49 protein-coding genes (1 of these 49 cut by a window edge) are annotated in these 55,861 nt (G+C 70.2%); 17 read left to right on the top strand and 32 right to left on the bottom strand.

Going from position 1 to position 55,861, the window contains the following annotated elements:
• Window positions 1–63 precede the first annotated feature (63 nt).
• Together O9Y01_RS02295 and O9Y01_RS02300 are read left to right on the top strand one after the other, a co-directional pair.
• Window positions 64–2,901, top strand: a complete 2,838-nt coding sequence (locus O9Y01_RS02295; protein ID WP_269629862.1) for a bifunctional diguanylate cyclase/phosphodiesterase — start codon at window positions 64–66, stop codon at window positions 2,899–2,901.
• Window positions 2,902–2,958: 57 nt separating this feature from the next.
• Complete coding sequence (locus O9Y01_RS02300) at window positions 2,959–3,693, top strand: hypothetical protein (protein ID WP_269629863.1); 735 nt, start codon at window positions 2,959–2,961, stop codon at window positions 3,691–3,693.
• A gap of 46 nt (window positions 3,694–3,739) precedes the next feature.
• Here the strand turns inward: O9Y01_RS02300 and O9Y01_RS02305 are convergent, their stop codons facing one another.
• The 7 genes from O9Y01_RS02305 to O9Y01_RS02335 form a co-directional block, all read right to left on the bottom strand.
• The gene (locus O9Y01_RS02305; RefSeq protein ID WP_269629864.1) at window positions 3,740–4,357 is read right to left on the bottom strand and encodes a hypothetical protein; all 618 of its coding nucleotides are present in this window, start codon (window positions 4,355–4,357) and stop codon (window positions 3,740–3,742) included.
• A gap of 126 nt (window positions 4,358–4,483) precedes the next feature.
• Complete coding sequence (locus O9Y01_RS02310; protein ID WP_269629865.1) at window positions 4,484–5,131, bottom strand: nucleotidyltransferase family protein; 648 nt, start codon at window positions 5,129–5,131, stop codon at window positions 4,484–4,486.
• On the bottom strand, window positions 5,119–6,183 hold the full coding sequence (locus O9Y01_RS02315; protein ID WP_269629866.1) for an XdhC family protein: 1,065 nt from the start codon (window positions 6,181–6,183) through the stop codon (window positions 5,119–5,121). Before O9Y01_RS02315 ends, O9Y01_RS02310 begins: the two co-directional genes overlap by 13 nt.
• Window positions 6,184–6,196: 13 nt before the next feature.
• Window positions 6,197–8,464, bottom strand: coding sequence for a xanthine dehydrogenase family protein molybdopterin-binding subunit (locus O9Y01_RS02320; protein ID WP_269629867.1), 2,268 nt, complete (start codon window positions 8,462–8,464; stop codon window positions 6,197–6,199).
• 11 nt (window positions 8,465–8,475) lie between these two features.
• Entirely contained in the window at window positions 8,476–8,949 is a 474-nt protein-coding gene (locus O9Y01_RS02325) for a (2Fe-2S)-binding protein (protein WP_269629868.1), read from the bottom strand.
• A gap of 142 nt (window positions 8,950–9,091) precedes the next feature.
• Complete coding sequence (locus O9Y01_RS02330) at window positions 9,092–10,087, bottom strand: LysR family transcriptional regulator (protein ID WP_269629869.1); 996 nt, start codon at window positions 10,085–10,087, stop codon at window positions 9,092–9,094.
• 93 nt (window positions 10,088–10,180) lie between these two features.
• Window positions 10,181–11,338 carry a questin oxidase family protein gene (locus O9Y01_RS02335; protein ID WP_269629870.1) on the bottom strand — a complete coding sequence of 386 codons (1,158 nt, stop codon included), beginning with the start codon at window positions 11,336–11,338 and terminating at the stop codon, window positions 10,181–10,183.
• 107 nt (window positions 11,339–11,445) lie between these two features.
• Here O9Y01_RS02335 and soxR point away from each other — a divergent pair, with 107 nt between their 5' ends.
• From soxR to O9Y01_RS02355, 4 genes are all read left to right on the top strand, one after another.
• The gene (soxR, locus tag O9Y01_RS02340) at window positions 11,446–11,958 is read left to right on the top strand and encodes a redox-sensitive transcriptional activator SoxR (protein WP_269629871.1); all 513 of its coding nucleotides are present in this window, start codon (window positions 11,446–11,448) and stop codon (window positions 11,956–11,958) included.
• 125 nt (window positions 11,959–12,083) lie between these two features.
• A complete protein-coding gene (locus O9Y01_RS02345) occupies window positions 12,084–12,974 on the top strand; it encodes an alpha/beta fold hydrolase (RefSeq protein ID WP_269629872.1) in 891 nt (296 codons plus the stop codon).
• Between the two features lie 111 nt (window positions 12,975–13,085).
• Window positions 13,086–13,289, top strand: a complete 204-nt coding sequence (locus tag O9Y01_RS02350; protein WP_269629873.1) for a hypothetical protein — start codon at window positions 13,086–13,088, stop codon at window positions 13,287–13,289.
• Window positions 13,290–13,425: 136 nt separating this feature from the next.
• Window positions 13,426–14,412, top strand: a complete 987-nt coding sequence (locus O9Y01_RS02355; protein WP_269629874.1) for a dienelactone hydrolase family protein — start codon at window positions 13,426–13,428, stop codon at window positions 14,410–14,412.
• 17 nt (window positions 14,413–14,429) lie between these two features.
• Here the strand turns inward: O9Y01_RS02355 and O9Y01_RS02360 are convergent, their stop codons facing one another.
• Complete coding sequence (locus O9Y01_RS02360) at window positions 14,430–15,257, bottom strand: inositol monophosphatase family protein (protein ID WP_269629875.1); 828 nt, start codon at window positions 15,255–15,257, stop codon at window positions 14,430–14,432.
• A 98-nt stretch (window positions 15,258–15,355) separates the two neighbouring features.
• On the opposite strand from O9Y01_RS02360, the gene O9Y01_RS02365 reads away from it, so the two are divergent.
• Window positions 15,356–16,093 carry an AraC family transcriptional regulator gene (locus tag O9Y01_RS02365; protein WP_269629876.1) on the top strand — a complete coding sequence of 246 codons (738 nt, stop codon included), beginning with the start codon at window positions 15,356–15,358 and terminating at the stop codon, window positions 16,091–16,093.
• On the opposite strand, the gene speD is transcribed toward O9Y01_RS02365, so the two are convergent.
• Both speD and O9Y01_RS02375 read right to left on the bottom strand, forming a co-directional pair.
• Window positions 16,082–16,471: an adenosylmethionine decarboxylase gene (speD, locus tag O9Y01_RS02370; RefSeq protein WP_269629877.1), complete on the bottom strand. Its 390-nt coding sequence runs from the start codon at window positions 16,469–16,471 to the stop codon at window positions 16,082–16,084. The genes O9Y01_RS02365 and speD overlap by 12 nt on opposite strands.
• The gene (locus tag O9Y01_RS02375; protein ID WP_269629878.1) at window positions 16,471–17,337 is read right to left on the bottom strand and encodes an AraC family transcriptional regulator; all 867 of its coding nucleotides are present in this window, start codon (window positions 17,335–17,337) and stop codon (window positions 16,471–16,473) included. The genes speD and O9Y01_RS02375 overlap by 1 nt, the downstream gene beginning before the upstream one ends.
• A gap of 47 nt (window positions 17,338–17,384) precedes the next feature.
• On the opposite strand from O9Y01_RS02375, the gene O9Y01_RS02380 reads away from it, so the two are divergent.
• Window positions 17,385–17,798 (top strand): MAPEG family protein, encoded by a 414-nt coding sequence (locus tag O9Y01_RS02380; RefSeq protein ID WP_269629879.1) that lies wholly within the window; start codon window positions 17,385–17,387, stop codon window positions 17,796–17,798.
• 108 nt (window positions 17,799–17,906) lie between these two features.
• On the opposite strand, the gene moaD is transcribed toward O9Y01_RS02380, so the two are convergent.
• From moaD to O9Y01_RS02415, 7 genes are all read right to left on the bottom strand, one after another.
• Complete coding sequence (moaD, locus tag O9Y01_RS02385; protein WP_269629880.1) at window positions 17,907–18,161, bottom strand: molybdopterin converting factor subunit 1; 255 nt, start codon at window positions 18,159–18,161, stop codon at window positions 17,907–17,909.
• On the bottom strand, window positions 18,158–19,435 hold the full coding sequence (locus tag O9Y01_RS02390) for a molybdopterin molybdotransferase MoeA (protein WP_269629881.1): 1,278 nt from the start codon (window positions 19,433–19,435) through the stop codon (window positions 18,158–18,160). Before O9Y01_RS02390 ends, moaD begins: the two co-directional genes overlap by 4 nt.
• Window positions 19,425–20,834, bottom strand: coding sequence for a threonine synthase (gene thrC, locus O9Y01_RS02395; protein WP_269629882.1), 1,410 nt, complete (start codon window positions 20,832–20,834; stop codon window positions 19,425–19,427). The genes O9Y01_RS02390 and thrC overlap by 11 nt, the downstream gene beginning before the upstream one ends.
• Complete coding sequence (locus tag O9Y01_RS02400) at window positions 20,831–22,570, bottom strand: tetratricopeptide repeat protein (protein ID WP_269629883.1); 1,740 nt, start codon at window positions 22,568–22,570, stop codon at window positions 20,831–20,833. Before O9Y01_RS02400 ends, thrC begins: the two co-directional genes overlap by 4 nt.
• Window positions 22,554–23,897, bottom strand: coding sequence for a hypothetical protein (locus O9Y01_RS02405; protein WP_269629884.1), 1,344 nt, complete (start codon window positions 23,895–23,897; stop codon window positions 22,554–22,556). Before O9Y01_RS02405 ends, O9Y01_RS02400 begins: the two co-directional genes overlap by 17 nt.
• Window positions 23,898–23,958: 61 nt before the next feature.
• A complete protein-coding gene (locus O9Y01_RS02410) occupies window positions 23,959–25,281 on the bottom strand; it encodes a homoserine dehydrogenase (RefSeq protein ID WP_269629885.1) in 1,323 nt (440 codons plus the stop codon).
• A gap of 35 nt (window positions 25,282–25,316) precedes the next feature.
• Window positions 25,317–26,543: a pyridoxal phosphate-dependent aminotransferase gene (locus O9Y01_RS02415; RefSeq protein ID WP_269629886.1), complete on the bottom strand. Its 1,227-nt coding sequence runs from the start codon at window positions 26,541–26,543 to the stop codon at window positions 25,317–25,319.
• Between the two features lie 204 nt (window positions 26,544–26,747).
• Here O9Y01_RS02415 and O9Y01_RS02420 point away from each other — a divergent pair, with 204 nt between their 5' ends.
• From O9Y01_RS02420 to O9Y01_RS02445, 6 genes are all read left to right on the top strand, one after another.
• Window positions 26,748–27,128: an Mth938-like domain-containing protein gene (locus O9Y01_RS02420; protein ID WP_269629887.1), complete on the top strand. Its 381-nt coding sequence runs from the start codon at window positions 26,748–26,750 to the stop codon at window positions 27,126–27,128.
• Window positions 27,129–27,278: 150 nt separating this feature from the next.
• Window positions 27,279–27,758, top strand: a complete 480-nt coding sequence (locus O9Y01_RS02425) for a peroxiredoxin (RefSeq protein ID WP_183103338.1) — start codon at window positions 27,279–27,281, stop codon at window positions 27,756–27,758.
• Window positions 27,759–28,067: 309 nt separating this feature from the next.
• Entirely contained in the window at window positions 28,068–29,837 is a 1,770-nt protein-coding gene (locus tag O9Y01_RS02430; protein WP_269629888.1) for a PhoH family protein, read from the top strand.
• A gap of 61 nt (window positions 29,838–29,898) precedes the next feature.
• Window positions 29,899–30,744: an HAD family hydrolase gene (locus O9Y01_RS02435; protein WP_269629890.1), complete on the top strand. Its 846-nt coding sequence runs from the start codon at window positions 29,899–29,901 to the stop codon at window positions 30,742–30,744.
• A gap of 68 nt (window positions 30,745–30,812) precedes the next feature.
• A complete protein-coding gene (locus tag O9Y01_RS02440; RefSeq protein WP_269629891.1) occupies window positions 30,813–31,202 on the top strand; it encodes a BPSL0067 family protein in 390 nt (129 codons plus the stop codon).
• A gap of 7 nt (window positions 31,203–31,209) precedes the next feature.
• Window positions 31,210–31,683, top strand: a complete 474-nt coding sequence (locus O9Y01_RS02445; RefSeq protein WP_269629892.1) for an STY0301 family protein — start codon at window positions 31,210–31,212, stop codon at window positions 31,681–31,683.
• A 16-nt stretch (window positions 31,684–31,699) separates the two neighbouring features.
• On the opposite strand, the gene O9Y01_RS02450 is transcribed toward O9Y01_RS02445, so the two are convergent.
• The 8 genes from O9Y01_RS02450 to O9Y01_RS02485 form a co-directional block, all read right to left on the bottom strand.
• The gene (locus tag O9Y01_RS02450; protein ID WP_269629893.1) at window positions 31,700–32,719 is read right to left on the bottom strand and encodes a 2-dehydropantoate 2-reductase; all 1,020 of its coding nucleotides are present in this window, start codon (window positions 32,717–32,719) and stop codon (window positions 31,700–31,702) included.
• Window positions 32,716–34,227 carry a tripartite tricarboxylate transporter permease gene (locus O9Y01_RS02455; RefSeq protein WP_269629894.1) on the bottom strand — a complete coding sequence of 504 codons (1,512 nt, stop codon included), beginning with the start codon at window positions 34,225–34,227 and terminating at the stop codon, window positions 32,716–32,718. Before O9Y01_RS02455 ends, O9Y01_RS02450 begins: the two co-directional genes overlap by 4 nt.
• 10 nt (window positions 34,228–34,237) lie before the next feature.
• Window positions 34,238–34,756, bottom strand: a complete 519-nt coding sequence (locus O9Y01_RS02460; RefSeq protein ID WP_269629895.1) for a tripartite tricarboxylate transporter TctB family protein — start codon at window positions 34,754–34,756, stop codon at window positions 34,238–34,240.
• Window positions 34,757–34,798: 42 nt separating this feature from the next.
• On the bottom strand, window positions 34,799–35,794 hold the full coding sequence (locus tag O9Y01_RS02465; protein ID WP_269629896.1) for a Bug family tripartite tricarboxylate transporter substrate binding protein: 996 nt from the start codon (window positions 35,792–35,794) through the stop codon (window positions 34,799–34,801).
• A gap of 45 nt (window positions 35,795–35,839) precedes the next feature.
• Window positions 35,840–37,357 carry an acyl--CoA ligase gene (locus O9Y01_RS02470; RefSeq protein ID WP_269629897.1) on the bottom strand — a complete coding sequence of 506 codons (1,518 nt, stop codon included), beginning with the start codon at window positions 37,355–37,357 and terminating at the stop codon, window positions 35,840–35,842.
• Window positions 37,358–37,482: 125 nt separating this feature from the next.
• Window positions 37,483–38,325, bottom strand: a complete 843-nt coding sequence (locus O9Y01_RS02475; protein ID WP_269629898.1) for a phosphate/phosphite/phosphonate ABC transporter substrate-binding protein — start codon at window positions 38,323–38,325, stop codon at window positions 37,483–37,485.
• Between the two features lie 292 nt (window positions 38,326–38,617).
• On the bottom strand, window positions 38,618–40,621 hold the full coding sequence (locus O9Y01_RS02480; protein ID WP_269629899.1) for a M3 family metallopeptidase: 2,004 nt from the start codon (window positions 40,619–40,621) through the stop codon (window positions 38,618–38,620).
• 146 nt (window positions 40,622–40,767) lie between these two features.
• Window positions 40,768–42,699 (bottom strand): propionate--CoA ligase, encoded by a 1,932-nt coding sequence (locus O9Y01_RS02485; protein WP_269629900.1) that lies wholly within the window; start codon window positions 42,697–42,699, stop codon window positions 40,768–40,770.
• Window positions 42,700–43,042: 343 nt separating this feature from the next.
• Here O9Y01_RS02485 and O9Y01_RS02490 point away from each other — a divergent pair, with 343 nt between their 5' ends.
• Entirely contained in the window at window positions 43,043–43,816 is a 774-nt protein-coding gene (locus O9Y01_RS02490) for a C40 family peptidase (RefSeq protein ID WP_332108740.1), read from the top strand.
• Between the two features lie 139 nt (window positions 43,817–43,955).
• Here O9Y01_RS02490 and O9Y01_RS02495 read toward each other — a convergent pair whose 3' ends face one another.
• From O9Y01_RS02495 to O9Y01_RS02525, 7 genes are all read right to left on the bottom strand, one after another.
• Window positions 43,956–45,941, bottom strand: coding sequence for a S9 family peptidase (locus O9Y01_RS02495; RefSeq protein ID WP_269629901.1), 1,986 nt, complete (start codon window positions 45,939–45,941; stop codon window positions 43,956–43,958).
• A gap of 197 nt (window positions 45,942–46,138) precedes the next feature.
• Window positions 46,139–47,305 carry a BMP family ABC transporter substrate-binding protein gene (locus O9Y01_RS02500; protein WP_269629902.1) on the bottom strand — a complete coding sequence of 389 codons (1,167 nt, stop codon included), beginning with the start codon at window positions 47,303–47,305 and terminating at the stop codon, window positions 46,139–46,141.
• A gap of 69 nt (window positions 47,306–47,374) precedes the next feature.
• Entirely contained in the window at window positions 47,375–48,301 is a 927-nt protein-coding gene (locus O9Y01_RS02505; RefSeq protein WP_442952699.1) for an ABC transporter permease, read from the bottom strand.
• A gap of 9 nt (window positions 48,302–48,310) precedes the next feature.
• Window positions 48,311–49,375 carry an ABC transporter permease gene (locus O9Y01_RS02510; RefSeq protein WP_269629903.1) on the bottom strand — a complete coding sequence of 355 codons (1,065 nt, stop codon included), beginning with the start codon at window positions 49,373–49,375 and terminating at the stop codon, window positions 48,311–48,313.
• Window positions 49,362–50,900, bottom strand: coding sequence for an ABC transporter ATP-binding protein (locus O9Y01_RS02515; RefSeq protein ID WP_269629904.1), 1,539 nt, complete (start codon window positions 50,898–50,900; stop codon window positions 49,362–49,364). The genes O9Y01_RS02510 and O9Y01_RS02515 overlap by 14 nt, the downstream gene beginning before the upstream one ends.
• 24 nt (window positions 50,901–50,924) lie before the next feature.
• Window positions 50,925–52,256 carry a guanine deaminase gene (guaD, locus tag O9Y01_RS02520; RefSeq protein ID WP_442952700.1) on the bottom strand — a complete coding sequence of 444 codons (1,332 nt, stop codon included), beginning with the start codon at window positions 52,254–52,256 and terminating at the stop codon, window positions 50,925–50,927.
• Between the two features lie 5 nt (window positions 52,257–52,261).
• Window positions 52,262–53,212, bottom strand: coding sequence for a LysR family transcriptional regulator (locus O9Y01_RS02525; protein ID WP_269629906.1), 951 nt, complete (start codon window positions 53,210–53,212; stop codon window positions 52,262–52,264).
• 87 nt (window positions 53,213–53,299) lie between these two features.
• Between O9Y01_RS02525 and xdhA the strand changes: the two genes are divergently transcribed.
• Window positions 53,300–54,847: a xanthine dehydrogenase small subunit gene (xdhA, locus tag O9Y01_RS02530; protein ID WP_269629907.1), complete on the top strand. Its 1,548-nt coding sequence runs from the start codon at window positions 53,300–53,302 to the stop codon at window positions 54,845–54,847.
• Window positions 54,844–55,861 carry the start of a xanthine dehydrogenase molybdopterin binding subunit gene (xdhB, locus tag O9Y01_RS02535; RefSeq protein WP_269629908.1) on the top strand. It continues 1,319 nt past the right edge of the window, so only the first 1,018 of its 2,337 coding nucleotides appear in the window; the start codon lies at window positions 54,844–54,846; its stop codon lies off the right edge, out of view. Before xdhA ends, xdhB begins: the two co-directional genes overlap by 4 nt.

A 55,861-nucleotide genomic window follows, 5' to 3' on the forward strand; every position in this document is an offset into this window, starting at 1 on the left:
AGCGCGCCCAGCCTCGGTGGCCCTCATTGGAGGTAGGCTTGCCCTCCTGATGGAGAAGGCACCTTGATCACCTTGGAGAGCCCGCCGCAACCCGCCGGGCAGGGCGAGGCCAGCGCCCCGGCGCCGCGGCCCAGGGGCCTGGCCATGCGCTGGGCCCTGCTGGGCCTGGTGGCGCTGCCGGTGCTGGTCCTGGTCCTCACCCTGGGCTACGACACCTGGCAGCAGTACCAGGCCAGCCTGGCCGCCGCCTACCGCCAGGCCGCCGCCACGCGCCTGCTCTACGGCACCCAGACCGAGCTCTTCCTGACCCAGGCCGAGCGCGTGCTGGCCCGCCTGGCCGAGCGTCCGGGTGTGCGCGCCCTGGACCGGTCCCGCTGCGACCCCATGCTGGGCGAGCTGATGCAGTTCCAGACGGCCTATGCCAATGTGCTCACCCTGGACGCCGGCGGCCGGCTGATCTGCAGCGCCACCGACGTCGTCGCCGGCAGCAAGGCCGGCCCGGACCCGCGCTACTACTTCAACGAGGTGCTCACCAGCGGTCGCTTCACCGTGGGCAAGCCCGCGCAAGGCTTCATCACGGGGCGCTGGGTCTCCACCCTGGCCTACCCCATCCGGCGCGAGGACGGCTCCATCAGCGGCGTGGTGGGCATCGCGGTGGATCTGACCAACTACCGCCCCCTGCTGCCCTCCGGCACGCTGCCGCCCCGGGCCTTTGTCGGCGTGATCAATGGCGACGGCATCGTGATCGCGCGCTCCGAGCGCGCCGAGGAGCGGGTCGGCAAGCCCGCGCACCCGGAGACCTCCGCCCGCATGCGGCGCGAGCGCGAAGGCGTGCTGGCCGCGCCGGACTTCGAGGGCATCCCGCGCCTCTTCTCCTTCGGCCCCGTGCCGCACAGCGACTGGATCGTCTTCGTGGCCCTGGACCAGGCCGTCGTGATGGCGCCGGTGCTGCAGCTGGCCTGGCAGCGCCTGGGCTTTACCGCCTGCCTGCTGCTGGCGGTAGGCCTGATCACGGCGCGGCTGACACGGCGCATTGCGCGGCCGGTGGAGGCGATCTCGCGCACCATGGCGGCCGTGGGCGCCGGCGCCATCTACGAGCGCGCCCTGCCCGAGGGCCCCGCCGAGCTCCAGGCCATCGCCCACGAACTCAACGCCATGCTGGACGCCCGCATGCGCGCCGACGCCCGGCTGCGCCAGAGCGAGGAGCGCTTCCGCATCGCCTTTCGCACCAGCCCCGATGCCCTGTGCATCACCCAGCTGAGCACGGGCCGCTTCATCGAGGTCAACGACAGCTTCCAGCCCCTCACCGGCTGGCCCCGCGAGAGCCTGGCAGGCAAGACGGTGCATGACATCCACCTCTGGCGCCATCCGGCGGACCGCCAGCGCCTGATCCAGCCGCTGATGAAGACCGGCACCTGCAGCAATATGGAAGCCGAGTTCCAGGCCCGGGACGGGCGTATCTGGACCGGCCTCATCTCCGCCCAGCTGATCAGCCTGGACGGCATGCCCTGCATCCTCTCCATCACCCGCGACATCAGCGAGCGCAAGGCCGCGGAGGAGCGCATCCACAGCCTGTCCTTCTCCGACCCTCTCACCGGCCTGCCCAACCGCCGCCTGTTCCTGGACCGGCTTCAGCAGGCCATGATCGGCTGCCAGCGCCACCACCGACTCGGGGCCCTGCTCTACGTCGACCTGGACGACTTCAAGACCGTCAATGAGACCCTGGGCCACGACCAGGGCGACCTGCTGCTCCAGGAGGTGGCTCAGCGCCTGAGCCAATGCGTGCAGGAGGGTGACACCGCGGCCCGCCTGGGCGGCGACGAGTTCGCCATCGTGCTGGACGAATTCAGCGGCCAGAGCGAGGAAACCGCCTCGTACGCCGAGGCCATGGCAGAGAAGCTGCTCCTGGCACTCAAACAGCCCTATTTGCTGGGCGAGTCCACGCAGCATCGCACGGCCAGCGTGGGCATCGCGCTGTTCGGCCATCCCGCCGAGGGGGCGGCCGAGCCGCCCACCGAGCCGCTGCGCCGCGCCGAGCTGGCCATGTACCAGGCCAAGGCCGCGGGCCGAAACACCCTGCAGTTCTACGATCCCCGGATGCAGTCCGTCGTCAGCGCCCGCGCGGCGCTGGAGACCGGCCTGCGCGAGGCCATCGAGCAGCAGCAGTTCCAGCTGTACTACCAGCCCCAGGTCAATGCCGAGGGTCGCGTGGTGGGTGCCGAGGCCCTGGTGCGCTGGCTGGACCCGCGCCGAGGCATGGTGTCGCCCGCGGAATTCATCCCCCTGGCCGAGTCCTCCGGCCTCATCCTGCCCCTGGGCCGCTGGGTGCTGGAGACCGCCTGCGCCCAGCTGGCGCGCTGGCGCTCCATGCCGGGGCTGTCGCAGCTGAGCCTGTCGGTCAACGTCAGCGCCCGGCAGTTCGGCGAGGTGGATTTCGTCGAGCAGGTCATGACCACCCTCATGCGCAGCGGCTGCCGCGCCCAGGCGCTCAAGCTCGAAATGACCGAGAGCATGCTGGCCACCAACATCGAGGACGTGACCGCCAAGATGAACGCGCTGAAGGGCCTGGGCCTGGGCTTTTCGCTGGACGACTTCGGCACCGGCTACTCCTCGCTGTCCTACCTCAAGCGCCTGCCGCTGGAGCAGCTCAAGATCGACCAGGGCTTCGTGCGTGACATCCTGGTCGACCCCAACGATGCGGCCATCGCCAAGATGGTGGTGGCCCTGGCCGACAGCATGGGCCTCACCGTGATCGCCGAGGGCGTGGAGACCCAGGCCCAGCGCGCCGCCCTTTCGGAGCTGGGCTGTGCGCACTACCAGGGCTATCTGTTCAGCCGACCCCTGCCTGCGCCAGAATTCGAGGCCTGGGTGGCCCAGCAGGTGGTGGACAGCAAGACCTGACCCCGCCAGGACGGCGCCCTTCCCCGCCGCACGGCTCCGAGCTCCTTCCGCATCCCCATGAACCGACTCCACGCCCAGTGGCAACGCCTCTTCCTCGCCCCCGGCCTGCAGCCTGAGGACGGGCAGACCCCGCCGCTCACCGACGCCCAGGGCCGCACCCGCGCCCTGCTGCTGGAGCTGGCCCGGCCGGCCGATTGGCGCGCCCTGGCCGGCGTGTGGCAGGCCGTGCAGCAGGAGCTGGGCCTGCCGGCACCGGCCATCGCGGTGTCGGGCAGCGAGGGCTTCCAGCTCTGGTTCGCCCTGGCCGAGCCGGTGGCGCCCGCCGACGGCCTGGCCTTTCTGCAGGCCCTGAGCCAGCGCTATCTGCCGGACGTCGCGCCCCAACGCCTGCGCCTGCAGGCCGGCGTTCTCAGCGACAGTCCCGTGGCCGCCCTGCCGCCCCAGCTGCAGGCGCAGGCCGGGCAGTGGTCGGCCTTCGTCAGCCCGGACCTCGCGCCGGTGTTCGCGGACACGCCCTGGCTGGACGTGGCCCCCGGCGCCGACGGGCAGGCCGATCTGCTGGCCGGCCTGCACTGCCTCAGCACGGAGGACCTGCGCGTGGCCGCCGCACGGCTGGCCCCGCTGCACCTGGACAGCGAGTCGACCGAGCCCCGCGCCGCAGCCCCGGCAGACCCAGGCGCTGCGGCCCGCCAGACGCCGCAGGCCTTCCTCAGCGAGGTGATGAACGACGCGAGCGTGCCCCTGGCCTTGCGCATCGAGGCAGCCAAGGCGCTGCTGGCGCATTCACGCTAGCGGGACCGCCTGCAGGCGTGAGCGCCGCGGCGTCTGCGGCGCGGATTCAGGCCATCACGATGTTCTGGAGCTCGAAGGCGAAGGGCTTGGCCTCGGGGCCGGCGCCGCCGCCGGTCATCACGATGTCTGCACTGGCGATGCCCAGCAGCGAGATCTCCGTGTTGAGCTCGGACAGGATGGCCGCGTTCATCACCTCCCCTGCCTGCACCTGAGACACCACGCCGATCCAGATCGTGGGCTTGAACTGGAAGGACGCCACCTGCTGGGGAGCGACCTGGTGCTTGACGGCCAGCAGGCGGCCGTCCCGGAAGCACAGCGCGTCGATCGCGCCCCTGTCCAGGGCATTGAGCACCTGCACTTCCTGCGGGCTGGCACCGGCGCCCGCCGGGACCAGCTGGTTGCCTGACGGGGTCAGCGTCATCTTGAACAGCTCGCCGTCCTGCGCCTGCAGCTGCGGCGTGTAGTTGCCATCGCTGTCCCTGGCCCCGACCGACAGGCTCAAGGGAAAGACGAAGGGGTGGTGGCTGCCCTGGCCGCAGTTCCTGATGACCGTCCAGGCCACGGCGAGCTCGCCGGAACCGCCCGCCGTGTGCTGCTGGAAGACCACGACCTCCGAATTGCTGGCGTCATTGGACCGGTTGATGAAGTTGAGCTGGATGTCCATGGCAAGGGCAGGTGAGGATGTCGACCGCCCGCATTCTGGTGCAGTCCGGTGGGCCGGCAGGTCGGCGACGGCGGGATGACGCCCGACTGATGACGCAACTGATCTCCCACTGCGCCAGTCTGCGCTTCAGGGCCAGCCGACGAAGCGCGGATGGCAGTCCCGGCGCAGGGCCTGCAGCGCCGCCTCGGTGTCGAGGTCCTGCACCGGCCCGGGCCCGGGGACGTCCAGGAAGCAGACCTGCCCCGGGTGCGCTGCCAGCCAGTGCCGCACACCCTGCCCGGGCGGCTGCTCGTCCACGGCCGTCAGCGCCGCCGCCGACAGCAGCACCGGATGGCCGCGCTGCCCCGCCACCGTCGGCACCAGGGCCTCGATGCCCGGCGGGCGCTGCGCCCAGGCCTCGCGCAGGCGCTGCAGGTCCTCGGCCCCCAGGGCGGTCAGGTCGCCCAGCAGCAGCCACAGCGGCTGAGCGGGCAGCAGGCGGCGGTGGGCCTGCACCGCCAGGCGCTGGGAGTCGATCAGCGAGGGCTCGTCTCGCTCGTGCAGCAGAGGGTCCAGGCCGGCGCGCAGTGCCAGCGGCAGCAGGGTCTCGCGGTAGGGCCCCAGCACCACGCGGGGCTGGGCCACGCCGGCCTCGCGCAGCGCCTGGGCGAGGCGCTCCAGCAGGCTCTCCCCGCCGATGTGCAGGGCGGCCTTGGGCCGGCCACCCAGGCGGCGCCCCAGGCCGGCGGCGAGGATCACGGCCCCGGGGGCGCGGGCCTCACTCAGCGGCCGCACACCAGGGCGTCCTGCGGCAGTGGCGCGTCCGCGTCCGCGTCTGCCACCGCCTCCTCCAGGCCCTTGGCCTCGGCCACCTGGACCTGCGGCGGCAGGGCGATGCCGTTCTTGCGCGCAACGATCTCGGCCATGATGGACAGCGCGATCTCGGCCGGCGTCTTGCTGCCGATGTAGAGCCCCGCCGGGCTGCGCAGCGCCTCCATCTGGGCCGGGCTGAGGTCGAAATGCTCCAGCAGGCGCTGGCGGCGCTGCTGGGCATTGCGGCGCGAGCCGATGGCGCCCACGTAGAAGGCCGGGGACTGCAGGGCGTCGATCAGGGCGAGGTCGTCCAGCTTGGGGTCGTGCGTGAGGGCCACGACGGCGGTGCGGGCATCGGGCCGCAGGCGCTGGATCAGGTCGTCCGGCATCTCGTGGCTGACGTGCACGCCAGGCAGGGTCCAGCTGGCGCGCTGCTCCGGGCGCGGGTCGCAGACCATGACCTCGAAGCCCAGGCTCAGGGCCATCTCCGACATGAAGCGCGAGAGGTCGCCCGCGCCGATCAGCACGAGCCGGGCGCGCGGGCCGAAGTGGTTGACCAGGGTCTCGCCGTCCCAGCGCGGCACGCCATCGGCACGGCCCGGCCTCAGGGTCACGGCGCCGCTGCGCACATCGAGGCAGCGCTCGGTGCTGTGCCGCGCGGCGCAGGCGGCCAGCAGCTCGGGCACCTGGCTCTGCGCCTGCAGCGGCTCCAGCACCAGCTCCACCGTGCCGCCGCAGGGCAGGCCGAAGCGGTGGGCCTGGTCGGCCGAGATGCCATAGCGCAGCACCGCCGGCCGGCCCTGCTCGCAGACCGAAGCGATGCCTTGCTCGCGGATGCGCAGGATGAGGTCGTCCTCGATGCAGCCGCCCGAGACCGAGCCCACCGTCTCGCCCCGCCCGCTGATGGCCATCAGCGAGCCCGGCGGCCGCGGCGAGGAGCCCCAGGTGCGGGCCACCGTCACCAGCAGCGCTGGCTGGCCCGCGGCCTGCCAGCCGGCGGCGGTGCGCAGCACCAGGGTGTCCAGGTCTTCCATCAGGCGCTCAAGTTCAAGCGAGCTTGAAGGGCAGCTGGCGCTGCGGCTTGCCGGTGAGCTTGGCGATGGCATTGGCGAAGGCCGGCGCCAGTGGCGGCAGGCCCGGTTCGCCCATGCCGGTGGGCGGCTCCGCGCTGGGCACGATGTGCACGGCGATCGCCGGCATGTCGGTGATGCGCGGCACCACGTAGTCGCCGAAATTGCCCTGCTCCACCACGCCGTCCTTCAGCGTGATGGCCGCGCCGGGCAGGCACATGCCCAGGCCCATCAGCGCCGCGCCCTGCACCTGGGCCTCCACCGTGCGCGGGTTCACCGCCAGATTGCAGTGCACGCCGGCCGTGACCTGGTGCAGCACGGCCTGGCCCTTCTTCACCGAGGCCTCCACCACATAGGCCACCACGGTGTCGAAGGACTCATGCACCGCCACGCCAAAGGCCCGGCCTGCCGGCAGCTTGCGCCGGCCATAGCCGCTCTGCGCCACGGCCAGCTCCAGGGCGGCGCGGTGGCGCGGGTGCTTGTCGCCGAACATCTTCAGCCGGTAGGCGACGGGGTCCTGCTTCGTCGCCCGGGCGATCTCGTCCACCAGCGTCTCCATCACGAAGGCCGTGTGGGTGGAGCCCACGCTGCGCCACCACAGCACCGGCACATTGAGCTTGGGATGGTGCACGCGCAGGCGCATGGGGAAGGGATAGGGCTCCTTCATGCCTTCCACGGCGGTCTGGTCGATGCCGTTCTTGACCATGAAGCCTTCGAACATGGTGCCGGAGACGATGGACTGGCCCACGATGACGTGGTCCCAGGCCAGCACATTGCCCTGCTTGTCGAAGCCCAGCTGCGCCTGGTGCAGGTGCATGGGGCGGTAGTAGCCGCCGTGGATGTCGTCCTCGCGGCTCCACTGGGTCTTGATGGGCGCCTCGATGCCGGCGCTGCGGGCCGCCTTGGCCACGGCGCAGGCCTCGGTGACGAAATCGCTGGTGGCCACCGCACGCCGGCCGAAGCCGCCCCCGGCCATCTGCACCTTGACGGCCACCTGCTCGGGCTTGAGGCCCAGCACCTTGGCGGCGGCCATGCCGTCCACGCCCGGGAACTGGGTGCCCACCCACAGCGTGGCGCCCTCGGGCTGCCACTGCACGGTGCAGTTCAGCGGCTCCATGGGCGCATGGGCCAGGTAGGGGAAGTGGAACTCGGCCTGGATCTTGTGCGGGGCCTTGGCCAGCGGGGCCATGTCGGCCTTGAAGTGCTCGGGGGCGTCCTGGCGGGCGAGCTGGCGGTACTGGGCCAGCTGCTTCGCGCTGTCGACCTTCTCGACGGCCGAGCTGTCCCAGTCGATCTTGAGCGCCTCCCGGCCCATCTTGGCGGGCCAGTAGCCCTCGGCGATCACGGCGATGCCTTCCGCACCGCGATCCAGCGGCACGCGCAGCACGGCCTTCACGCCACGCACGGCGCGCGCGGCGGCATCGTCCACCGAGCGGGGCTTGGCGCCGAAGACCGGCGGGCGGGCGATCACGGCGGTGAGCTGGCCAGGCAGGCGCACGTCGATGCCGAAGTCCTGCTTGCCACTGCTCTTGGCCTTGCTGTCCAGGCGGTCCATGGGCTTGCCGATCAGACGGAAGTCCTTGGGGTTCTTCAGCGTGACCTGCTCGGGCACCGGCTGAGCCATGGCGGCCTCGGCCAGCTCGCCATAGCTCGCCCGGCGGCCGTCGGCGCCGATCACCTGGCCCTGCTCCGTGCGCAGCGTGGCCACGCCCACGTTCCAGCGCGCCGCGGCCGCGCCCATGAGCATGGCCCGGGCGCGGGCGCCCAGCTCGCGGTACTGCATGAAGCTGTTCTTGATGCTGTTGGAGCCGCCGGTCATGTGCAGGCCGAACGCGGGGTCCACGAAGGCCGGGTCATTGCTGCCAAGCTCGGCGCGCACACGGGACCAGTCGGCATCCAGCTCCTCGGCCAGGATCATGGGCAGGGCCGTGTGCACGCCCTGGCCGAACTCCAGGCGGTTGACCAGCACCGTGACCGTGCCGTCCGGCGCAATGCGCAGGAAGGACACCGGCTGCTGGAAGGGCTTGAGGCCCTTGGCAGACGCCTCGGGGGCGTCGGCAGCCGTGGCGGCCAGCGGCGCGAAGCCCAGCGCGAAGCCGGCGCCGCCGGTGATCTTGAGGAAGCCGCGGCGACTCAGCGCCGACGGCGCCTCGGCCGAATCGCGCGAGAGGATGTGCTGCAGCGCACGGGGCATCTCGGCGGCCAGGGCCGCGCCGAGTTCGGGAGACAGGTGGCGGTTCAGCATGGGGGTCTCCTTCAGGCCAGGGCGCGGGCGGCTTCGGCCACGGCGGCGCGGATGCGGGCATAGGTGCCACAGCGGCAGATGTTGCCGGCCATGGCGGCGTCGATCTCGGCGGCCGTGGGCTGCTTGCCCTTGGGCAGGCTCTTCAGGAAGGCGGTGGCCGACATGATCTGGCCGCTCTGGCAGTAGCCGCACTGGGCCACGTCATGCTTGACCCAGGCGGCATGCACGGCGGCGCCCACGCGGTCGCCACCGGCCGTCACGGCCTCGATGGTGGTCACCGGCTTGCCTTCGACGGCGGAAACGGGCGTCACGCAGGCCCGCACGGCCTGGCCGTCCACGTGGACGGTGCAGGCACCGCACAGCGCGGCGCCGCAGCCGAACTTGCTGCCGCACAGGCCGAGGTTGTCACGCAGGGCCCAGAGGACGGGGGTGCCGGGATCGATGTCGAGCTGGTGCTCGCGGCCGTTGACGAGGAGCTGGGTCATGGCGTCGGGTCTCCGCACGATGAAGAGGGGGGCGCAGCCGCCGTCCGGACAGCAGTCCGGAGAACGGAGCGGCGAAGCAATCAGCCGCTGAATGTAGGCCCTTCCCCGCAGCGCGGATAGCCCAGCGGCGCTTGCTGCACTGTCAAGCGTTGCTTGCCAATCGGGCGCTCGGCCGGAGGTGCTGGCGCCGGCCCTGCGCTTCCAGGCGGGCCAGCTCCTGCTCGCCCAGCACATAGTCCGTGTTGCCGGCCAGGCGCTCGATGGCCAGGTCGATGAAGGCCCGCACCCGCGCCGGCTGCGCGACCCGGCTGCCCCAGTAGATGTGCAGGCCGTACTGGTCGGCCACATGGGCGCTCAGCAGGGGCACCAGGCGGCCGGCGCGCAGATGGGCCGCGCCCATGATGCCGCTGACCTGGCCGATGACCCGCCCGCTGAGCAGGGCGTCCAGCTCCAGGCCCTCCTCGTTGGTGGAAAAGCTGGACAGCACGTCCTGCTCCAGCGTGGCGCCATCGACCTTCACCGGCCAGGGCATGAGCCGGCCCGTGCCCGGCTTGCGAAAGCCGCTGCAGCGGTGGGCCGCCAGCTCGGCCAGGCTGTCGGGCGCGCCGTAGCGGGCCAGGTAGGCGGGGGCGGCGCAGATGATCATCTGCAGGGGGAAGAGGCGCCGGGCGATGACGCCGTCCGCCGGTGCCGAGCCCACGCGGAAGCCCACGTCCACCCGGTCCTCGACCCAGTTGCCGATGCGGTCGTCCAGCTGCACATCGGGCTGGGCGTCGGGGTGGCGGCGGCAGAACTCGTCCACCAGGGCACCGATCACCGGCTGGAAACTGGAGCGCGGCCCCACGATGCGCAGGGGCCCCGCCACCTCGTCCCGCGCCTGGCGCACCACCTGGAAGGCGCGCTCCAGGCCCTGCAGGGCCGGCAGGGCGGCGTCCATGAAGAGCCGACCCTCGTCCGTCAGCGACATGTTCCGCGTGGTGCGGTGGAACAGCCGCGCGCCCAGCTTCTGCTCCAGCTGGGCCAGGGCCTGGCTGGCCGCCTGGGGGCTGATGCCCTCGGCCGCCGCCGCGCGGCGCAGGCTGCCCAGCTCGGCGGTCTTGACGAAGATGGTGAGGGTACGCAGCTCGCTCTGGGACATGGGGCAGGCGCCTCCGGCTGGAAATGGATCAAGACGGCTTGGAGCAGATTATCAAGCCGGACTTGCCAATTCCAGTGCCTGCGCGCCCACCCCTCAGGCCTGGCCTTCCAGCATGCGCTGCGCCACCTGGCGCCAGCGCGCGTCCGGCGCCCGGACGTCCTCCTGCCAGCAGGCATGGACGCCCTTGATCACGTGCTCATCGTCCTGGGCCAGGGCGGCGCGGTGCAGCGCCGGCCAGGGCAGCAGCGCGCCTGCCGGCACGCCCTCCTGCCAGTGCAGGCGCCCGGCCATCCAGCCGGCCACTGCGGCGCGGTCCAGCGCGGCGACGAGGGGCTGCTGATCGGCCGACGCCGGCAACAGGGGCAGCAGCACCCGCAGCGCCCGCAGGCCGGTGATCAGGTGCAGGACCGTGAAATTGCGGCTGTGCAGATAGGCCTCGCGGGCCACGGCCAGCAACTGCTCGCGGCGCTCGGCCAGGCCGGAGGCCGGCGCCAGGCACTCGGCCAGGCCGGCATAGAGCGGCGTCTCCCCTGCGCTGCGCATGCGATAGATGATCATGGGCAGCTCGCTGCGCCAGCCCTGCGTGCGGCTGCGCAGCGCCTGGGCCCAGGCCTGCGGTGGCATCGCCTCACCGTCCTGGCGCCCCGCGGGCAGCAGTTCCCACCAGGCGGCCCAGGTGGCCAGCGCCGCGGCCAGCTCGGCACGGTGGCCGCTTTCCCAGGCATGCGCCGTGCGGATCAGGCCATGGAAGGCGAAGGCATGGGGCGAGCGCAGCAGCGCTTCGAGGTGGGCTCCCAGGACCTGGGCGGCCGGCTGCTGGCCCAGCTGGGCCGCGAAGTAGGCCTGCAGCCAGGGGAAGGACTCGGGCTGGCCGCGATGCAGCAGCCATTCGTCCGCCCCCGCTGCGCCCGTCATGCGCCGCTGGGCGGCGCGCCGGGCCGAGGCGGCCTCGGCGTCCGAGGCCGGCCGTACCGGCTCCAGCTTGGGCCGCTCATGGTCGACCAGGGCCTGCAGGCGCGGGGCCTCCGCGCCCATCTCCCAGGCCGCGTGCAGGGCCATGGGCAGGTGGTTGCTCATGGCGCCGTCGAAGGCGGGGCCGAAGGCCTGCGCCGCGTCCAGGCCCCCATGGAGCAGGGCCTGCGAGCCGGCCTTGGGCGGCAGCGCCCTGCCCGCGGGCGCTGCCGGCCCGGCCGGCTCCTCAGCCAGGCGATGCGCCCCATCCTGGAAGGCATGGTTCAGTACCTCATCCATCATCGTTCTCCTCATTGCGTCACGACACGATGGGTGCATACTGCAAGTTCAAGTGAACTTGAAGTCAAGCCTTCATTTCATTCCCCCTCTCGTCCTGCCGAACCGTCATGAGCGATGCCTCCCCCGCCCTGCTTCCCATCGGCGATTTCGCCCGCCGCGCCGGCGTGGCCGCCAGCGCCCTTCGCTTCTACGAGGAGCAGGGGCTGCTGCTGAGCCACCGCAGCGCCTCGGGCCGCCGCCAGTTCGCCCGCAGCGACCTGCGCCGCGTGGCCTTCATCCGCGCCGCGCAGCAGGTGGGCCTGAGCCTGGACCAGATCCGCGCCGCGCTGGCCAGCCTGCCGGACGCGCGCACACCCAATGCGCGCGACTGGGAGCGCCTCTCGCGCGACTGGCAGCCCCTGCTGGCGGCACGGATCGCTGAGCTGCAGCAGCTGCAGGACACCCTCGCCTCCTGCATCGGCTGCGGCTGCCTGTCCCTCAGCAAGTGCAAGCTCTACAACCCGCAGGACGCGGCCGGGCGCCGCGGCGCGGGCGCGCGCTACTGGATGGGGGACCGGTCCAGCGAGGTGCTGGCGGAGCAGGCCGTGCCGCAGAAGACGCGGCGCCAGGGCCCGGGCTGAGAGCCACAGGTGACAGGGCAGGAGCGGCCCTCTATCCTCCCCGCCAGGGCCTGCAGCGATGCCTGGACAAGGGGTCAGGTCTTGCCAGCCAGGCGGCCGTGGTGTGGAACGATCGGGAGAGTCCCATGGATTTCATCGGTTTCAGCAGCTCCCGGGCGAGGCTCGGCGAGCTGGACATCGCCTACTGCATCGGCGGCTCCGGCCCACCCCTGCTCCTGCTGCACGGCTTTCCCCAGAACCGGGCGATGTGGGCCCGCATCGCGCCGCAGCTGGCGCGGCACTACACCGTGGTGGCGGCCGACCTGCGCGGCTACGGGGATTCCGGCAAGCCCCGCGACCTGCCGGACCATTCGAACTATTCGTTCCGCGCCCTGGCCGACGACCAGCTCGGTCTGATGCGCCAGCTCGGCTTCGATCGCTTCCACCTCGTCGGCCATGACCGCGGCGGGCGTACGGCCCACCGGCTGGCGCTGGACCATCCCGAGGCCGTGCGTTCGCTGACCGTCATGGACATCGTGCCGACCCTGGCCATGTTCATGGACACCAACCGGCAGGTCGCGGCCACCTACTGGCACTGGTATTTCCTGCAGCAGCCCGAGCCCTTCCCCGAGCGCCTCATCGGCCAGGACCCGGACTACTTCTACGAGACCTGCCTGCTGGGCTGGGGCAAGGCGCGGCTGGGCGACTTCGACGCAGCGCAGCTGGCCGACTACCGCCGCTGCTGGCGCGATCCCGGCATGATCCATGGCTCCTGCTCGGACTACCGCGCCGCGGCCAGCGTGGACCTGGCCCTGGACCAGGCAGACGCCCAGCAGCGGGTCGAGTGCCCCACCCTGGTCTTCTACGGCGAGGCCGGCGTGATGAACGCGCTCTTCGACATCCCGGCGCAATGGCGCACGCGCTGCCGCACCGTGCAGACGGCGACGCTGCCAGGCGGCCACTTCTTCGCGGACCAGTTCCCCGACGAGACGGCCGCCGAGCTCCTGCGCTTTCTGGAGGGGGTGGAGGCGGCCTGAAACCTCACCCTGAGACCTCCCCCTGAAACCGCCGCCGTCAACCGGCGCGGCGCATCGGCGTTCAGGAAAGACGGCCGGCCCCACAGCGCCGGCTTCGGAAGGATGCCCACCATGACCACGCTGACCCTCACCTTCACCGGCACCCCCGGCCAGGCCCGCAAGGCCCTGGGTGAGCTCCTGCTGCGCTACCGCTCCGCCTATTTCGTCGAACGCAACAGCCATGAATACCTGGTGACCGCCGACGAGCGCACGGCGGCAGAGCTGGCCGCTCAGGCCCAGTGGTCTATCCGCCGCGCGCCGGATCCGGTGCGCTGAGCCCGCGCGGCGGGCGTCCCGCCGCTCTCCTGCCCCTCCAGGCAAGTCCCGAGGCCGGGGCTGCGCCTCGGTGATAGCGTCTGAGCTGCGCAGCCGGGCGGTCCGCCTGCGCGCAACAGGCGCATCGGAGGCAAGCATGGCTTGGAATTGGTTGAAGGCGACGGGGCGGGTGGCGATCGGCATGGCAGCGGCGGCACTGATCGCGCTGCCTGCGCAGGCAGGGGCGGAGGAAGGCCTGGCCCATCTGGCACGGGGCTGGCAGCCGGACGTCTCCTTCATCAGCTTCCCCTCCCCCAACCTGGCGTCGCCCGGCGCGATGTTGACGATCCAGGGCAAGCTGAGCCTGCCCGCGCACGCGATCCGGGGCGCCGGCCATGGCCACCGCAAGCTGCCGGCCGTGCTGATCCTGCATGGCTCGGCCGGCGTCGATGCCCGCGGAGACTTCTACGAGGCCGCACTCAACGCCGCCGGCATCGCCACCCTGCAGATCGACATGTGGCAGGCCCGCGGCATCAGCAACCCCAGCCAGCGCCCCAGCGCGCCGGTGCTGACCTACCCCGATGCCTTCTCGGCCCTGGCCTACCTGGCCCAGCGGCCGGAGATCGATGGTGCCCGCGTCGGCGTGATGGGCTTCTCATGGGGCGGTCTGGTGAGCCTGGGAGCGGCCGAGCGCCTCTATGCCGGCAGGTTCGGCGGCGGCCGCAGTTTCAAGGCGCACGTCGCGCATTACCCGGTCTGCTATCCCTGGAACAACGCGTCCCTGTTGGCGGCCCTGCACACCACGCCGGCCCAGTTCGGCGTCCAGTGGATCAACCTCACCGGCGCGCCGGTGATGATCCAGGTCGGCAGCCAGGACGACTACGACAACAGCGGCGCCCCCTGCCAGGCCCTGGCCCAGTCGGTCAATGCCAGCAATGGCGGCATCGTCAGCGTGAACGTCTACCCCGGCGCCGCCCATGGCTGGGACCGCCTGATGGTGCCCATCACGGTGACGGACCCCTACGCCAACCAGGGCAGCTACTTCAGCACGGGCGTCGTGCCCAGCGTGCGGATGAGCCCGGATGCCGAGCAGGCCTATCTGTCACGCGCCCGCGTGGTGCGCTTCTTCGCGAAGCACCTGTGAAGCGGCCTGCGGGCTCTTCACCGCGGCGCGCCGGGCTGCCACAGGCCCAGCAGCTGCCGGTGGAGGGCCGCCGGTGCCGCGAGAAGGCCCGAGCCGGGCTCGCCCAGCGGCACGGTCCCGAGGCCTGACACCGTCGCCCCTGCCTCGCGGGCGATCAGCAGGCCGGGAAGCCAGTCGACCAGGTGCCGGCCGCATTCCCAGTAGGCATCGAGCCTGCCGCAGGCCACCAGGGCCAGTGACAGCGTGGCCGAACCGATCCAGCGCTGGGCCAGCACGGCCGGCACCGTGCGGGCCAGGTGACCCAGGAAGTCGTCGACCTCCGCCTGCGGCCGGGGCGGCACATTGGGAAAGCTGGTCCCCAGCGTGGACAGGGCCAGCGGCGGCGCCTCGCTGCAGCGGATGGCCTCGCCATCGCAGCCCGCGCCCTGGCCCCGCAGCGCGTGGTAGCTGCGATCCAGGCAGGCATCGTGCACGAGGGCCAGCAGCGGCTCCGCGCCCTGCATCAGGGTCAGGTTGCAGGTCCACATCGGCAGGCCGGCCAGGTACTGGATCGCGCCGTCCAGTGGATCGCAGAGCCAGTAGAGGCCCGTCACGGCAGGCAGGCGGTCCGGCGTAAGGCCGGCCGGGAACACGGGAACGTCCGGCCACTGCGCCCGCAGGGCCTGGCCCAACTGGCGCAGGGTGCTGGTACCGGCGTCGTCCACGCATTGACGCATCAGGCTGGCGTCGTGCCGGGCCCGCGAGGGTTGCCGGGACAGCAGGCGCTGGCCCGCCTCCCGCAGCAGGGGGAGCAGGCGCTCGAGCAAAGGATCGCCAGCCTGGGGGGTGCAAAGGTCGTGCGGCATCCGGATCTCCGGTGAACAAGGCCCTTCAGTGTTCCTGCGCGCGCTGCCGCATACTTGCGCGCTGTCGCCATCCGCCTTCCCGATCGGGCCAAGCGGCCATGCCCCGCCTCCACAGCCAAGCGCTGGACCACCAGCCCTCCGACGCGCCTGCACCGCATCGCCACCCGCAAGGGCAGCTGCTGTGGGTGAGCTCGGGCCTGCTGACGGTGCTCACCGAGGATTCGCGCTGGACCCTGCCGCCGGGCTTTCTGGCCTGGATGCCGCCCCAGGCCCTGCATGGCGCGCAATACCTGACCCCCACCCGCGGCCTCAATTTCTATGTGGACGAGGCCTGGGCCACGGCCGGCTTCCCTGCGCAGTGGAAAGTGCTGCTCACCACGCCCCTGCTGAAGGCCCTGCTGCAGGCCCTGCACGACGAGGCCCATTGCCGCGCGCATGAGGCCTACCAGGCCGTGCTGGCCGACCTCGTCTGCCAGGCCCCCGCGCAGCCGCTGTGCATTCCCATGCCGGCCGATCCCCGGCTGCGGCCCCTCTGCGAGCATCTGCTGGCCCACCCTGACGACGCCACGGACCTGGACCACTGGGCCCAGCGCCTGCACATGAGCCGGCGCACCTTGAGCCGCCGTTTCCAGCTGGAGACAGGCATGGGCTTTGCGCAATGGCGGCAGCAGGTCCGGCTGACGCTGGCCCTGGAGCGCCTGGTGGCCGGCGCCCCCGTGACCACCGTGGCCCTGGACATGGGCTACGAGAGCCCCAGTGCCTTCATCACGCGGTTCAAGCAGCGCATGGGCCTGCCGCCCAGGGCCTGGCTGGCCCGCGCCAGCTCAGGCGGCTGAACCGCCCTGGCCCCTGTGCAGGGTCTGGCGCTGCACCGCGCCGGGCGCAAAGGCGCGGACCAGCGCGGCCATCAGGGACTCGGCCTTGGCGCTGTTGTCGGTGCCGTAGTTGCACACATAGACGTCCAGCGTCACGCCGCCCAGCTCGGGCCAGGTGTGGACGGCCAGGTGCGATTCGGCCAGCAGCACCACACCGGTGATGCCGCTGGGCTCGCCCTCCACGGCCGGCGTGAAGCGATGGAAGAGCTCGGCGACCGCGCCGAGCCCGGCCTCGCTGACCGCCGCCACGCAGCGCTGGCGCAGCGCCGCAGGGTCGGTCATCAGCGGGAGGGCGGGGTCGCAGCCGCGCAGATCGGCGGTGAGGTGCAGGCCTTGCATCAGCCGTGGTCCTGAGTCTGGAGTTGCCGGGCCCGCCATTGTCGCGGCGCGGCACCATGCTGTTGGCGGAACTTGCGGCTGAAATGCGCACTGTCCTTGAAGCCCAGCTCGTAAGCCAGGGCCGTGATGGAGGGCGGCAGGGGCGCCAGCAGCGCCAGCCGCGCACGGTTCAGGCGCTCGGCCCAGATCAGCTGGGTGGCCGTGAGCCCCTCCTGCGCCAGGGCGGCGTCCAGGTGGCGGCGGCTGACGCGCAGCTGCCGGGCCAGGCCTGCGGCATCCCATGCGGCCGGATCCTGTGCCAGCAGGGCGCGAGCCTCGGCGCGCAGGCGTTCGGCGGGTGTCTGCGGCAGGGCCCGCAGCCCCTGCCACCAGCCCTTCACCGCCTGGGCGGCGTGCCATTGCGCCCGCCAGGGCATGGTGGCCGAGCCCCGCGACCAGCTGCCGAGAAAGTCGCCCAGCGGCGTGGGCAGGGGCCGGGGCGACTCGCTGGCGCGGGCCTCGCGGCGCAGCTGCCCGTCCTCGTCGGGCAGCAGGGCCATCAGGTGCTGGAAGGGTGCGTCGCACTGCAGGTGCAGGGGCTGGGAGGGATCCAGCAGCAAGGCCTGGCCCGGGCGCAGGCTCAGCGGGCGGCGGCCCAGGCGCAGGCTCAGGGCGCCGCTGCGCACCCACAGCAGCTTGGCGGCAGCCGGCGCTGCGCGGCCCAGCTCCGCCCGCCAGTCCAGGCCCTCGCCGGCCAGCTGGCAGGCGCCCAGGCCCTGGGCCAGGGCCTGTTGAAGGGGCGCGGGCAGGGGGTCGCTCAGGGGTGCCGGCGGGGCCGCATCTCCATCCTGTCCTGCGCGTGCTTCCAGCTCATCCCTGCGGCCCATGGCGCTCCTGACTATGGTCTGGGCCTGCTCAACCACAGGAGGCCTCGGTGCCGCAGTCTACGTCCCCCGAATTGCAGTGGCTGGCCCTTTCGGCCGGCTGGTGCGCCCTGCTCTGGCTGCCCTATGTGGCCAATCGCTTCAAGGAGCTGGGCCCCCCGGGCTGGGCCTGGTTCCCGCCCGCCGACCCGCCGCCGCGCGCGCCCTGGGCGCAGCGGGCCTGGCGCGCCCACCTGAATGCCGTCGAGAACCTGGTGGTCTTCGCCCCCCTCGTCCTGGCCGTGGTGCTGGCCGGGCGTCAGGATGCCGGCACGGCGCTGGCCGCCCAGCTCTATTTCTGGGCCCGCGTGGGGCATTACGCCGTCAGCATCGCCGGCCTGCCCATCATGCCGCGCACCGCGTGCTTTCTGCTGGGTGTGGGGGCGCAGCTGTGGCTGGCAGGGCGGCTGATCCAGCCCGGGTGATCAGGGCAGCGCGCAGTCAGAACGGTCGTGCTGCTGCCTGCCCGTCCCTCATGCGCATCGGGTGTTCGATCGCGGATGCACGGCCGTCCAGGGCGTGCTGCGGCGGGCTCAGCCCCCCGTCACCGGCGGGAAGAAGGCGACCTCCGCCCCGGCCGGGATGGCGGCAGATTCCTTGGCCAGCTGCTGGTTCAGCGCGCAGCGCACGGCGCGCGTGCGGGCCAGGGCGCTGGCATGGGGCTCACCGCGTGCCAGCAGCGTGTCGCGCAGCTGGCCCAGGGTCTGGCCCTCCTGCCAGGGCAGCGTCTCCTGCTCACCCAGGGCCTCGCGCAGCGAAGCGAAGTAGCGGACGGTGATGGAGCTCATTGCAGGGCGCTGAAGGGAAGGAAGCGCACAGTATCGCCGGCCTGGATGGGCGTGCCTGGCGCTACGTCAACAAGGCCGTCGCCCCAGACCGCCGAGCTCAGCACGCCCGAGCCCTGGTTGGCGAAGAGCTCCAGGCCGCCTTGGGGCGTGAGCCGGGCGCGCAGGAACTCGCGGCGCTTGTCGGCGCGCGGCCAGTTGAAGTCGGCACGCAGGAGGTAGGCCTTCGGGGCGAGGTCGGCCGCCCCCTGCAGGCGCAGGATCACCGGACGCACCGCCAGCAGAAAGGTCACGAAGCTGGACACCGGATTGCCAGGCAGGCCGATGAACCAGGCCTGGCGGCCCTCCTGCCCCGGACGGCGCACCGCGCCGAAGGCCAGGGGCTTGCCGGGCTTGATGGCCATCTGCCAGAGGTCCAGCTGGCCTTCGGCCTGCACGGCGGGGCGCAGGTGGTCCTCCTCGCCCACGGACACGCCGCCCGAGGTGAGGATCAGGTCGGCGCTGGCCGCGGCGGCGCGCAGGGCGGCCCGGGTGGCGTCCAGGGTGTCGGGCACGATGCCCAGGTCCTGCACCTCGCAGCCCAGCTGCTGCAGCAGGCCGCGCAGGGTGAAGCGGTTGCTGTTGTAGATGGCACCGGGCTTCAGGGGCTCGCCGGGCATGGCCAGCTCGTCGCCCGTGGAGAAGAGGGCCACGCGCACGCGGCGGGCCACGGTCAGCGAGGCGGCCCCCACGGTGGCGGCCAGGCCCAGGGCGGCCGGGTCCAGGCGATGGCCGGCGGCCAGCACCACGCTGCCGGCCTGCACATCCTCACCGCGGCGGCGGATGGCCGCGCCGGCATCAGGGCGATCCAACACGCGCACCGAACCCAGCCCCTCGCCGGGGATGGCCTCGCAATGCTCCTGCATCTGCACGGCATCCGCCCCTGCAGGCACGGGCGCGCCGGTGAAGATGCGGGCCGCCGTGCCGGGCTGCAGGGCCTCAGGCACGCTGCCGGCGGGCACGCGCTGGCTGACGGGCAGCACGGTGCCTTCAGTGCTCTGGTCGGCCGGCAGGTCGGCCAGGCGCAGGGCATAGCCGTCCATGGCGCTGTTGTCGTGCGGGGGCACGTCCAGCTGCGAGCGCACCTCGGTGGCCAGCACGCGGCCCAGGGCGTCGAAGGTGGAGAGGGTCTCCGTCTCGCCCAGGGGCTGGACGGCGGACAGCAGGCGCGCCAGGGCCTCGTCGAGACTCAGCAGCGGCTTGCGGGCGGGGCTGGGGGCGGGGGTTTCAGCGGACATGGGCGTCAATGTAATCCTTCACGCGCTGCACATCGGCCGGCATCAGCTGCACCCGCTTGGGCAGGGCCTCGATGCCCTGCAAATGCGCGGGCCGCGGCGGCTCCTCGCCCAGGGCCTCGACGATGGTCGATGCGAACTTGGCTGGCAGGGCCGTCTCCAGCACGAGCATGGGGATGCCGGCCTGGCGCCAGGCCTTCGCCACCTTGAGGCCGTCGGCCGTGTGGGTGTCGACGATGACGCCGTACTGCTGCTGCGTGGCGCGGATGGTGGCCAGCCGGTCCGCATGGCTGCTGGCGCCGGAGACGAAGCCGTAGCCGGCGATGGCCGCCTTCTCGGCGGCGCTGATCTCGAAGCGGCCCTCGCGCTCCAGGGCGTCCTTGAACAGGGCCTTCACGCGGGCGCCGTCACGGCCCAGCAGGTCGAAGACAAAGCGCTCGAAGTTGCTGGCCTTGGAGATGTCCATGGAGGGGCTGGAGGTCTCGTGCGTCTCGGCGCTGCCGCGCGGGCGGTAGACGCCGGTGCGGAAGAACTCGTCCAGCACGTCGTTCTCGTTGGTGGCGACCACCAGGCGCTCGATGGGCAGGCCCATCATGCGGGCCACGTGGCCGGCACAGACGTTGCCGAAGTTGCCGGAGGGGACGCAGAAGCTGACCCGCTCCTCGTTGGACTTCGTCGCGTAGAAGTACCCGGCGAAGTAGTAGACCACCTGGGCCAGCAGGCGAGCCCAGTTGATCGAGTTGACGGTGCCGATGCGGTGCTCGCGCTTGAAGGCCAGGTCGTTGGACACGGCCTTGACGATGTCCTGGCAGTCGTCGAACACGCCCTCGACGGCAATGTTGTGGATGTTGGCGTCCTGCAGGCTGAACATCTGCGCCTGCTGGAAGGGGCTCATGCGGCCATGGGGCGACAGCATGAACACGCGCACGCCGGCCTTGCCGCGCATGGCGTATTCGGCGGCACTGCCGGTGTCACCGCTGGTGGCGCCGAGGATGTTGAGGGTCTCGCCGCGGCGCTTGAGCTCGTACTCGAAGAGCTGGCCCAGCAGCTGCATGGCCATGTCCTTGAAGGCCAGCGTGGGGCCGTTGGACAGGGCCTGCAGCGCCAGGCCCGGCTCCAGGGGCTTCAGCGGCGTGATCTCGGGCGTGCCGAAGACCTCGGCCGTGTAGGTGCGGGCGCACAGGGCGCGCAGGTCCGCGGCGGGAATGTCGTCGATGTAGAGCGAGAGGATCTCGAAGGCCAGCTCGTGATAGGCCAGGCCGCGCCAGCGGGTGAGCGTGGCCGCATCGACCTGCGGGTAGTGCACAGGCAGGTAGAGGCCGCCGTCCGGCGCCAGGCCTTCCAGCAGGATTTCGCAGAATCGGCGTTCGGTCTTGTCACCGCGGGTGCTGATGTATTTCACGGGCTTGAGCTTCCAGCTTGAGGTTGATCGGGTGGGGTGTCGGACGGCACCGTGGGCGCCGCGGACTTCGCATTCGAAAGCGCACATCGCTGCAGCAGCCGCCGGTAGCGATCGACGCCAGGGTGACGGCCGCACAGCCCGGCGAGGATCTGGCCGGCCTCCTCGCGGTAGGCCTCGGCCCGGGGGCCGGGCAGTGCGGCCGCGTCCAGCAGGGTGGAGGCCAGGTCGGCTTCGAGCTCGGGCGCCGCGCCGCCTTGCGCCAGCTGGGCGCGGCTCTGGGCCAGGCGCTCGGGCAGGCCGCCCTGCTGCTCGATGAGCTGGCGGCGCAGCGTCAGGGCTTCTTCATACGCCTCGGTGCCGCGCGCCCAGTCGCCCTGCGCCTCGGCCACGCGGCCGATGTTGTCCAGGGCCACGGACAGATCGCGCAAGGCGTCCGGGCTGTCGCCCAGCCGACGGGCCAGCAGCTGCCGCAGGGACAGGCTCTCCTCGTAGACGGCGCCGGCGCGGTACCAGTCGCCCAGGGCTTGCGCGGCATGGCCCGCGCGGTCCAGTGCCAGGGCCAGGCCGCGCAGGCTGTCCGGGGTCTCGCCCAGGCGGCTGGCCAGTCTGCGATGAATGCCCAGGCTGTCCTCGGCGGCGGCGGCGGCCCGGTGCCAGTCGCCCAGGATCTGTGCCGTGCGGCTGAGCTGGTCCAGCGCGAGCGCCAGCGCCTGCAGCACGGCGGGCGACTCGCCCAGGCGCGCCAGCAGCTCGCGGCAGACGGCCACGTGCGCCTCGCCCAGTGGCAGGGCTTCCTGCGGGCGACCGAGATGCAGCAGGATCCGCACCTGGCCCTCCAGGGCGGCGCACAGCTCGCGGCTGCTGGCGATGTCCAGCAGGCCCCGGCCCTGCGCCCGGCGGCGGCGCGCCAGCGCCACCCATTGCCGCGCCAGCTGCAGCGCCTCCTCGGCGCGCCCCTGGCGCAGCAGGGCGTCCTGGCAGGCCAGGCTGTCCTGCAGGGCGAAGGCCGGCAGGGCGTCATCGGCCAGGTCCAGCTGCTCGACGGAACGCCCGGCCAGCAGGTCCTGCCAGCGCTGCAGCCACAGCGCCGAGGCGGCATCGGACAGGATGGCCGAGGCGGGAGCCGGGCCTGCGACGGGCGCGGGAGGCTCACCCACCGCGCAAGGATCCGCTTCCGCGGCCAATACCGCGGGCGGAGGTTCGGGAACGGAATGAGCAAGAGGCAAGACCTGACCCTCCGGACCCGCCAGCGCGGGCAGGCTCAGGCCCAGGCTGCGCACGTGCCACAGATCAGGCGCCTGACCGGCGGCGCTGCGTTGCGCGCCTTCCGGCAGCACGAGCACCAGGGTGCCCGCCAGCTCGGCCTCCAGCCGGCCGCGGCGCTCATTGAGGCGGCTCAGCAGCTCGCCGCGCGCCTGCTCCCAGGCCGGCTGGCCGGCACCGCGGTGCGCCTCCAGCCAGACCAGGCGGGGCGCAGGCTCGGCGGACAGGCTGTCGAACAGCGCCGTGATGCTGCGCTCGGCGAAGCCCGCGCTCTGGCGCTCGGACAGCGTCAGCCAGGGCCAGCCCCGCTCGCCCATCCAGGCGGCCAGGCGGGCCTTGAAGGGCGCCAGCACGGCTGGATCCGGCACGAACAGCACGATGTAGCCAAAGCCCTGCAGCTGGCCGACGCGGCGCGCGAGGCGGGCCCAGGCCGCTTCGGCAGGGGCGCTGAAGGCCTCAGTTGCCACGGTCATGGGCGACCGCCGGCGGCTGCCAGCGGGCGATGAGATCCCACAGCAGGGGATTCAGGTCCAGCCAGTCCACGCCATTGCGGTAGTTCAGCACGGCGCGCACGTCGAAGAAGTGCGCCACGGTGGAGAGCTCGTCGCGGTGGCGCAGGTCCAGGGCGTTCTGCTCGGCGATGCCCTTGAGCAGCGCGTATTCGTCCTGCACGACCAGGCTCTCGAACTCCACGCGATGGCGCTGGACCACGGTGTGCAGGATGGGGTCGTCCTCGCCCAGGGGCAGGCGTTCCAGCGCGAAGGCGGCCTCGTCCAGGGTGTCCAGCAGGAGGCGGCGCAGCAGCTGGCGGAGGTCGCCGCCGGAGGTGAGGATGAGGCGGTCCAGGGCGGGCTCGCTGAGCAGCTCGCGCCAGCGCGGGCAGCGGCGCTCCACGACCTGGCGCATGGCGTCCAGGCCGGTCGCGCGGGGCGCGCGCCGGGCCTTGGACGGCGGCTCGCAGACCCGCACCGAGGCCAGCATGAAGAGCTGGACCAGGGCCTTGATATTGGTGAGGTAGGGCAGGTAGGGCGGCACGGAGTACACCATGTGCAGGTCCGGCACGCGCAGCTGGTTCATGTCGCCGTCGAAGACCTTGACCACGCGGTCGAACATCTCCGAGGCCTCCTTGCCGATGCCGCGCAGGCGCTCCAGGGAGTCGACCATCAGCACGATCTTCGGTGCCTGCCAGCGCCGCCGCACGGCCTCGGCCATCTGCCCGATGTGCTGGCGGCATTCGGCCATCACCCGCTCCTGGCGCGAGAGGTCGAAGGTGCGCAGGCGCTGCACGATGCTCTGCTGCTGCTTCTTGAACTCGGCCTTGACCCCGCCCAGGGTCACGCCCGTGATCTCCACCTCTGCCCCCAGCCAGTGGGTGAAGCGCTGCAGCGGGCTCTCGTGCGGGTCCTGGTCGGAGCCCAGGGCATCGGGCTGGCTGAGGCGGTCGGCAAAGGCGGCTGCGATCACCAGCAGCAGGTCCAGGGTGTCGATGGGGTGGGTGTCGCCGATGTAGTCGAGTGCATCGACGATGTAGGCGCGCGTGCCCGGCTGGCCATTGAGCAGGATCTCCAGCCGCCGCAGCTCGGTGCTCTTGCCGGTGCCGCGCTGGCCGCTGAAGTAGTAGAGCTGGGCCTCGCTGTGGCTGCGGCGGATCGCCCGGTCCAGCAGGGCGACCACGTCCTCGGCCCCGGTGCCGTGCAGGTTGGGCACGTAGTAGCCGCTCTGCGTGGAGAGCGCACCGGGATCGTTGGCCAGCAGTGCCGAGAAGTCATCCAGCAGCTGGCCCGGGTCGCTTGGCGTCATCACGGCATGTCCGGCGGGCGGTGGCTGGGCGGGGCGGATGCTTGCAGGCGCCCCGCAGGCCTCAGGCCAGCTCCTCCTTGCGCAGGCGCACGATGGGCGCCAGCACGGTGGGCAGGCTCTGCATCTGGGCCAGGGCCGTGTTCATGCGGCCTTCCTGCGTCTCGTGGGTCAGGATGATGAGGTCGGTCTGCTTCTCGCCCTCGGCCGACTCCCGCTGCAGCACGGCGTCGATGGAGATGTCGTGCTCAGCCAGGATGGTGGTGATGCGGGAGAGCACGCCGGCTTCGTCCGCCACACACAGGCGCAGGTAGAAGCAGGTCAGCACCTGCGCCATGGGCAGGATGGGCGTGTTGCTCATGCTGTCAGGCTGGAAGGCCAGGTGCGGCACGCGGTGATCGGGGTCGGCGGTGTGCAGGCGGGTGATGTCCACCAGGTCGGCGATGACGGCCGAGGCGGTGGGCTCGGAGCCGGCGCCCTTGCCGTAGTAGAGCGTGGTGCCCACGGCGTCGGCCTGGACCACAACGGCGTTCATCGCGCCTTCCACATTGGCGATCAGGCGCTGGGCCGGGATCAGCGTGGGGTGCACGCGCAGCTCGATGCCGCCACCCGCGACGTCACTGCGGCGGCGGGCGATGCCCAGCAGCTTGATGCGGTAGCCCAGCTGCTCGGCGTACTTGATGTCCGTGGCCTGGAGCTGGCTGATGCCTTCCACATGGGCCTTGTCGAACTGCACCGGGATGCCGAAGGCGATCGCGCTCATGATGGTGGCCTTGTGCGCAGCGTCCACGCCTTCGATGTCGAAGGTGGGGTCGGACTCGGCATAGCCCAGGCGCTGCGCCTCCTTCAGCACGGTGGCGAAGTCCAGGCCCTTGCTGCGCATCTCGGACAGGATGAAGTTCGTCGTGCCGTTGATGATGCCGGCGAGCCACTCGATGCGGTTGGCGGTGAGGCCCTCGCGCAGGGCCTTGATGATGGGGATGCCCCCGGCCACCGCGGCCTCGAAGGCCACCATGACGCCCTTCTCGCGGGCGGCGGCGAAGATCTCGGTGCCATGCACGGCCAGCAGGGCCTTGTTGGCGGTGACCACGTGCTTGCCGGCGGCGATGGCCTCCAGCACCAGCTCGCGGGCCACGCCGCAGCCGCCGATCAGCTCGACGACGATGTCGATCTCGGGGTTGGCGATGATCTCGCGCGGGTCGGCCACCACCTGGGCGGCGTCCCCCACGATCTCGCGCGCCAGCGCCACATTGCGGCGCGACACCATGGTGATCTCGATCCCCCGGCCGGCGCGGCCGCGAATCTCGGCCTGGTTGCGACGCAGCACGTTGAAGGTGCCACTGCCCACGGTGCCGATGCCAAGGAGGCCGACTTTGATCGCTTTCATGGTGTGTTCTCGTTCTGACTGTATGGGGGGGCGACTCAGCGCCCGTGACGTTTTCGGTAGTTCGACAGGAATCGCTCGATCCGGCCCACGGCCTCGCGGAGGTCGTCGGTGTTGGGCAGGAAGACGAGTCGGAAGTGATCGGGGGCACTCCAGTTGAAGCCCGTCCCCTGCACGATCAGCACCTTTTCCTCGGCCAGCAGTTCATAGGCGAAACGCTGGTCGTCCTCGATCGGGTAGATCTTGGGGTCCAGGCGGGGGAACATGTAGAGCGCGGCCTTGGGCTTTACGACGCTGACGCCGGGGATCTGGCTCAGCAGCTCGTAGGCGAGGTCGCGCTGGCGGCACAGGCGGCCGCCGGGGGCCACCAGGTCCTTGATGCTCTGGTAGCCGCCCAGGGCGGTCTGGATGGCCAGCTGGCCCGGCGTGTTGGCACACAGGCGCATGGAGGCCAGCATGTTCAGGCCGGTGATGTAGTCCGCCGCATGGCGCTTCTCGCCCGAGACGACCATCCAGCCGGCACGGTAGCCGCAGCTGCGGTAGTTCTTGGACAGGCCGTTGAAGGTCAGCGTGAGCACGTCCTCCGAGAGCGAGGCGATGCTGGTGTGGACGTTGCCGTCGAACAGCGTCTTGTCGTAGATCTCGTCGGCCATGATGATCAGCTGGTGCTGACGCGCGAGCTCGACGATCTCCAGCAGCAGCGACTCCGGATAGAGCGCGCCCGTGGGATTGTTCGGGTTGATGACGACGATGGCCCGGGTGCGCGGGGTGATCTTGCGCTTGATGTCCTCGATGTCGGGCATCCAGTCGCTCTGCTCGTCACAGACGTAGTGCACCGGGTTGCCGCCCGAGAGGGCCACGGCGGCGGTGTACAGCGGGTAGTCGGGCGCGGGCAGCAGCACTTCGTCGCCGTTGTCCAGCAGCGCGTTGAGGGCCATCACGATCAGCTCGGAGGCGCCGTTGCCCAGGTAGACGTCGTCCACGGTCACGCCGCGGATGTTCTTTTCCTGGCAGTAGTGCACCACTGCCTTGCGGGGGGCGAAGAGGCCCTTGGAATCGGTGTAGCCGGCGGCGTCGGGGAGGTTGCGGATCATGTCCTGGACGATCTCGTCCGGGGGGGCGATGCCGAAGGCGGCGATGTTGCCGATGTTCAGCTTGATGATCTTCTGCCCCTCCTCCTCCATCTGGCGCGCCTTGTCCAGCACAGGACCACGGATGTCGTAGCAGACATTGGCGAGCTTGGCGGACTTGGAAATCGGGTTCAAGACAGGGACTCCTCGTGGATGCCGCGCATGTTGCGCCGCAAAACGTAGAATTTAACAGGGTAGCAGGGCTTTCCCTGGATGGATCTCTCCATGGTTCGAAAGCCGCGCAGCTAGGCTTCGTCGCCCCGGCCCGCGACGCTTGCGTCCCGGGGCGGCCCCCTGCCCTTCCTCCTTCATCCACCGACCCCATCCCAGCGCTCCGGCATGAAATTCCAGCTCGACGAACAGCAAGGCGGCAACAGCATCTCCCGCCATGAGAAGAACCGCGTGTGGGTCAACGGCCAGGCCCACGGCAGCAGCCTGCTGGTGCCATGGCGCGGCGCGGTGCAGGCCTGGGGCGTGGACCGCTTCGAGTCGCTGGACGAAGCCGCCTTCGAGCGCATCCTGGCGCTCAAGCCCGAGCTGGTGATCTTCGGCAGCGGCGAGCGGCTGCGCTTCGTCCCGCCGGCCCGCTACCGGGCCCTCATCGAGGCCCGCATCGGCCTGGAGACCATGGACCTGGCCGCCGCCTGCCGCACCTACAACGTGCTGGCCGCCGAGGGGCGCTCGGTGCTGGCGGCGCTGCTGATCGAAGCGCAGGCCTGAGGGGCCTGGCAACCGCCGCCACCTCCGGCGCCGGCCTCATCCGGCAAGCCCGGACAATCCCCCGAAAGGCCGGCAAAGCCGGAACTTGGCGTTCAACGTATAATTGCAGGCTATGCCCAGTCGGGCAGGCCTACTAGCAAAAACGCCCACATGACGCCAGCGCTCAACAAACCCCTCCCGGAAATTGAAGCTCTTGCTACCGGAGGCGTGAAGTTCACACCCCAGGCTTTCCATGGCCAGACGGTGGTGCTGTACTTCTACCCCAAGGACAATACCCCGGGTTGCACCACCGAAGCCATGCAATTCCGTGACCGACACAAGGACTTTGTGAAGGCCGGCGCCGTGGTGCTGGGGGTGTCGCGCGACAACATGGTCTCGCATGACAAGTTCAAGCAGACCCTGGAGTTGCCCTTCGAGCTCATCGCCGATACCGAAGAGAAGCTCTGCCACATGTTCGGTGTGGTCAAGAACAAGATCATGTACGGCAAGAAGGTGAAGGGCATCGAGCGCTCCACCTTCCTGATCGACGCCAGCGGCGTGCTGCGTGCCGAGTGGCGCGGCATCAAGGTGGCCGGCCATGTGGACGAAGTCCTCAAGGCCGTGAAGTCGCTGAAGAAGGAAGCCGCCTGATCCAGGCCCCCAGGCCCGGGCGCCCGCCCGAGGCCCGCGGAATCCGGGGTCAGCCCCGCAGTATCCCGCTCGAGCCGGCCCCGTCAGATGACGAGGCCGGCTTTGTTGTATTTGGACGCCGCCGCCTGCCGCCCTCCGGGGGCCCGGACGACTTGTGCATAATCAAACCATGCCCTCGCGCTCCGGACCCTGCCCTGAACAAAGCCGCCCTCCGACGAAGGCGGCTTTTTGCTTTTCAGGACCCGATGCCGGGTGGCGGTCTCCGCACCCACTGCCAAGGACGGCTTGACCCGTCCCTTCAAACGCCTCATGCCACTGCCCAAGCCCCCGACCAAGCGCGCCAGCCGTCTGGACGCCAGCGAGTACGCCACCAGCCTGGTCCCCAGCAAGAAGAAACCGGTGTTGGCCGCCCTGCCTGAGGCACCGGCCCCCACCCCGCCCGCGCCGGTGCTGAGCGTGGTTGCCGCGCCCGCCCCGTCCCGACCCCAGCGTTCGGCCAAGGTGCTGCGCACGGCCGAGCCGGCCGCGCCTGCCGTCATCGAGGCCCGCGCGCCCAAGGTCGAAACCCCTGCCGCCAGAGCGCCTGCCCCCGCACCTGCTCCTGCACCCTCGCCCGCGCCCGCGCCCGCTTCGGCGGCCAAGGCCCGCGCGAGCAAGGCGGCCAAGCCGAAGGGCACCGGCAGCAGCAAGCTCTTCGTTCTCGACACCAACGTGCTGATGCACGACCCGATGTGCCTGTTCCGTTTCGAGGAACACGACATCTACCTCCCCATGATCACCCTGGAGGAGCTGGACGGGCACAAGAAGGGCATGACCGAGGTCGCCCGAAACGTGCGCCAGGTCAGCCGTGACCTCGACGCCCTGGCCGCCAGCCTCAAGAGCAGCACGCTGGAGGAAATGGCCAAGGGCCTGCCCCTGGACCAGACCGGCCACCGCGAGGCCGGCGGCAAGCTCTTCTTCCAGACCCAGCTGATCGACGCCCCCCTGCCCCAGGGTCTGCCCCAGGGCAAGGCGGACAACCAGATCCTGGGCGTGGTGCAGGCGCTCAAGGCGCAGCAACCGGAGCGCGAGGTCGTGCTGGTGTCCAAGGACATCAACATGCGGATCAAGGCCCGGGCCCTGGGCCTGCCCGCCGAGGACTACCGCAACGACAAGACCCTGGAAGATTCCGACCTGCTCTACACCGGCGTGCAGGCCCTCCCGGCCGACTTCTGGGAGCGCCATGGCAAGACCATGGAGAGCTGGCAGCAGGGCGGCCTCACCTTCTACCGCATCAGCGGCCCGCTGGTGCCCTCGCTGCTGGTCAACGAGCTGGTCTACCTGGAAGCACCGGGCACCGCGCCGCTCTATGCCAAGGTCACCGAGATCACCGGCAAGAGCGCCGTGCTGCGCACGCTCAAGGACTACGGCCACCAGAAGAATGCCGTATGGGGCATCACCGCCCGCAACCGCGAGCAGAACTTCGCCCTCAATCTGCTGATGGACCCGGACGTCGACTTCGTCACCCTCACCGGCACCGCCGGCACGGGCAAGACGCTGATGACCCTGGCCGCCGGCCTCTCGCAGGTGCTGGACGAGCGCCGCTACAGCGAGATCATCGTCACCCGCGTGACCGTGCCCGTGGGCGAGGACATCGGCTTCCTTCCCGGCACCGAGGAGGAAAAGATGGGCCCCTGGATGGGCGCGCTGGACGATAACCTCGAGGTCCTGGCCCGCGGTGACAGCAGCGCCGGCGAATGGGGCCGGGCCGCCACCAACGACCTCGTGCGCAGCAAGATCAAGATCAAGAGCCTGAACTTCATGCGCGGCCGCACCTTCCTCAACAAGTTCGTCATCATCGACGAGGCGCAGAACCTGACGCCCAAGCAGATGAAGACCCTGATCACGCGCGCCGGCCCGGGCACCAAGATCGTCTGCCTGGGCAACCTCGCCCAGATCGACACGCCCTACCTCACCGAAGGCTCCTCCGGCCTGACCTACGCCGTGGACCGCTTCAAGGGCTGGGCCCACAGCGGCCATGTCACCCTGGCCCGCGGCGAGCGCTCGCGCCTGGCGGACTTCGCCTCCGAGGTGCTTTGAGGCCAGGCTTGCCTGACGCTTTCCCTGCGGCGCTGCGGCGCCGCTTTTCATTTGAGCTGCGATGACGCTTTACGTATCCGACCTCGACGGCACCCTGCTCAACCGGCAGGGCCTGCTGTCCGACACCACCCGCACCGGGCTCACCGAGCTGCTGGGCGCGGGCCTGGTCTTCACCGTGGCCAGCGCGCGCCATGTGGTGTCCATCCGCCAGCTGCTGGCCGGACTGCCGCTGAGCCTGCCGGTGATCTCGTCCAACGGCGCCTTCATCAGCGACCTGGCCACGGGCCGGCACGAGCTGGTGCACGGCATGGACGGCGCCCTGGGCGAGGCGATCTTCGCCCTGGTGCGCCGCCATGGGCAGATGCCCTTCCTCTCGGTCCACACGCCCGAGGGCGACCGGCTCTGCTGGCAGGGCGTGGAGAACGAGGGCCAGCGGCATTTCGTCGACGAGCGGGTGCTCAACGGGGATCCGCGCCTGCGCCAGTGCACGGACCTCGCCCGCGAGCTGGGAGGCGGTCCGCTGATGACGCTGGTGGTGGTGGGCCCGCACGGCCCGTTGCAGGCGCTGTACGAGGACATCCAGGCCGAGTTCGGCGAGGCGGTGCAGTGCCACCTCAACGAGGACCTCTACCGCCCCGACTGGCCCTGGCTCACCGTGCATGACCGCCGCGCCACCAAGGACCAGGCCCTCCACATCCTCGCCCAGCGTTACGGCCTGAGTGATCGCGAGGTGGTGGTCTTCGGCGACCAGGTCAACGACATCACCATGCTGCGCGCCGCCCACCGGGGCGTGGCCATGGCCAATGCCATCGACGAGGTCAAGGCGGAGGCGCAGACGGTGATCGGCCACCACGACGAGGACGCCGTGCTGGCCTTCCTCCAGCAGGAGTGGGCCGCCCGGCGCTGACACAGCCGTTTACACGGCCAGCGCCGATCCGGGCGAGCATGTCGGGTTGCCAGCAACTGACCGAGTCCATGTCCTACCTTCTGCAGATCGCCGAATCAGAGTCCTTCGGTCCGGCCAAGTTCGTGAACAAGGCCGGCCACACCGAATGCGTGGAGTATGTGCGTCAGGCCACCGGTGCCCCTTCGACGCCGGAATGGCGCCAGGGCGTGCAGGTGGTCGGCGCGCGGCCGGGCAGCATCCGCCGCGGCACGGCCATCGCGACCTTCGACGAGCACGGCCACTACCCCCGCGACGGCCGGGGCCGCCATGCCGCCATCTTCCTGGAGGAGAACGCCCTGGGCATCGTGGTGCTGGACCAGTGGAACAGCCAGGGCGAGGTCAAGCGCCGCACCATCTACCTGAAGCGGCCGGACTACCCGCGCGTCGACTGCGCCCGGCAGTACTTCGTCATCGAGTGAGGCAGATTTGCGACCAATTGCTACACCACTGAGGACCGCCGCGCTGGCGCTGTGCCTGGCCTCCGCCGCCTGGGCGGGCCCTTCCGAGCCGGCACCGGCGCTGGCCTGCCCGGCCAGCCTCGAGGTCCGGGAACAGCCGGTCAGCGCGCCCGCCTCGCCCTGGCTGGCCCTGACCGACCCCGGCCTGCCGGCACATGCGCTCAGCGGGGTGTCGATGCTGCAGGGGCCGCCCGAACAGGGCGCGCGGCTGGTGCCTGACTTCGAACGCAAGGCCGGCCGGCTGCGGCACTACGGCTGGACCTTCAAGCCCGTGCCCGCCTCCGCGGCCACCGAGGAGGCCCTCTGGCTGGCCTGCTCCTACCACCACACCGCGCTGATGCTGGTGCGGCCCGTGCCTGCGGGCATGAAGCGCTGCGAGGTGCAGGAACGCCTGCTGCCGACGGGCCGCAGCCTCGGCATCGAGGGCCTGCGCTGCGAGTGAGGCCGAGGGCCCGTCCTCAGGCCAGCGGCTGCAGGCTCAGCCGAGCCTGCTCGCGACCGAGCGTCGCGCCCAGCAGGCGCGTCAGCGCATAGACCGCATCGAGGTTGGGGCTCGGCGTTCCTGTGATGCGGGCCAGTTCCACCACCGCGCCGAGCAGCGCCTCCAGCTCCAGCGCGCGACCGGCCTCGACATCCTGCAGCATGGAAGTCTTGTGCGCGCCCACGGCCTCTGCGCCGGCGATGCGCTTGTCCAGCGAGATCTTGAACTGCACGCCCAGCTGCTCGCCCACGGTCTGCGCCTCGGTCATCATGCGAGCCGCCAGCTCGCGGGTGAGCGGGAAGCGGCAGATGTCCTCCAGCGTCGCATGCGTCAGCGCGGAGATGGGATTGAAGCTCAAGTTGCCCCACAGCTTGACCCACAGCTCGGAGCGGATGTCCCGGCTCACCGGTGCCTTGAAGCCGGCCTGCATCAGCACCTGCGACAACGCTTCGACGCGCTCGCTGCGCGTGCCGTCCAGCTCGCCCAGCGAGAAGCGGTTGCCCTCGATGAGACGGACCCTACCCGGTGCCTCCAGCTGCGCCGCCGGGTAGACGATGCTGCCGATCACCTGGGCGGCCGGCAGCGTGCGCGCGATGGCGCCGCCCGGGTCCACGGACTCCAGCACCCGCCCCTCGTGCGGGCCCGCCAGGCCCTGGAAGTACCACCACGGCAGGCCGTTGATCATGCTGACGATGAGTGTCTGCGGCCCGATCAAGGCTGGCAGCTCCGCCAGCAGCTCGTGCAGCTGGTGTGCCTTGACGGTCAGCAGCACCACGTCCTGCACGCCGGCCTCGGCCATGCGCTGCACGGCACGCAGGCTCTCGCCCGCCGGCGCCTGCAGGGCACTGCCGTCTTCCTCGATGAGGGTGAAGCCCTGGCTGTTGATGGCCGCCAGGTTGCGATTGCGGGCGATGAAGGTGACCGCGTTTCCGGCCAGGGCCAGGCGCGTACCCAGCAGGCCGCCGATGGCACCGGCGCCGACGATTGCGAACTTCATGCACTCACCGCGAATTCATTGCGCGCCGCACGGCGCTTGAGCAGCCCCCACAGGGGCCAGACCAGCATCAGCAGGGCCAGGGCCGTCAAGCTGCCGACCAGGGCATTGGACCAGAAGATGCCCAGGCTGCCCTGCGAGAGCAGCATGGACTGCCGGAAGTTGGACTCGGCCTTGTCGCCCAGCACCAGGGCCAGCACCAGGGGCGCCAGCGGGATGCGCAGCTTCTTGAACACATAGCCCATCACGCCGAAGACCAGCATCATGTAGACATCGAACATGGCGCCATGCACGGTGTAGGCGCCGATGACGCAGGTCACCACGATCACCGGCGCGATGATGGCGAAGGGGATGCGCAGGATGGCGGCCCAGAAGGGCACCGTCGTCAGCACCACCAGCAGGCCCACGACATTGCTGAGGTACATGGAGGCGATCAGGCCCCAGACGAAGTCCTTGTTCTCGGCGAAGAGCATGGGCCCGGGCTGCAGGCCCCAGATCACCAGCCCGCCCAGCAGCACCGCCGCCGTGGGCGAGCCGGGAATGCCCAGGGTCAGCATGGGCAGCAGGGCCGAGGTGCCGGCGGCGTGGGCCGCGGTCTCGGGCGCCACCACTCCGGCCAGCTCACCCTTGCCGAAGCGCTCGGGGTGGCGCGAGAGCCGCTGCGCGACGCCGTAGCTCATGAAGGAGGCCGGCGTCGCGCCGCCCGGCGTGATGCCCATCCAGCAACCGATGGCCACCGAGCGCAGGAAGAGCTTCCAGTGCTTCAGCAGCTCCCACCAGGTCTGGAACACCACCCTGGGGCTGATGCGCGCCGACTGTCCCTTGAAGGCCAGCCCCTCCTCCATGGTCAGCAGGATCTCGCCGATGCCGAAGAGGCCGATCACCGCGATCAGGAAGTCGAAGCCCTTGAGCAGCTCGGCAAAGCCGAAGGTCATGCGCAGCTGCCCGGTCATGTCGTCCATGCCGATCGTGGCCAGGGCAAAGCCCATGAGCATGGAGATCAGGGTCTTGGCCGGCGCCTCGCGGCTCATGCCGACGAAGCTGCAGAAGGTCAGCAGCTGCACGGCGAAGAGCTCGGCCGGGCCGAAGCTCACGGCAAAGCGCGCCAGCACGGGTGCCAGGAAGCTGATGAGCAGCGTGGCAAAGAGCGCCCCCACGAACGACGAGGTGAAGGCCGCCGTCAGCGCCTGCGCCGCCTCGCCCCGCTGGGCCATGGGGTAGCCGTCGAAGGTCGTGGCCACGGACCAGGGCTCGCCCGGGATGTTGAAGAGGATGGAGGTGATGGCCCCGCCGAACAGCGCCCCCCAGTAGATGCACGACAGCATGATGATGGCCGTCGTGGGGTTCATGCTGAAGGTCAGCGGCAGCAGGATGGCCACGCCGTTGGCGCCACCCAGGCCGGGCAGCACGCCGATCAGCACGCCCAGCAGCAGACCCACGAGCATGTAGCCGAGGTTGGGCAGGGTGGCTGCGACGGAGAAGCCGTGCAGCAGGCTGTTGAAGTCGTCCATCGCGCGATCCTCAGAAGCCGAGCCAGTGTTCCAGCGGCCCCTTGGGCAGCGGCTGGACAAACCATCGCTCGAAGAGCAGGAAGGCCAGCAGGGCGACGCCCACCGACACCGGCAAGACCCGACCCCAGCCATAGCCACCCTGGCGCCGCATGAACCAGGCGATCAGCAGGGCCGAGGGGACGTAGATCCCCAGCCAGGGGATCACGGCCGCATAGGCCACGGTGGGCAGGAAGACGGCCGCCACGTCCCGCAGCGGCCCGCTCTCGACGAAGCGCTGGGTCGTCGTCGACCAGCGCCGCAGCTGCTGCAGCAGCAGCCAGCCGCTGCACAGGGCCAGGCCCAGGCCGATGCGGAACGGGAAGTAGCCGGACTGCGGGCCATCTTCGGCCCAGCCCGTGCCCAGGCGCAGGCTGTCACGGATCAGCAGCAGGGCAAAGGCCAGGATCAGGCCCGCCGTGATCAACTCCACCCAGCGCTGGGACCATCCCCGCCCTGGCGCCGTAGCCTCCGGCCGGTCTTGTGCGTCCATGTCGTCTCCCCTTGCATCAGCGGGCGCGAGGGCCCGTCGGCGTCACTGGGCCAGGAAGCCCGCGTCCTTCATGAGGGTGCGGTGCAGCTGCTCGTTGCGGGCCAGCCAGTCGAAGTAGGCCTCGCCCTGCAGCGCCTCCTGCCGGAAGGCGCCCTTGGCCATGAAGTCCTTCCACTCGGGCAGCTGGCGCAGCTTGTCCAGCATCCCGGCGTAGAAGGCCTTCTGCTCGGGCGTCACGCCCGGCGCCATGAAGATGCCACGCAACATCACGTAGGACACCGGGATGCCCTGCGAAGCGCAGGTGGGCAGGTCCTGCCAGCTCTGCTTCGCGGTCACCTTCTCGGCGTAAGGCATGGGCTTGTCGTCGAAGACGCACAGGGGGCGCAGCTTGCCCGCGCGCCAGTGGGACTCGGCCTCGATGGGGTTGTTGACCGTGGAGTCCACATGCTTGCCCACCAGCTGCACGGCCACGTCGCCGCCGCCCTTGAAGGGCACGTAGATGATCTTCTTGCCGGCGGCCTTCTCCAGCATCACGGTGATGATCTGGTCCTCCTGCTTGGACCCGGTGCCGCCCATCTTGAAGGTGCCCGAGGGCTGGCTCTTGATGGCCTTGAAGTAGTCGCCGGCTGTCTTGTAGGGCGAGTCCTCGTTGACCCACAGCACGAACTGGTCGAGGGCCATCATGGACACGGGGGTCAGGTCTCGCCAGTTGAAGGGCACGCCGGTGGCCAGGGGCGTGGTGTAGAGATTGGACAGGGTGATGACCAGCTTGTGCGGATTGCCCTTGTCGCCCTTGACGTCGAGGAAGCCTTCCGCGCCGGCGCCGCCGGACTTGTTCACCACCACGATGGGCTGGGGCGAGAGCTGGTGCTTGGCCACCATGCCCTGGATGAAACGGGCCATCTGGTCAGCGCCTCCGCCAGTGCCGGCCGGGACGACGAACTCGACGGGCTTGCTCGGCTGCCAGGCAGCTGCCAGGGCATGTCCGCTGAAGGCCAGCGCCAGGGCGCCGAGGGCGTGAATCGTGTGCTTGTGCATGACGTGGAACCCTTCCTCTGCTTGAACTTGTTCTGTGCGCCTGGCTCAGGCCAGGCCCAGCTTCTGCGCCAGACCGATGCGCTGCAGCTTGCCGGTCGCACCCTTGGGAATCTCGGCCATGAAGAGGATCCTGGCCGGCACCTTGAAGTCCGCCAGGCGCTGGCCGACGAACTGCTGCAGCTCACGCTCGGTCGCGCTGGCACCTTCGCGCAGCACCACCACGGCGCCCACCTCCTCGCCCAGCTTGGGATGCGGCAGGCCGAAGCACACGACCTGGGCCACGGCGGCGTGGTCCATCAGCACCTCGTCGACCTCGCGCGGGCTGATCTTCTCGCCGCCGCGATTGATGATCTCCTTGAGGCGACCGGTGATGGAGACATAGCCCTCGGCATCCATCTGACCCTGGTCCCCGGTGCGGAACCAGCCCTCGCGGAAGGCCTCGGCATTGGCCGCAGGATTGCTCTCGTAGCCCTGGGTCACATTGGGGCCGCGGATGACGATCTCGCCCGTCTCGCCGGCGGCCAGCAGCGCGCCGTCGGGGCCCATGATGGCCACCTCGGGGCCGGCGGCCAGGCCTACGGTGCCGGGCTTGCGCACGCCTGGCGGCAGCGGGTTGCTGGCCATCTGGTGAGTGGCCTCGGTCATGCCATAGGCCTCGATCAGGGGCGCGCCGAAGACCTGCTCCAGCTCGCTGATGACCTGCGGCGGCATCGAGGAGGACGAGGAGCGCATGAAGCGCAGCGGATGGCGCCGGATCACGTCGGCGTTCTTGCCCGCGCGGGTCAGGATGGCCTGGTGCATGGTGGGCACGGCCGTGTACCAGGTGGGGGCGGCCTCGTCCATCCAGGCGAAGAACTTCAGCGCATTGAAGCCGGGCGTGCAGAAGACCTGCGAGCCCGCGCTCAGCGGCGCCAGCACCCCGGCGATCAGGCCATGGATGTGGAACAGGGGCATGATGTTGAGCCCCCGGTCCGCCGCCGTGAACTGCAGGGTGCGGCGGATGTTGGCGGCAGACGCGCAGAGATTGCGCTGCGACAGCGGCACGATCTTGGGCCGCGAGGTGGTGCCCGAGGTGTGCAGCACCATGGAGACGTCATCCGGACGGGCCATGCCCCCCTCGCTGCTGGCCGTGCTGCCGCTGAAGTCGCCCGCCAGGCGGAAGTCGCCCGCGGCTTCCAGCGGCTGCAGCCGGATGATGGGCACGCCCAGGGCCTGTGCCACCGCGACGGCCGGGGAGTCGCTGCCCTCCTCCACGATCAGCGCGCGGGCCTGCAGGTCACGCAGGTAGAAGTCGAACTCCTCGGCGCGGTAGGCGGGGTTCAGCGGTGCGCTGGCCACGCCGCAGGCACAGGCCAGGAAGCAGGCCGCCATCTCCGGCCCGTTGGGCAGCACGATGGCCACGCGGTCATTGCGCCCCATGCCCCAGGCATTGAGCTGCTGCACGCTGCGCTCGATCAGCGCACGCAGGGCGCCATGGCTCAGCGCGGGACGCCCCGGCGCACGCAGCGCCACGGCCTCGGCAGGAAGCGACTGCAGTTGCAGCCAGAGAGAGTCTTGTGACATGGCATTCACCTTCTCGACAGCTCAGGGGACTTCAGCGCAGTGCGGCGCACGGCCGGGCAGCGGCGGCAGTGCAGCATACGTGCTGCCGATGCGCGCCGGGCCGGCCGCGCGCCTGTCACTGGCGTTCAGCGCACGTCCAGCCATTCGCCCAGCTTCATCATCTCGGCCTGCTCGAAGCGGGCGAATCCCTTCCACTTGGTGGGCTCCAGCTTCTTGCGGCCCTCCTCGCTGGCATCCAGGCTGGTGAGGTAGCTCTGCACCTTCTCGAACTGCTCGGCGCTGAGGCTGGGGCTGGCGATGACGTGCTTGATCGGCACAGGCCGGGTGTAGCCCAGGATCTTGCCGCCCTTGGCCTGCCAGGCCTTGAGCACCGCGCTGGAGGCCGTCACGCCCGCGTGGGTGAGGTAGTTCTCGACGAAGAAGGGCACCGCGTCCTGGTAGCGGGTGTACGTGATGCGCACCTGCGGGGCGCTCATCTTCAGGTCGCGCAGCGTGGCGCGCAGCATCACCGAGGTGATGGAGTCCTCGTCCGGCGCGCCCAGGTGCTGGCCGCGCAGGTCGGTGAGCTGGGTCCAGGGGGCATCGGCCCGCACCATGAAGCCCGCCTTGTAGTCGGTGAAGCCCTTGGTCACGGCCACCAGGCGGTAGCCCGAGTTCCGCATGGCCTGGATGGAGATGTGGGCCGGGTGCACGAGGGCCAGTTCCCAGCGCTTCTCGGCCAGGCCCTGGCGCAGGCTTTTGTAGTCGCTGACGGGCTCGATGGTGACCGGCTGCTGCAGCAGCTTGGAGAGGTCAGCGGCCATGCCCGCATAGCGCGCCGCGATCTCGGCATTGCTCACCCGGTAGGTGACCCCTTCGTTGACGGCAAAGCTCAAGGCCTGCGCTGCAGAGCCTCCCGCCAGCAGGGCTGTCACGCCCAGGACCACGCCCGCTTGCTTCACCCACAGCCTGAACCATTCCATACCCATGCTCACTTCCGTCCTGCATCCCGACACGCCGGGTCATCGCAAGGCGCCCGGACTGTTGTGCGCCTTCCCCGACAGAACCTCCCCCGGGAGAAGACGCGCGCATTGTGGCCATCTCGCCCGACCCCACAGTCCAGCAAAACCCTCAGTTGAGGCGCAACCTGAAACATCTGACAGGGGTGACGCAGGCATCGCACAAAACACATTCGCACACACAAAGCGACAGACACGGCGGCCACCAATGAAAACGGCCCGCCAGGGCGGGCCGTCAGCAGCGCAAGAACGCCGGGGGCGATCAGTGCTTGAGGTAGTCGAAGAAGGCCGCGTTGCTGGGGTTGCGCCCCAGGAAGTCGCGCACCAGCTCCGGTGCCGGCTTCTGGCCGCCCTGGGCCAGGATGCGCTCGCGGTAGCGGCGGCCGACCTCGGCATCCAGCTTGTTGGCCTCGAAGGGGCTGCGCAGGTCCATGGCCAGCACCAGGCTCCAGAGATAACCGTAGTAGCCCGCGCCATAGCCGCCGGCGATGTGGGAGAAACCGGCCACGAACTTGCTGCCCGGCACATGGCCCATGGGCGTGGCGCCCTCCATCTTCGCCCACAGGGCCTGGGGGTCCTGCGGGTCCTTGCCGTGCAGGGCCAGGTCATAGCTGGCATAGAGATGCTGGCGACCGTACTGAGTGCCCTTGCCGAAGTGCTTGGCAGCCACGACCTTGTCCACCAGCGCCTCGGGCATGGGCTTGCAGTCGGCGCAGACCTCGCGCATCAGCGGCAGCACCTGCTTGTTGACCACCCAATCCTCCAGCATCTGCGAGGGCGCCTCGACAAAGTCGTGCATCACCGCCGTGCCCGCCTGCTGCAGGTAGAAGGTGTTGCTGAGGTTGTTGTGCACGGCATGGCCCAGCTCGTGCAGCAGGGTCTCCATCTCATCGACGGTCAGGCCCTTGCGATTGAAGTTGACCACCAGCGCCGCGGCGGGCAGGCGCCCGATGCGCGTCGCGCTGCCGCGCAGGGGCCAGACGGCCGCGTGGTTGTACTTGCCTTCGCGGGGGAAGAGGTCCACGTAGAGATTGGCCAGGGGCTTGCCGGTGGCGGCGTCGCTCACGGCAAAGGCCTGGACCTCGGGGTGCCACAGCTCGGCGGGCACCGGGGTGTACTTCACGCCCATCAGGCGCTCGATGATGCGCATGGCGAAGCGCAGGCTCTCCTGGGCAGGGAAGTATTCGCGCAGCGCTTCCTGGTCCACCTGGAAACGGGCCTGGCGCAGGCGCTCGGCATAGAAGCTGGCGTCCCAGCGCTCGACACGGACCTGGGCCAGCGGCAGACCCAGGTGCTGGGCCTTGGCCGCCTGCAGCTCGGCGACATCGGCGCGCTCACGCTCTGTCACCGTAGCCTGGACCTCGTCCAGGAACTTCCAGGCCGCCTGCGCATTGCCGGCCATGCGCCGGCGCAGGTTGAAATCCACGTAGTTGTCATAGCCGAACAGGCCCGCGTACTCGCGGCGCAGCTGGGCGATCTCGGCCAGCAGGCGCAGGTTGGGCTCACCGCCCTCGTTGACCTTGGCCTCCCACATGCGGCGGCGGGTCTCGGGATTGTCAGCCGACTGCAGCACCGGCCCATAACTTGGATAGTCCACGCCCAGCAGGATGCGCCCCTGCGCGTCGCGGCGGGCGTTCTTCCAGACGCCTTCGGGCACGCCCTGCAGCTCCGCCTCGGTGTAGGCGATCTGGAGGCTGGCGTCGCGGATGTTCTTGTTGAACTGCTGGTCCAGCTCGCCCAGCTTGTCGATGATGGCCTTGGCGCGCTGGCGCTTGGGCGCGGGCAGGGACACGCCGCTGTCCTCGAAGGCCCCCAGGGCCACGCGCTGCAGCTCGCGGTCGCGCGGCTGGGGCGTGGGAGCGCGCTTGAGCGCCTTGTAGAGCTGCTCGTTCTGGGCGACGGTGGAGTTGAACTGCGTCCAGCGCATGGAGCAGGCCTGGGCGGCGTCGCGGCCGGCCTTGTCCGGGTGCACGTACTGCACGAAGTCGACGGCGCTCTGGCCGTCCTCCACCGTGGCGGCATAGTCGTCGAAGGCCGCCATCCAGCCCAGGTCCACTTTGCGGCGCTCCAGCTGGGCCAGGGCCTTCTTGGCCGAAGCCAGGCCGCTGTCGCAGGCCTGGCGGATCTGGGCCACCGTCTTCAGCGTGGGAAACAGCGGCGCGGGCAGCGTGGCGCTGGCCTCGGCCTGCGCGAAACCCGCAATGCCGGTCAGTCCGGCCAGGAGGAGCGCGCCGACGAGGCGGCGCGGAGTCTGCATCGATGTCATGGTGTGGCTGCGCGAGGGCGCGGTCGGCGCCACCGCCTCTGCTGGGAATGATGCGCGGATTGTGCCCGCGGCCCCGCCTCCGCCCGGAAGTCAGCGCACCGGGACAAACACCAAGGCCGGCGCCGTTCGCAGCCCTCGGCCGCCCCTCAGCCGCCCACCAGACTGCGGATCTGCTGCAGGGCCGTCGGGTCCTCGATGGTGGTCAGGTCGCCCGGGTCGCGCTGCTCGCACACGGCCTGGATGGCGCGGCGCAGCAGCTTGCCGGAGCGGGTCTTGGGCAGCACGCTCACGAAGCGCACGCGGGCGGGCCGGGCCACGGCGCCCAGCTGCTCGTCCACGCGCTTCATGATCTCGGCCTCCTGCTGGCGGGCGCCCTCCTCCGTGGCCGCCCGGCTGGCATCCTTCAGCACGGCGAAGGCCATGGCCACCTGGCCCTTGAGCGAGTCGGCCACGCCCACCACGGCCACCTCGGCCACATTGGGATGGCTGGCGATGCTCTCCTCGATCTCGCGGGTGCCCAGGCGGTGGCCGGCGACGTTGATCACGTCATCCGTGCGGCCCAGGATGTAGAAGTAGCCATCCTCATCGCGGATGCCCCAGTCGAAGGTCGAGTAGACCAGCTTGTCGGGGATGCTGGACCAGTAGGTGTTGACGAAGCGCGCGTCGTCGCCCCAGACCGTCTGCAGGCAGCCCGGCGGTAGCGGGCCCTCGATGGCCACCACGCCCTTCTGGTTCGCCCCCGTGAGTTCCTCGCCGCTGTTCTCATTGAGGAGCTTCACCTTGTAGCCGTACATGGCCACGCCGGGTGAGCCGAACTTGCTGGGCTTCTTCTCGACGCCATTGGCGATGGAGAGGATGGGCCAGCCGGTCTCGGTCTGCCAGTAGTTGTCGATGATGGGGCGCCCCAGGCTCTGGGCAATCCACGTGGCGGTGGGCTCGTCCAGGGGCTCGCCGGCCAGGAACAGGGCGCGCAGGCTGCTCAGGTCGTACTTGGCCAGGTAGGCCGGGTCCTGCTTCTTGAGCACGCGCACGGCCGTGGGCGCGCTGAACATCACCGTTACCTTGAAGCGCTCGACCAGCTGCCACCAGATGCCGGCGTCCGGCACGGTCGGCAGGCCCTCGTACATCAGCGTGGCCATGCCGGCGATCAGCGGGCCGTAGATGATATAGCTGTGGCCCACCACCCAGCCGATGTCGCTGGTGGAGAAGTAGGTCTCACCCACGTTGCCGCAGTAGATGTGCTTCATGCTGGCCGCCAGGGCCACCGCGTAGCCACCCACATCGCGCTGCACGCCCTTGGGCTTGCCGGTAGTGCCGCTGGTGTAGAGCGTGTAGCTGACGGCATTGGACTCCAGCCAGGCGCAGGGCACCTGAGCGTCCTTGTGCTGCTCGCGCTGGGCGGCGTAGTCCAGGTCGCGCCCGGCCACGCGTTCGAAGGCGGCCAGGCCGCGGTCCACCATCAGCACGGACTGGGGCTTGTGCTTCGCGAGCTGGATGGCCTCGTCCAGCAGGTGCTTGTAGGGCACGACCTTGCCGGAACGGCTGCCGGCGTCCGCGCTCACGATGAGCTTGGGCGAGGCATCGTCGATGCGACTGGCCAGGGACACGCTGGCGAAGCCTCCGAATACCACCGAGTGGATGGCGCCAATGCGCGCGCAGGCCAGCATCGCGAAGGCGGCCTCGGGAATCATGGGCATGTAGATCAGGACCCGGTCGCCCTGCCCCACGCCCTGGGCCAGCAGGATGGCGGCCATGCGCTCGACCTCCCGCTGCAGTTCGCGGAAGCTGTAGATGCGCTCTTCCTTGACCTCGGTGGAGACCCAGATCAGCGCGTTCTGATCGCCCCGGTCGCGGGCGTGGCGGTCCACCGCGTTGTGGCAGAGGTTGGTGGTACCGCCCACGAACCATTTCGCGAAGGGCGGCCGGCTGTAGTCGCAGACCTGCTGGAAGGGCGTCTGCCACTCGATCAGCGCGGCCTGCTCGCGCCAGAACTCGTCCGGCTGCTCGACCGAGCGCCGGTAAAAGCCGGCGTAATCGCCCGGGACCTGGGGAACTGCGCTGCCGGGAATGCTGCTCATGGCTGACCTCTGCACTTCCATAATTACGAATTACGGCGCATTTCACGACGGGGCTCTGACGGCAGGCTGACCTTGCCGAGTCACGCCGGAGACAATTGCCGAGGATCAAGACAGGTGCCGCTGGTGTGCGCTTGGACACATGTCCCGGCGCCCCCCTATGGTCCAATAGGACTTGTTCCCCACATTGAAACGCGGGGCGATTCGGGTACCGAACGGGGCCCGGAATTACCCGCGGTTTGCCCCTGCCTTGCTTGACACTGCCAAGACCCGCTTCTTAAGCTGCGCGGCCGAGATCAAGTTCCCGATGCTGCCAGCCCGACGCCTTTTCCACCGCCGAAGCCCCTTGCGCCCCCTGCGCTCCGTGGTGGCCTGCGCCGCGCTTGCGCTGGGCCTCGGCGCCACCGGCGCGCTGGCGCAGCAGCAGCCGGCCCAGGGCAATGCCCCGCTGGCGCCGCCGCCGGGCACCATGATGGGCGCCTATGGCCAGAGCCAGCAGGTGGCCGCCCAGCCGGGCAGCGCCACGGCGAGCAAATCCACACCGGCCCCCGCCGATCTGGCCGCCGCGGCTGCCGCAGGCGCCGGCACCAACGGCAGCGACGCCATCACCCGTTTCCTCCAGGACACCGGGCTGATGAAGAACGCCAGCGAGAACAAGCTGCTGAACCAGGTGCGTGACACGGCCTCCGACCTGGTCATGTCCGCCATGAACTTCCTGGGCGTGCCCTACAAGCGCGGCGGCAAGTCCCTGGAGAGCGGCTTCGACTGCAGCGGCTTCACCCGGCATATCTTCGAGATGTCCGTCGGCCTCGTTCTGCCCCACCGGGCAGACGAGCAGGCGCGCCTCTCCAGCCTCATCCCGATCAAGCAGGAAGAGCTGAAGCCGGGCGACCTCGTCTTCTTCAACACCATGAAGCGCACCTTCTCCCATGTGGGCATCTATGTGGGGGACGGCAAGTTCATCCACAGCCCCCGCGTGGGCAGCGCCGTGCGCGTGGAAGACCTGCGCGAAGCCTACTGGGCCAAGCGCTTCACCGGCGCGCGCCGGGCTGACCTCAGCGCGGCGCAGGCCAACGCCGACGCTCGCAATGTGCAGGGCCAGGCGCCGCTGATTCGCTGAACGCCGTCACAGGACTGCATTGAAAAGAGGCCCCGCGGGGCCTCTTGTGCTTCATGCCTGCGGGCTTGATCACTGCCCGGGACGGGCCTGACGGCGCGTCCCGGTGTGCCCTCCTGGGCAGCCCTCGTCGGCAGCCTTCTTACTTGGCCGGCGCGGTGTTGGCCGTCTTGAGGTGCTTGTCGAGGAATTGCAGCATGCGGCCGCTGGCCTCGATGTTGTTCTTCTTCTTCGAGAAGCCATGGCCCTCGTCGTCGAAGACCACGTACTCGACCGGCACGCCGTTCTTCTTGACGGCCTCGACAATCTCGTCGCTCTCGGGCTTGATCACGCGCGGGTCATTGGCCCCCTGGATCACCATCAGCGGCTTGCGGATCTCCTTGGCATGGAACAGCGGCGAGGTGGCGATGAGGAAGTCCTTGTCCTTCACCGGATCCCCCACCTCCTGGTACAGCGCCTGGCGGAAGCTCTCCCAGTACGGCGGGATGGATTCCAGCGTGCGCAGCCAGTTGGAGACGCCGAAGATGTCGATGCCCACCTTGAAGGCTTCGGGGCGGAAGGCCAAGGCGGCCAGGGTCATGTAGCCACCGTAGGAGCCGCCGATGATGCCGATGCGCTCGGGGTCGATCACGCCGGTGCTGGCCAGGTAGGTCTTGGCCTCCACGCAGTCCCACAGCGGCTCGCGGCCATGCTTGCCGTCATCGGCGGTGAAGAAGGTCTTGCCATAGCCCGAGCTGCCCCGGTTGTTGATGCCCAGCACCGCATAGCCGTGGTTGGCGAAGTACTGCATCAGGGCCGAGTAGCCGCGCATGGTCTGGCCGCCCGGGCCGCCATGCACCCAGACCAGGGCCGGCACCTTGTTGGTAGGCGAGGCTTCCTTGGGCTGGTAGTAGACCGAGGGGATGCTCATGCCGTCGAAGGACTTGAAGCGCACGATCTTGGCGTCCACCAGGTCATCGGGGTTGACCTCCTTGGACATGCTCTGCGTCAGCTGCTTGACCTGCTTGCTGGCGAAGTCATAGACGAAGAGATTGCTGGGCGAGCGGTCGCCGTTCACGTAGAAGGCCATCTTGCCGCTGCTGCCCGAGAAACGGACGCCGCGGATCTCGCCACCCGGCAGCTTGGGCAGGGCCACCTCGCGCTCCACGCCGTCCTTGCCCGTCTCGCGCAGCTTGAGCGCAATGCTGGCGTCGGCGTTGATGCCGGTGACGCGGTAGCGGCCGTCGTCGGAGAAGTCGGTGTAGACCACGTCCCAGTCGGCCTTCTCCAGCTCGCTCATCTTGCCGCTGGCCAGGTCGTAGCTCATCAGCCGGGTGAACTCCGCGCCCTCGTTGCTGGTGATCAGCAGGCGCTTGGAGGCCGGGTCGAAGCCGACCGGGCTGTTGTCGGCCACGCCCTGGTGAGGCGTCACGTGCTTGGTGGTCTTGGCCTGGGTGTCGTAGAGGTAGACGTCCTTGTCGGCCGTGGTGTTGGTCTTGCCGATGGCGATCCAGCGGCCGTCGTCGCTGACCTGAGCCACGTTCATGCCGGTCTCGTTCTTGTAGATCAGCTCGCGGGCGTAGCTCCTGGCGTCGTAGCGGTAGACATCGAAGAAGCGCGCATCGCGCTCATTGGTGGCCACATGGAAGCTGTTCTTGTCACCGGACCAGCCCATGAAGAGGGCCTTGAGCTTCTCGCCGGGGGTCAGGTCTTTCTCGCTGCCGTCCAGCTCGCGCACATAGAGGTGGTTCAGCTCGTTGCCGCCCTGGTCGCGCGTGAAGAGCACGCGGTCGTCCTTGGGGAAGTAGCCGACGGCGTAGTGGCTGTCCTTGGTGGAGCTGGTCAGGGCCACCGGCTCGCCGCCCGTCACCGGGATGCTGTAGAGGTTGAAGATGCCGGTCTTGTTGCTGTGGAAGAGGATGCGCTTTTCGTCGGCGCTGAAGGAGGCGCCGCCGATATTGGTCGTCGCCATGAACTGCTCGATGGTGTAGCGCTTGGGCGCGACGGGCGTGGGGCTCTGCTTGGCGGTGGTCGCCGCCTGGGCCGGCAGGCTCATGAGCAGGCCGCCGGTGCTGGCCAGGGCCAGGCACAAGGCCAGGCGGTTCAGGGCGGCGCGGGGTGCCGTGGACTTCTGCTGTTCGTTCTTCAAGTGAGGCTCCTCGTTGGCTTGGCTGGGCAATGACCCAGCACCGCGCCAATGTAGTGAGACCCCGCGCCCTTGCCAATCCCTGGCGGATGGCCTGCACCCCGGGCGGACGAACTGCAGACCTGGCCACACGGGCGGCGGCCGCCCATGAAAAAAGCCACCGGCCTCGCGGCGGGTGGCTTCATGCGGCAGGCAATGGATTACTTGCCGGAAGGCACCTTGCCTTCGACGCCCTTCACGTAGAAGTTGATGCCCGAGAGGAACTTGTCGTCGGCGACCTCGTCCTTCTTCAGCACGTCCTTGCCGTCCTGGCCGACGATGGGGCCCTTCCAGATCACGAAGCTGCCGTCCTTCAGGCCGGCCTTGACCTTGTCGATCTGCGCGCGGGTGTCGGCCGGCACGGCCTCGGCCAGGGAGACCAGGTCGATCGCACCTTCCTTGACACCCCACCAGCTGTGCGTACCCGGGCCGGCCGTCCACTTGCCGTCCAGCGCGTCACGCACGGCCTTGATGTAGTACGGACCCCAGTTGATCACGGCGGACGCCAGGTGGGCCTTGGGGCCGTAGGCGGTCATGTCAGAGTCCCAGCCGAAGGCGTACTTGCCGTTCTTCTCGGCGGTCTGCAGCACGGCGCTGGAGTCGGTGTTCTGCATCAGCACGTCGGCGCCGCCGTCGATCAGGGACTGGGCGGCTTCGGTCTCCTTGGGCGGGTTGAACCACTCGTTGACCCAGACCACGCGCACCTTGACCTTGGGGTTCACGCTCTGCGCGCCCAGGGTGAAGCTGTTGATGTTGCGGATCACCTCGGGGATGGGAATCGAGCCCACCACGCCCAGCGTGCCGCTCTTGCTCATCTTGCCCGCCACCACGCCGGCCATGTAGGCGCCTTCGTAGGTGCGGGAGTCGTAGGTGCGCATGTTGGCGGCCTGCTTGTAGCCGGTGGCATGCTCGAACTTGACGTCCGGCGTGTCAGAGGCGACCTTGAGCATGGGCTCCATATAGCCGAAGGTGGTGCCGAAGATCAGCTTGTTGCCCTGCCCCACCATGTCGCGGAACACGCGCTCGGCGTCGGCCGCCTCGGGGACCTTCTCGACGAAGCTGGTCTGGACCTTGTCGCCGAATTCCTTCTCGACGGCCTTGCGGGCGTTGTCATGGGCGAAGGTCCAGCCGCCGTCCCCCACCGGGCCGACATAGGCGAAGGCGATCTTCAGCGGCTCGGGCTTGGCCGCCGGGGCGGACGCCGCCGAAGCGGCGGCGGCGGGGGCGGCGGCTTCTTCCTTCTTGCCGCAACCGACCAGCAGGGCCGCAGCGGCCAGACTGGACCAGCCGGCCCACTTGATCAGATCACGCTTGCCAATGTGACGCATGGGTGCTCCTTGGAAATCCCGTGAGGGGAATGACGGGGTGAAGACTGCAGAAAATTCCAGCCGGCGATCTTAGCCGCCCGGATGGAAAGGCTTGCCCAGCGAAGCCGGCATATTGGCGCGGATGAAGCCGCTGTTGCGCGAGATCAGCACCAGCACCACGATGGTCGCCAGGTAGGGCAGCATGGACAGCAGCTGGCTGGGCACCTCCACCCCCTGCCCCTGCAGATGGAACTGGAGCATCGTGACGCCGCCGAAGAGATAGGCCCCCAGCAGCACGCGGGCGGGCCGCCAGGTGGCGAAGGTGGTCAGGGCCAGGGCGATCCAGCCCTTGCCGGCGATCATGCCCTCCACCCACAGCGGCGTGTAGGCCACCGAGACGTAGGCCCCGGCCAGGCCGCACAGCGCGCCGCCGGCCAGCACGGCCAGCAGGCGGATGCGGCGCACCGGGTAGCCCAGGGCATGGGCCGACTCGGGCGACTCCCCCACGGCCCGCAGCACCAGGCCGGCCCGCGAGCGGTAGAGAAACCAGGCCAGGCCCGCCGCCAGCGCCATCGCGCCATAGACCAGGGGATGCTGCTTGAACAGCGCCGTGCCCACGAAGGGCAGATCGCTCAGGCCGGGGATGGCGAAGCTGGGCCGCGCCGAAAGCTTCTCCTGCACATAGCCCTGCCCCACGAAGGCCGAGAAGCCAGTGCCGAAGAGGCTCAGCGCGAGGCCGGCCGCGTACTGGTTGGTGTTGAGCCACAGGGCCAGCAGCGCGAAGACGCCGGCCAGCGCCGCGCCCGCGGCCATGCCGGCAAGAAAGGCCAGCGTGTCGCTGCCGGTGTGCACGCCGGTCGCAAAGCCGGCGATGGCGGCCACCAGCATCATGCCCTCGGCTCCGAGGTTGACGACGCCGGCGCGTTCGTTGATCAAGAGGCCCAGGGCCGCCAGGGCCAGCAGCGTGCCGGCATTGAGCGTGGCGGCGACGAGTGCGGCGAGTGCGTTCAGATCCATGGTGCGACCTCAGGCAGCCCGGCGCGCCCAGCGCACGCGGTAGTGGATCAGCGTGTCCGAGGTCAGCAGCGTGAACAGCAGCAGGCCCTGGAAGACGCCGGTGATGGACTTGGGCAGGCCCAGGCGCGACTGCGCCAGCTCGCCGCCGATGTAGAACATGCTCATCAGCAGGCCCGAGCCCACGATGCCCACCGGATGCAGCCGTCCCACGAAGGCCACGATGATGGCCGCGAAGCCATAGCCCGCGGGCACATGCGGTGTCAGCTGGCCCAGCGGCCCGGCCGCCTCCAGCGCCCCGGCAAGGCCCGCCATGCCGCCGGACAGCAGCAGCGCGGTCCACAGCGCCCGGCGCGAGGAGAAGCCCGCATAGCGCGCCGCCGCGGGGGCCAGGCCGCCGACCTGCAGCGCATAGCCCGCATAGCTGCGGAACATCAGCAGCCAGAAGCCCGCCACCGCGCCCAGGGCCACCAGGACGCCGATATTGACCCGCCAGCCGCTGAACAACCGCGGGATCTTGGTGGCCGCGGCGAAGGTGATGGTCTGCGGGAAGTTGTAGCCGTTGGGGTCCTTCCAGGGCCCGTAGACCAGATAGCCCAGCAGCAGGTCCGCCACGTAGACCAGCATCAGGCTCACCAGGATCTCGTTGGCATTGAAGCGATCACGCAGCAGGGCCGTGATGGCCGCCCAGGCCATGCCGCCCAACACGCCGGCCAAGAGGATCAGCACGACGATGCCGCGGCCCGTCTGCGCATCGGCCTGCATCGCGACCCAGCCCGCCGCCAGCGCGCCGACGATGAACTGACCCTCGGCCCCGATGTTCCAGACGTTGGAGCGGAAGCACAGGGCCAGGCCCAGGGCGATGAGGATCAGGGGCGTGGCCTTGAGGCCCAGCTCGCTCCAGGCATAGGCGCTGCGGATGGGCTCCCAGAAGAACATCTGCAGGCCGCGCAGCGGGTCCTTGCCCAGGGCCAGGAAGATCAGCACGCCCAGCAGCGTGGTCAGGGCCAGGGCCAGCAGCGGCGAGGCCAGGGCCATCAGCCGCGAGGGCTCGGGGCGGGTCTCAAGCCGCAGCATGCGGGGCCTCCTTGGCGTCGGTCGCGTCCCACAGGCCGGACATCCAGGCCCCGATGCGCTCCACCGTGGCCTGGGCCACCGGCACGCTGGGTGAGAGGCGGCCCTGGGCCATCACCACCAGGCGGTCACTGATCTCGAACAACTCGTCCAACTCCTCACTGAAGACCAGGAGCGCGCAGCCGGCGTCGCGCAGCTTGAGCAGCTCCCCACGGATCTGGGCCGCCGCGCCCACGTCCACGCCCCAGGTGGGCTGGGCGATGAGCAGCAGCTTGGGGGCCGCATCGATCTCGCGGCCCACGATGAACTTCTGAAGATTGCCCCCCGAGAGGCTGCGGGCCGCAGCCCCCGAGCCGCCGCAGCGAACGCCGAAGCGGGCGATCAGCTCCTCGGCCAGGCGCCGGGCCTGGGCCTTGTGCAGCCAGCCGCCAGCCTTGACGGCCTCGGTGCGGGTCAGCAGGGTGTTGTCGGCCAGGGAAAGACTGGGCACGGCGCCGCGCCCCAATCGCTCCTCGGGCACGACATGCAGACCCAGCCTGCGGCGCTTGCGGCAGCTGGCCTGGGCGATGTCCGCCTCGAACAGGCGGATGCTGCCCCTGGGCGCCCGCGGGTCCTCGCCCGACAGCGCGGCCAGCAGCTCCTGCTGGCCATTGCCGCTGACACCGGCCACGCCCAGGATCTCGCCCGCGCGCAGCTCGAAGGCCAGGCCGCGCAGGGCGGTGCCGAAGGGGTTGTCGGTGGCCAGGTCCAGGCCCTGCACGCGCAGCACCGGGGCACCCGGCTCGCCGCGGGCGGCCTGCAGGCGCGGCGGCTCGCTGCCGATCATGAGGCGGGACAGCGCGGCGTTGTCCACGGTGCGCGGGTCCACCTCGCCCGTGACCTTGCCGCCGCGCAGCACCGTGCAGTGCTGGCACAGGGCGCGGATTTCGTCGAGCTTGTGGCTGATGTAGAGGATGGCGCAGCCCTCGGCGGCCAGGCGGCGCAGCACCTCGAAGAGCTTCTGCACGGCCTGCGGCGTGAGCACGGAGGTGGGCTCGTCGAGGATCAGCAGGCTGGGATTCGTCAGCAAGGCCCGCACGATCTCCACCCGCTGGCGCTCGCCCACCGACAGCGTGTGCACCGGCCGCTGCGGGTCGACCTCCAGCCCGTAGGCGGCGGACAGCTCGCGGATGCGCTGCGTCACCTCGGCCAGGCTGAGGCTCTTGTCCAGGCCCAGCCAGACGTTCTCGGCGGCGCTGAGGGTGTCGAACAGCGAGAAGTGCTGGTAGACCATGCTGATGCCGAGCTGCCGGGCCTGGGCCGGGCTTCTGACCTGCACCGGCTGCCCGTTCCACAGCAGCCGGCCCTCGTCGGGCTGCACGGCGCCATAGATGATCTTCATCAGCGTGGACTTGCCCGCGCCGTTCTCGCCCAGCACGGCCTGGATCTGCCCGGGCATCACCCGCAGCGAGACGCCATCGTTGGCCTTGACGGCCGGGTACTGCTTGCTGATGCCTTGGAGTTCGAGTCGGGGGACGGGTTCGGCCATGGCGATCAGCAAGACTTCTGCGTTTCAGGGGTGGGACGGGGGTTCCGGACGCCGATGGCGCGCCACGCCAGCCACGAAGGCCGCGGCGAGGTTGCGCTCGTCGGACAGCGTCATCCAGGCAAAGACCTTCTCGTGCAGTTCGCGGGCCACCGCGAAGCGCGCCTCGGCCACCGGGCCGCGGGCCCAGTCCCAGATGCAGACGTCGGCCAGTGTACCCACGCCGAGGTGGCCGATCTCCTGGGACAGCCCCAGGCCTTGCGCTGCGCCAAGCGTGGCCGCATGAAGCCCCGCCCAGGCGGTCATCCGCCGGCCTGCCAGGGCCTGCACCTTGTAGGCATCGCCCAGGCTGCGCTGGGTGGACAGCGAAGTACCGCCGCCCACGTCCGAGGCCACGCTGACGGCAAAGCCCGCCTCGCGGGCCGCGACCCAGTCGAACAGCCCGCTGCCCAGGAAGAGATTGGACGAGGGGCAGAAGGCCAGCTGCGCGCCGCGCTGCGCCAGCAGGGCCCGGTCCTGCGCGTCCAGCCAGATCCCGTGGGCCAGCACGGCGCGCTCGTGCAGGAGGCCGACGCGGTCGTAGACGTCGAGGTAGCTGCGCGCCTCGGGAAAGAGCTTCGCCACCCATTCGACCTCGGCGCGGTTCTCGGCCACATGGGTCTGCATGTACAGCGAGGCGTCCTGGCGGCAGAGATCGCCGGCCATGGCCAGCTGGGCGGGCGTGCTGGTGGGGGCGAAGCGCACGGTGATGGCATAGCCCAGGCGGTCCTGGCCGTGGAAGCGGCTGATGAGGTCCTCGCAGTCGCGCCGGGCCTGCTCCACGTCGTCGCGCAGGCCCTCCGGGGCATGGCGGTCCATCAGCACCTTGCCCGTCAGCAGGCGCATGCCGCGCTGGCGGCCGGCCTCGAACAGCGTCTCGGCGGACACCTTGTGCACCGTGGGGAAGACCATCGCCGCGGTCGTGCCATGAGCCAGCAGGGCATCGAGGAAGCGCTCCGCCCCAGCGTGCGCCACGGCCGGGTCGGCGTAGCGTTGCTCGGCGGGGAAGGTGTAGGTGTTGAGCCAGTCCAGCAGCTCGGCGCCGTAGCTGGCAATGACGTCCAGCTGCGGGCAGTGCACATGGGTGTCGATGAAGCCGGGCAGGATCAGGCGGCCGCGGTGGTCCTCGCGGGTCCAGCGGGCATCGGGGTCTTCGGCCTGGGCGCCCACGATGCGTCCGTCCTCGATCAGCAGCCAGTGGTCCGGGCGGAAGCGCACGGCCGGGTCGTCCAGCGCGCCCCAGGCGGGCGTGCCGGTGAAGTCCAGGAGGTCGCCGCGCAGGGCCAGGCGGGAGGAAGCGGTCACGGTCTCTTTCGTCATGGGGTTCAGGCGCGCGCCAGCTGGCGCGCGAGCTCGCGCACCTGCTCGCGCAGCCAGCGATGGGCGGGCGCCGCGTGGCCCAGCTCATGCCAGAGCTGGTAGTAGTTCAGGGGCGGGAAAGGCACGGGGCAGCGCAGGATCTTCACCGGCAGCCGGTCCACGAAGCGGCTGCAGAACTGGCGCCCCGTCGTCAGCACCAGCAGGCTCTGGGCCACCATCTGTGGCAGCTGGCCGAAGTGGGCACTGCGCACGGCGACGGAGCGGCTCAGGCCCAGGCTGGCCAGATGCTGGTCGACGAAGCCCGGCTGCGCGGCGGCAAAGGGCATGGGCGCGAGATGCTGGCAGGCCAGGTAGCGCTCCAGGGTCCAGCTGCGCGCAGGGGCCCGTGCCATGGGGTGGTCCTGGCTCATCAGCACGACCAGCTCGTCGCTGAAGAGGCGGCCCAGGTGCAGCTCCTCGGGGGGCTCGGGCCAGTTGCCGATGACGAGGTCCACCTCGCCGCGGGCCAGGGCGGCGCGGTAGTCGAAATCCGCAGAAAGCGCCTGCAGGTCCAGCTGCACACCCGGCGCCTCGCGCTGCAGGCGGGCCACCAGCTCGGGCAGGAAGAAGGGATCGAGGTAGTCGCTGGCGGCGATGCGGAAGCGCTGCCGGGCCGTGGCCGGCTCGAAGGCCTGCAGGCGCTGGCGCGGGCTGAAGATGCGCTCCGCCTCCAGCAGCAGGCGCGCCGCCGGCTCCTGCAGCGCCAGGGCCGTGGGCGTGGGCGCCATGCCCTGGCCGCTGCGCACCAGCAGCGGGTCGCCCGTGAGCGCGCGCAGACGCCGCAACTGGCCGGAAACGGCCGGTTGCGAGCTGCCGAGCCGCAGGGCGGCCCGGGAAACGCTGCGTTCGCTGATCAATGTGTGCAGGACCCGGATGAGCTGAAGCTCGATCTTGGCCAGTGCCGCCGCTTCCGCCATATTCGCTCGCTGATATCCACTATTTGAGTGAGCATATCCCGTCCGCGCGACCGCGCGCGTAAGGTGCGAGGCTGGAACAGGATTCTCATGAACACACGCCCCATCCGCTTCTTCTTCCGTGGCCAGATCCAGGAAGTGCGCGCGCTGCCCCCCACGACCAGCGTGCTGCGCTGGCTGCGCGAATCCGCCGACGCCTGCGGCAGCAAGGAAGGCTGCGCCGAGGGCGACTGCGGCGCCTGCACGGTGCTGGTCGGCGAGCTCGACGCCCAGGAACGCCTGCAGCTGCGCAACCTCAATGCCTGCATCCAGTTCCTGCCCATGCTGGACGGCAAGGCCCTCTTCACCGTGGAGGACCTGGGCTCCTCGCGCCAGCTCAATCCCGTGCAGCAGGCCCTGGTGGACTGCCACGGCTCGCAATGCGGTTTCTGCACCCCGGGCTTCGCGATGACCCTGCAGGCCCTGTATGAATCGCACCAGGCGGCGGGCACGCGCCCCAGCCGCCAGCAGCTGGCCGACGGCCTGGCGGGCAATCTGTGCCGCTGCACGGGCTACCGCCCCATCCTGGACGCGGGCGAGCAGATGTTCGAGCGGCCTGTCCAGCGTCTCGACACCAGCGCGGCCGAAGCCGCGCTGCGCCAGCTGCGCGAGGACGCCCCGCTGGCCTACGAGGCCTTCGATCCCGCCCAGCAGGGGCCGCGCCAGTTCCTCGCGCCCCGCAGCCTGGAAGACCTGGCCGCGCTGCGCCAGCAGTGGCCGCAGTCGCGCCTGCTGGCCGGTGCCACCGACATCGGCCTGTGGGTCAACAAGCAGCACCGCGACGTGGGCACGCTGATCAGCACGCTGCAGGTGCCCGCCCTGCGCGAGCTGCGTGCCGAGCCCTGGCACGACGGCCAGCCCGGCTTGTGGATAGGCGCCGCCGCGTCCCTGGAGGACGCCTGGTCAGCGCTGGTGGACCGGGTCCCTGCCCTGCGCGAGCTGTGGCTGCGCTTTGCCTCGCCGCCAGTGCGCCATGCGGGCACGCTGGGCGGCAACATCGCCAATGGCTCACCCATCGGCGACGGCGCGCCGGCCCTGATCGCCCTGGGCGCCGAGATCGTGCTGCGCCTGGGCGCCGCGCAGCGCCGCCTGCCCCTGCAGGACTTCTACCTCGACTACATGAAGAACGCCCTGCAGCCCGGCGAGTTCGTCGAGGCCCTGCACCTGCCCCTGCCCGGCGAGGACTGGCAGCTGCGCGGCTACAAGATCGCCAAGCGCTATGACAGCGACATCTCTGCCGTCTGCGCCGTGTTCGCGTTGCGCCTGGCGCAAGGCACGGTCCGCGAGGCACGCCTGGTGTATGGCGGCATGGCGGGCATCGTCAAGCGCGCCTCGCAGGCGGAAGCCGCCTTGCTGGGCCAGGCCTGGGATGAGCACACGCTTCAGGCAGCGGTAGCGGCCCTGCCCCAGGACTTCCAGCCCCTCAGCGACCTGCGAGCCTCCGCGGCGTATCGACTGCAGGTCGCCGGCAATCTGCTGCGGCGCTTCTGGCTGGAGACGCGCACCGACAGCCCCCTGCCCGCCGCGCGCAGCGGCATTTGGTGGGCCACGCAGCTGGGGCGCGATGGCCAGCAGCCGGTGACCGGAGCTCAGCCATGAACAAGGCCTGCCCACCCCTCGCTGCGGAGACGCTCTCGCCCACCCCCGTCGCCGGCAGCAGCCGGCCGCATGAATCGGCGGCCCTGCACGTCAGCGGCGAGGCCCGCTACACCGACGACCTGCCGGAGTTGCGCGGCACCCTGCATGCCGCGCTGGGCCTGTCGCCCATCGCCCATGGCCGCTTGATCGGTGTGGATCGCGCCGCCCTGCTGGCACTGCCCGGCGTCGTGGCCGTGCTCACCGCCCAGGACATCCCGGGCGAGAACAACTGCGGGCCGCTGCTGCATGACGACCCCATCCTGGCCGACGGCGAGCTGCGCTACCTCGGCCAGCCGGTGTTCGCCGTGATCGCGAGCGATCGGGACCTGGCCCGGCGTGCGGCCGCACAGGCCGCCCGCTTCATCCAGTGCGAGGCCCGGCCGGCGCTGCTCACCGCGCTGGACGCCCATGCCGCCGGCCAGTACGTCGTGCCCCCCATGCACCTTCGGCGTGGCGATGCGGCGGCGGCGCTGGCATCGGCACCGCGTCGCTGGCAGGGCGAGTGGGCGGTGGGCGGCCAGGAGCAGTTCTACCTGGAAGGCCAGATCAGCTACGCACTGCCTCAGGAAGACCACGGCCTGCTGCTGCACTGCTCGACCCAGCACCCCTCGGAGATGCAGCAGCTGGTGGCTCACGCATTGAGCTGGGAGAGCCACCGCGTGCAGGTGCAATGCCGGCGCATGGGGGGTGGCTTTGGCGGGAAGGAATCGCAGTCGGCGCTCTTCGCCTGTGTGGCCGCCCTCGCGGCCCACCGGCTGCAGCGCCCCGTCAAGCTGCGCCTGGACCGTGACGACGACTTCCTCATCACCGGGCGGCGCCACGGCTTCGACTACCGCTGGGACGTGGGCTTCGACGCCGACGGCCGGCTGCTCGCCGCCGAGGTCGATCTCATCGCGAACTGCGGGCATTCAGCGGACCTCTCGGCGCCGGTGATGACGCGCGCCCTGTGCCACTTCGACAATGCCTACTGGCTGC

The sequence above is a fragment of the Pelomonas sp. BJYL3 genome (genome assembly GCF_027257975.1).
Lineage (GTDB): Bacteria > Pseudomonadota > Gammaproteobacteria > Burkholderiales > Burkholderiaceae_C > Roseateles_B > Roseateles_B flavus.

Excerpts from the sequence above, each read along its gene's own strand:
- O9Y01_RS02505 (WP_442952699.1), bottom strand. The coding sequence starts at position 48,301 with ATGGATCTGAACGCACTCGCCGCACTCGTCGCCGCCACGCTCAATGCC.
- O9Y01_RS02345 (WP_269629872.1), top strand. The coding sequence starts at position 12,084 with ATGGATTTCATCGGTTTCAGCAGCTCCCGGGCGAGGCTCGGCGAGCTG.
- O9Y01_RS02430 (WP_269629888.1), top strand. The coding sequence starts at position 28,068 with ATGCCACTGCCCAAGCCCCCGACCAAGCGCGCCAGCCGTCTGGACGCC.
- speD (WP_269629877.1), bottom strand. The coding sequence starts at position 16,471 with ATGCAAGGCCTGCACCTCACCGCCGATCTGCGCGGCTGCGACCCCGCC.
- O9Y01_RS02485 (WP_269629900.1), bottom strand. The coding sequence starts at position 42,699 with ATGAGCAGCATTCCCGGCAGCGCAGTTCCCCAGGTCCCGGGCGATTAC.
- O9Y01_RS02360 (WP_269629875.1), bottom strand. The coding sequence starts at position 15,257 with ATGCCGCACGACCTTTGCACCCCCCAGGCTGGCGATCCTTTGCTCGAG.
- O9Y01_RS02460 (WP_269629895.1), bottom strand. The coding sequence starts at position 34,756 with ATGGACGCACAAGACCGGCCGGAGGCTACGGCGCCAGGGCGGGGATGG.
- xdhA (WP_269629907.1), top strand. The coding sequence starts at position 53,300 with ATGAACACACGCCCCATCCGCTTCTTCTTCCGTGGCCAGATCCAGGAA.
- O9Y01_RS02475 (WP_269629898.1), bottom strand. The coding sequence starts at position 38,325 with ATGGGTATGGAATGGTTCAGGCTGTGGGTGAAGCAAGCGGGCGTGGTC.
- O9Y01_RS02450 (WP_269629893.1), bottom strand. The coding sequence starts at position 32,719 with ATGAAGTTCGCAATCGTCGGCGCCGGTGCCATCGGCGGCCTGCTGGGT.
- O9Y01_RS02320 (WP_269629867.1), bottom strand. The coding sequence starts at position 8,464 with ATGCTGAACCGCCACCTGTCTCCCGAACTCGGCGCGGCCCTGGCCGCC.
- O9Y01_RS02425 (WP_183103338.1), top strand. The coding sequence starts at position 27,279 with ATGACGCCAGCGCTCAACAAACCCCTCCCGGAAATTGAAGCTCTTGCT.
- O9Y01_RS02465 (WP_269629896.1), bottom strand. The coding sequence starts at position 35,794 with ATGCACAAGCACACGATTCACGCCCTCGGCGCCCTGGCGCTGGCCTTC.
- soxR (WP_269629871.1), top strand. The coding sequence starts at position 11,446 with ATGAGCGATGCCTCCCCCGCCCTGCTTCCCATCGGCGATTTCGCCCGC.
- O9Y01_RS02305 (WP_269629864.1), bottom strand. The coding sequence starts at position 4,357 with ATGGACATCCAGCTCAACTTCATCAACCGGTCCAATGACGCCAGCAAT.
- O9Y01_RS02405 (WP_269629884.1), bottom strand. The coding sequence starts at position 23,897 with ATGACGCCAAGCGACCCGGGCCAGCTGCTGGATGACTTCTCGGCACTG.
- O9Y01_RS02365 (WP_269629876.1), top strand. The coding sequence starts at position 15,356 with ATGCCCCGCCTCCACAGCCAAGCGCTGGACCACCAGCCCTCCGACGCG.
- O9Y01_RS02355 (WP_269629874.1), top strand. The coding sequence starts at position 13,426 with ATGGCTTGGAATTGGTTGAAGGCGACGGGGCGGGTGGCGATCGGCATG.
- O9Y01_RS02525 (WP_269629906.1), bottom strand. The coding sequence starts at position 53,212 with ATGGCGGAAGCGGCGGCACTGGCCAAGATCGAGCTTCAGCTCATCCGG.
- O9Y01_RS02420 (WP_269629887.1), top strand. The coding sequence starts at position 26,748 with ATGAAATTCCAGCTCGACGAACAGCAAGGCGGCAACAGCATCTCCCGC.
- moaD (WP_269629880.1), bottom strand. The coding sequence starts at position 18,161 with ATGAGCTCCATCACCGTCCGCTACTTCGCTTCGCTGCGCGAGGCCCTG.
- O9Y01_RS02480 (WP_269629899.1), bottom strand. The coding sequence starts at position 40,621 with ATGACATCGATGCAGACTCCGCGCCGCCTCGTCGGCGCGCTCCTCCTG.
- O9Y01_RS02390 (WP_269629881.1), bottom strand. The coding sequence starts at position 19,435 with ATGTCCGCTGAAACCCCCGCCCCCAGCCCCGCCCGCAAGCCGCTGCTG.
- O9Y01_RS02325 (WP_269629868.1), bottom strand. The coding sequence starts at position 8,949 with ATGACCCAGCTCCTCGTCAACGGCCGCGAGCACCAGCTCGACATCGAT.
- O9Y01_RS02350 (WP_269629873.1), top strand. The coding sequence starts at position 13,086 with ATGACCACGCTGACCCTCACCTTCACCGGCACCCCCGGCCAGGCCCGC.
- O9Y01_RS02470 (WP_269629897.1), bottom strand. The coding sequence starts at position 37,357 with ATGTCACAAGACTCTCTCTGGCTGCAACTGCAGTCGCTTCCTGCCGAG.
- guaD (WP_442952700.1), bottom strand. The coding sequence starts at position 52,256 with ATGACGAAAGAGACCGTGACCGCTTCCTCCCGCCTGGCCCTGCGCGGC.
- O9Y01_RS02440 (WP_269629891.1), top strand. The coding sequence starts at position 30,813 with ATGTCCTACCTTCTGCAGATCGCCGAATCAGAGTCCTTCGGTCCGGCC.
- O9Y01_RS02315 (WP_269629866.1), bottom strand. The coding sequence starts at position 6,183 with ATGGAAGACCTGGACACCCTGGTGCTGCGCACCGCCGCCGGCTGGCAG.
- O9Y01_RS02500 (WP_269629902.1), bottom strand. The coding sequence starts at position 47,305 with ATGCGTCACATTGGCAAGCGTGATCTGATCAAGTGGGCCGGCTGGTCC.
- O9Y01_RS02410 (WP_269629885.1), bottom strand. The coding sequence starts at position 25,281 with ATGAAAGCGATCAAAGTCGGCCTCCTTGGCATCGGCACCGTGGGCAGT.
- O9Y01_RS02335 (WP_269629870.1), bottom strand. The coding sequence starts at position 11,338 with ATGGATGAGGTACTGAACCATGCCTTCCAGGATGGGGCGCATCGCCTG.
- O9Y01_RS02510 (WP_269629903.1), bottom strand. The coding sequence starts at position 49,375 with ATGCTGCGGCTTGAGACCCGCCCCGAGCCCTCGCGGCTGATGGCCCTG.
- O9Y01_RS02330 (WP_269629869.1), bottom strand. The coding sequence starts at position 10,087 with ATGTCCCAGAGCGAGCTGCGTACCCTCACCATCTTCGTCAAGACCGCC.
- O9Y01_RS02300 (WP_269629863.1), top strand. The coding sequence starts at position 2,959 with ATGAACCGACTCCACGCCCAGTGGCAACGCCTCTTCCTCGCCCCCGGC.
- O9Y01_RS02435 (WP_269629890.1), top strand. The coding sequence starts at position 29,899 with ATGACGCTTTACGTATCCGACCTCGACGGCACCCTGCTCAACCGGCAG.
- O9Y01_RS02515 (WP_269629904.1), bottom strand. The coding sequence starts at position 50,900 with ATGGCCGAACCCGTCCCCCGACTCGAACTCCAAGGCATCAGCAAGCAG.
- O9Y01_RS02400 (WP_269629883.1), bottom strand. The coding sequence starts at position 22,570 with ATGACCGTGGCAACTGAGGCCTTCAGCGCCCCTGCCGAAGCGGCCTGG.
- O9Y01_RS02375 (WP_269629878.1), bottom strand. The coding sequence starts at position 17,337 with ATGGGCCGCAGGGATGAGCTGGAAGCACGCGCAGGACAGGATGGAGAT.
- O9Y01_RS02455 (WP_269629894.1), bottom strand. The coding sequence starts at position 34,227 with ATGGACGACTTCAACAGCCTGCTGCACGGCTTCTCCGTCGCAGCCACC.